Source organism: Calothrix sp. NIES-2098 (genome assembly GCF_963875125.1).
Taxonomy (GTDB): Bacteria; Cyanobacteriota; Cyanobacteriia; order Cyanobacteriales; family Nostocaceae; genus Aulosira.
The window spans coordinates 2,720,148-2,777,818 of the sequence record NZ_CAWNKJ010000001.1 but is presented as its reverse complement, the minus strand read 5'-3'; the positions used below and the strand labels follow the sequence as shown (position 1 = coordinate 2,777,818).

38 protein-coding genes (1 of these 38 only partly in view) are annotated in these 57,671 nt (G+C 41.7%); 24 read left to right on the top strand and 14 right to left on the bottom strand.

Annotated features, from left to right (window positions below; translation table 11 throughout):
• From AACU33_RS11620 to AACU33_RS11565, 12 genes are all read left to right on the top strand, one after another.
• A protein-coding gene (locus tag AACU33_RS11620; RefSeq protein ID WP_096588653.1) for a CTB family bacteriocin crosses the window boundary here: on the top strand, positions 1–4 show its final stretch. The gene continues 221 nt to the left of window position 1, outside the view; only the last 4 of its 225 coding nucleotides appear in the window; its start codon lies beyond the left edge, outside the window; the stop codon is at positions 2–4.
• A 108-nt stretch (positions 5–112) separates the two neighbouring features.
• Positions 113–319: a hypothetical protein gene (locus tag AACU33_RS11615; RefSeq protein WP_096588652.1), complete on the top strand. Its 207-nt coding sequence runs from the start codon at positions 113–115 to the stop codon at positions 317–319.
• A 107-nt stretch (positions 320–426) separates the two neighbouring features.
• Entirely contained in the window at positions 427–636 is a 210-nt protein-coding gene (locus AACU33_RS11610; protein ID WP_096588651.1) for a hypothetical protein, read from the top strand.
• 48 nt (positions 637–684) lie between these two features.
• Positions 685–933, top strand: coding sequence for a CTB family bacteriocin (locus AACU33_RS11605; RefSeq protein ID WP_096588650.1), 249 nt, complete (start codon positions 685–687; stop codon positions 931–933).
• 79 nt (positions 934–1,012) lie between these two features.
• On the top strand, positions 1,013–1,219 hold the full coding sequence (locus AACU33_RS11600) for a hypothetical protein (RefSeq protein ID WP_096588649.1): 207 nt from the start codon (positions 1,013–1,015) through the stop codon (positions 1,217–1,219).
• Between the two features lie 220 nt (positions 1,220–1,439).
• Positions 1,440–2,537, top strand: a complete 1,098-nt coding sequence (locus tag AACU33_RS11595) for a cyclic nucleotide-binding domain-containing protein (RefSeq protein WP_096595222.1) — start codon at positions 1,440–1,442, stop codon at positions 2,535–2,537.
• 349 nt (positions 2,538–2,886) lie between these two features.
• Positions 2,887–4,329: an NHLP bacteriocin system secretion protein gene (locus AACU33_RS11590; RefSeq protein ID WP_096588648.1), complete on the top strand. Its 1,443-nt coding sequence runs from the start codon at positions 2,887–2,889 to the stop codon at positions 4,327–4,329.
• A gap of 1 nt (position 4,330) precedes the next feature.
• Positions 4,331–6,553 carry an NHLP family bacteriocin export ABC transporter peptidase/permease/ATPase subunit gene (locus AACU33_RS11585; protein WP_096588647.1) on the top strand — a complete coding sequence of 741 codons (2,223 nt, stop codon included), beginning with the start codon at positions 4,331–4,333 and terminating at the stop codon, positions 6,551–6,553.
• A complete protein-coding gene (locus AACU33_RS11580; RefSeq protein ID WP_096588646.1) occupies positions 6,553–6,855 on the top strand; it encodes a hypothetical protein in 303 nt (100 codons plus the stop codon). The genes AACU33_RS11585 and AACU33_RS11580 overlap by 1 nt, the downstream gene beginning before the upstream one ends.
• Positions 6,856–6,903: 48 nt before the next feature.
• Positions 6,904–9,825, top strand: a complete 2,922-nt coding sequence (locus AACU33_RS11575; RefSeq protein WP_096588645.1) for an NHLP bacteriocin export ABC transporter permease/ATPase subunit — start codon at positions 6,904–6,906, stop codon at positions 9,823–9,825.
• A gap of 1,298 nt (positions 9,826–11,123) precedes the next feature.
• Positions 11,124–12,302, top strand: a complete 1,179-nt coding sequence (locus tag AACU33_RS11570; protein ID WP_096588644.1) for a PAS domain S-box protein — start codon at positions 11,124–11,126, stop codon at positions 12,300–12,302.
• A 169-nt stretch (positions 12,303–12,471) separates the two neighbouring features.
• Positions 12,472–13,491 (top strand): YihY/virulence factor BrkB family protein, encoded by a 1,020-nt coding sequence (locus AACU33_RS11565; protein ID WP_096588643.1) that lies wholly within the window; start codon positions 12,472–12,474, stop codon positions 13,489–13,491.
• A 330-nt stretch (positions 13,492–13,821) separates the two neighbouring features.
• Here AACU33_RS11565 and AACU33_RS11560 read toward each other — a convergent pair whose 3' ends face one another.
• Together AACU33_RS11560 and AACU33_RS11555 are read right to left on the bottom strand one after the other, a co-directional pair.
• Entirely contained in the window at positions 13,822–14,064 is a 243-nt protein-coding gene (locus AACU33_RS11560) for a ChaB family protein (RefSeq protein WP_096588642.1), read from the bottom strand.
• 176 nt (positions 14,065–14,240) lie between these two features.
• A complete protein-coding gene (locus tag AACU33_RS11555) occupies positions 14,241–14,684 on the bottom strand; it encodes a pyridoxamine 5'-phosphate oxidase family protein (protein WP_096588641.1) in 444 nt (147 codons plus the stop codon).
• A 306-nt stretch (positions 14,685–14,990) separates the two neighbouring features.
• Between AACU33_RS11555 and AACU33_RS11550 the strand changes: the two genes are divergently transcribed.
• Both AACU33_RS11550 and AACU33_RS11545 read left to right on the top strand, forming a co-directional pair.
• Positions 14,991–15,434 (top strand): CAAD domain-containing protein, encoded by a 444-nt coding sequence (locus AACU33_RS11550; protein ID WP_096588640.1) that lies wholly within the window; start codon positions 14,991–14,993, stop codon positions 15,432–15,434.
• 138 nt (positions 15,435–15,572) lie between these two features.
• A complete protein-coding gene (locus tag AACU33_RS11545) occupies positions 15,573–15,767 on the top strand; it encodes a hypothetical protein (RefSeq protein ID WP_096588639.1) in 195 nt (64 codons plus the stop codon).
• A gap of 30 nt (positions 15,768–15,797) precedes the next feature.
• Here the strand turns inward: AACU33_RS11545 and AACU33_RS11540 are convergent, their stop codons facing one another.
• Complete coding sequence (locus tag AACU33_RS11540; RefSeq protein ID WP_096588638.1) at positions 15,798–16,223, bottom strand: hypothetical protein; 426 nt, start codon at positions 16,221–16,223, stop codon at positions 15,798–15,800.
• Between the two features lie 247 nt (positions 16,224–16,470).
• Here AACU33_RS11540 and AACU33_RS11535 point away from each other — a divergent pair, with 247 nt between their 5' ends.
• Together AACU33_RS11535 and ade are read left to right on the top strand one after the other, a co-directional pair.
• A complete protein-coding gene (locus tag AACU33_RS11535) occupies positions 16,471–17,028 on the top strand; it encodes a hypothetical protein (RefSeq protein ID WP_096588637.1) in 558 nt (185 codons plus the stop codon).
• Positions 17,029–17,095: 67 nt separating this feature from the next.
• Positions 17,096–18,730: an adenine deaminase gene (gene ade / locus AACU33_RS11530; protein WP_096588636.1), complete on the top strand. Its 1,635-nt coding sequence runs from the start codon at positions 17,096–17,098 to the stop codon at positions 18,728–18,730.
• 3 nt (positions 18,731–18,733) lie between these two features.
• Here the strand turns inward: ade and blaOXA are convergent, their stop codons facing one another.
• The 4 genes from blaOXA to AACU33_RS11510 form a co-directional block, all read right to left on the bottom strand.
• A complete protein-coding gene (gene blaOXA, locus AACU33_RS11525; RefSeq protein WP_339376494.1) occupies positions 18,734–19,582 on the bottom strand; it encodes a class D beta-lactamase in 849 nt (282 codons plus the stop codon).
• Between the two features lie 40 nt (positions 19,583–19,622).
• The gene (locus AACU33_RS11520) at positions 19,623–20,402 is read right to left on the bottom strand and encodes a nucleoside phosphorylase (protein ID WP_096588634.1); all 780 of its coding nucleotides are present in this window, start codon (positions 20,400–20,402) and stop codon (positions 19,623–19,625) included.
• Between the two features lie 89 nt (positions 20,403–20,491).
• Positions 20,492–26,491 (bottom strand): hybrid sensor histidine kinase/response regulator, encoded by a 6,000-nt coding sequence (locus tag AACU33_RS11515; protein ID WP_096588633.1) that lies wholly within the window; start codon positions 26,489–26,491, stop codon positions 20,492–20,494.
• A gap of 305 nt (positions 26,492–26,796) precedes the next feature.
• Positions 26,797–27,441 (bottom strand): nucleotidyltransferase family protein, encoded by a 645-nt coding sequence (locus tag AACU33_RS11510; protein WP_096588632.1) that lies wholly within the window; start codon positions 27,439–27,441, stop codon positions 26,797–26,799.
• Positions 27,442–28,010: 569 nt separating this feature from the next.
• Between AACU33_RS11510 and AACU33_RS11505 the strand changes: the two genes are divergently transcribed.
• Complete coding sequence (locus tag AACU33_RS11505) at positions 28,011–28,208, top strand: hypothetical protein (protein WP_339375933.1); 198 nt, start codon at positions 28,011–28,013, stop codon at positions 28,206–28,208.
• 1,170 nt (positions 28,209–29,378) lie between these two features.
• Positions 29,379–39,659 carry a non-ribosomal peptide synthetase gene (locus AACU33_RS11500; RefSeq protein WP_096588630.1) on the top strand — a complete coding sequence of 3,427 codons (10,281 nt, stop codon included), beginning with the start codon at positions 29,379–29,381 and terminating at the stop codon, positions 39,657–39,659.
• Between the two features lie 171 nt (positions 39,660–39,830).
• Here the strand turns inward: AACU33_RS11500 and fghA are convergent, their stop codons facing one another.
• The 5 genes from fghA to AACU33_RS11475 form a co-directional block, all read right to left on the bottom strand.
• Positions 39,831–40,682, bottom strand: a complete 852-nt coding sequence (fghA, locus tag AACU33_RS11495) for an S-formylglutathione hydrolase (protein ID WP_096588629.1) — start codon at positions 40,680–40,682, stop codon at positions 39,831–39,833.
• Positions 40,683–40,760: 78 nt separating this feature from the next.
• Positions 40,761–41,348 (bottom strand): HD domain-containing protein, encoded by a 588-nt coding sequence (locus AACU33_RS11490; protein ID WP_096588628.1) that lies wholly within the window; start codon positions 41,346–41,348, stop codon positions 40,761–40,763.
• Between the two features lie 97 nt (positions 41,349–41,445).
• Positions 41,446–41,901 (bottom strand): PIN domain-containing protein, encoded by a 456-nt coding sequence (locus AACU33_RS11485; protein WP_096588627.1) that lies wholly within the window; start codon positions 41,899–41,901, stop codon positions 41,446–41,448.
• Positions 41,902–42,133: 232 nt separating this feature from the next.
• Complete coding sequence (gene mltA / locus AACU33_RS11480) at positions 42,134–43,324, bottom strand: murein transglycosylase A (protein WP_339375932.1); 1,191 nt, start codon at positions 43,322–43,324, stop codon at positions 42,134–42,136.
• Positions 43,325–43,492: 168 nt separating this feature from the next.
• A complete protein-coding gene (locus AACU33_RS11475) occupies positions 43,493–44,812 on the bottom strand; it encodes a proton extrusion protein PcxA (RefSeq protein WP_339375931.1) in 1,320 nt (439 codons plus the stop codon).
• A 78-nt stretch (positions 44,813–44,890) separates the two neighbouring features.
• Here AACU33_RS11475 and AACU33_RS11470 point away from each other — a divergent pair, with 78 nt between their 5' ends.
• The 3 genes from AACU33_RS11470 to AACU33_RS11460 all read left to right on the top strand — a co-directional run bounded on the left by AACU33_RS11470 (position 44,891) and on the right by AACU33_RS11460 (position 51,181).
• Positions 44,891–47,068 carry a hypothetical protein gene (locus AACU33_RS11470; protein ID WP_096588624.1) on the top strand — a complete coding sequence of 726 codons (2,178 nt, stop codon included), beginning with the start codon at positions 44,891–44,893 and terminating at the stop codon, positions 47,066–47,068.
• A gap of 1,209 nt (positions 47,069–48,277) precedes the next feature.
• Positions 48,278–49,138: a cyanoexosortase A gene (crtA, locus tag AACU33_RS11465; RefSeq protein WP_096588622.1), complete on the top strand. Its 861-nt coding sequence runs from the start codon at positions 48,278–48,280 to the stop codon at positions 49,136–49,138.
• A 330-nt stretch (positions 49,139–49,468) separates the two neighbouring features.
• A complete protein-coding gene (locus AACU33_RS11460; protein WP_096588621.1) occupies positions 49,469–51,181 on the top strand; it encodes an HAD family hydrolase in 1,713 nt (570 codons plus the stop codon).
• Between the two features lie 130 nt (positions 51,182–51,311).
• Here the strand turns inward: AACU33_RS11460 and AACU33_RS11455 are convergent, their stop codons facing one another.
• Positions 51,312–51,650, bottom strand: coding sequence for a XisI protein (locus AACU33_RS11455; RefSeq protein ID WP_096588620.1), 339 nt, complete (start codon positions 51,648–51,650; stop codon positions 51,312–51,314).
• A gap of 466 nt (positions 51,651–52,116) precedes the next feature.
• On the opposite strand from AACU33_RS11455, the gene AACU33_RS11450 reads away from it, so the two are divergent.
• The gene (locus AACU33_RS11450; protein WP_096588619.1) at positions 52,117–53,337 is read left to right on the top strand and encodes a serine hydrolase; all 1,221 of its coding nucleotides are present in this window, start codon (positions 52,117–52,119) and stop codon (positions 53,335–53,337) included.
• Between the two features lie 57 nt (positions 53,338–53,394).
• On the opposite strand, the gene hcp is transcribed toward AACU33_RS11450, so the two are convergent.
• A complete protein-coding gene (gene hcp / locus AACU33_RS11445) occupies positions 53,395–55,029 on the bottom strand; it encodes a hydroxylamine reductase (protein WP_096588618.1) in 1,635 nt (544 codons plus the stop codon).
• 134 nt (positions 55,030–55,163) lie between these two features.
• On the opposite strand from hcp, the gene AACU33_RS11440 reads away from it, so the two are divergent.
• Both AACU33_RS11440 and AACU33_RS11435 read left to right on the top strand, forming a co-directional pair.
• Positions 55,164–55,880: a Crp/Fnr family transcriptional regulator gene (locus AACU33_RS11440; protein WP_096588617.1), complete on the top strand. Its 717-nt coding sequence runs from the start codon at positions 55,164–55,166 to the stop codon at positions 55,878–55,880.
• A 174-nt stretch (positions 55,881–56,054) separates the two neighbouring features.
• On the top strand, positions 56,055–57,566 hold the full coding sequence (locus tag AACU33_RS11435) for an aldehyde dehydrogenase family protein (RefSeq protein ID WP_096588616.1): 1,512 nt from the start codon (positions 56,055–56,057) through the stop codon (positions 57,564–57,566).
• Positions 57,567–57,671: the final 105 nt, after the last annotated feature.

The window sequence follows — 57,671 nt, the reverse complement described above, 5'->3', positions numbered from 1 at the left end:
CTAGATAATATTAGCTGGCTAACCTGAGTGCAGAGGTCATAAACAAAAACAACTTAATCATTAATAACCTCTGCTTTAATTAAGTAAAATCTCACAAATATAGGAGTTAATTATGTTAATCGAAAATCAAGAGTCTATGGAATTGTCTGACCAAGAACTAAATGTAGTTGTGGGTGGTGTAGGCGGATCGATTGATGTCCCTCAGTTACCTACAATTGATTTTTCTCAGTACTTCAAAGATATACCATATCTACCTTCTTGGGATGTACCTCTTCCTAGTTCTCTTCCTCCAATTGATGAGCAAGTAGTAGCATTGTAATACCTCAATGACTAATGAAATAGCAGAGTTTAAGCTACTAGATAAATTTATCCGCAGATTAAACCTCTGCTTTTACTACACAAAATCACTATATAAATAGGAAAAATATGTTAGCTAAAAATCAAGTCTATACTGAATTATCTGAGCAAGAACTAGATGTAGTTGCAGGTGGTGTAGATTTACTGCCTAGTGTTAGTCAGTTTCCGGGAGATGATATTTTGAGCGATTTTACAAAAATGAAACATCCTATACTTCAGGTTGGTACTAACCAATGGATGGAAAATGAAAAGAATAATAAGTTTACAATACCTCAATAACTAACTGCTTTTATTAAAAAAATCAAGATATATAGTAAGGAGTGAGTTATGTCAAATGAAAATCAAGGCGCTATCGAATTAGCCGATGAAGAACTAGATATGGTTGCAGGTGGTTTTATTTTCTCATTTTCTGTGGCATCTTTCGAGCAAAGCGATCGCCTATTTATTCAAAATACTCAATCTGGTCGTAACGGCAATTCTACGAATTCTTTAATCGCTACGCGAGATATCAGAAGTTTTGCTATTCAAGCCTTAATTGTGGATGCTACACCCGAACAATTGGGTCAGATTCTCTAAAAGCAGAGAGATTTATTCATCTAACTAATGTTTTGAAAATTTCAGTTTCATTTTCAAATAAAAAAACTAGGAGTCCATCATGTCAGAAGAATTTATTAGTTTTAAAAAATTTGTTGAGTTACGTGAGGAAGAGTTAAATGCTATTGCTGGTGGTAAAGATGTTTCGATTTCTAGCTCTTATTCTCAAGAAGATGTGAAGTTTGTCTCTCAAACGCCTACCGATTCAGTTATCAAGTCTGTTAATAAGATTACGACTGCGTTACATTTAATTACGTTAAGTATATAACTTAACACTTGAGCAAATCACAGCAATTCAACTATTATCGGATTTTTGGGGACTGGAAAATCTGTTCCTTGAATACCTGCCTTCAGCAAAAGATTCAGCCAGTATTAAGATGGATCAAGGTGAACAGAGCATACCAACTCAGCTTGCAATTTCTGATTTTGGATACTTGCAACCACCACTAAAACCCTCCCGCCCTTACCACCCTCAGGGAGTTAAATGTATGAGAGAAGTTCTGCTAAAGGAACTGAGTAATAGCGATATCGACTGGATGCTGACGACAGGTACAAAAGAAGAAATTGCCCCAGGCAAAGTTCTCATTCGCCAAGGCGAACCTGTAAATGCACTATATATTTTATTGGATGGAGAATTATTAGTTTCTCTTTCTCAGCCAGATAATAATCCTTTGGGTCGTGCGTTTGCTGCCCTAGAAGGTGGAGAAATGACAGGGCGTGAGATTGCGAGATTATCGAGTGGCGATATGGTAGGAGAAATTCCTTTTCTCGATACCTATCTACCCTCTACCACTGTGAAGGCGGTTACTAAGTCAGTTGTCTTAGAAATTCCGCAACAGCAGTTGGCGACAAAATTAAAAGAAGATATCAGTTTCGCCGCGCATCTTTATCGCGCTAGTGCGATTCTTTTATCCGACAGGCTAGAACAAATCGTCAGTCAGCTAGGTCATAGCACGCTTGTTCTCAGCCAGCCGCAACTTAGAGAAATTTTATTTATCTTTGCAGAATTACGCGATAGTGATATTGATTGGTTAGTTGTCGCCGGGACAGTGAGCAAAGTTCCTGCGGGAACTGTACTCATTCAGGCGGGTAGACCGGTCGAGGCGCTACATATTTTATTAGAAGGGAAATTAACACTTTCAGCTTCCGAAGACGATCGCAATCCTTTAGCTAGGGCTTTTTCTAGTTTAGAAGGTGGCGAATCTCCCGAACGAGAGTTTGCGAGATTATCGCGCGGCGACATTGTGGGCGAAACGCCTTTTATAGAAGCACCGCCGCCTTCATTTTCTGTGAAAGCTTTAGAAGATTCTTGGGTATTATCGATTCCGCAATGGCGACTTGCGGCAAAACTTTTACACGATTTACCGTTTGCGGCACGTTTTTACCGAGTACTTGCAGTCTTGCTAGCAGATAAACAACGCGCGATCGTTAGTAGCCTGGGTTATGGCAGACTCAGTTACAGCAAGGATAAATCTTTGGATGACAGCCAGGAATATGAAAACGAACTGAGTTCTGATTTTTTAGCCCAAGTGGCGTTGGCTGGAGCCAGATTTGATTGGATGCTGAAAAGAATTCGGCGGAGTTAAAATCCAACACTTAAAAGGATGAGGCTAGACAAACAAAGTAAGGGCACGGCATCCATAATCTTTCGGTACATCACATAATTCCTATCGGTGCCGTGCCCCTACCACATATCGCTGAACCGTATTGGATTTTAGCCCAGGTCGCTGGGCTTTATTCGTTTAGCCGAGGACATTACCCACCTCACCCTACTTAAATGACTCGCCGCAATGTAGACGATTTCATTAAAGTTTTGTTTCATTTCTGGGAAATTAATATTCCGGTTTGTATTTAAAACAAGTATTTGACTTCGCAGCACTGCATGGAGTTCCCTTACATCCCATGCAGATTTTGGATAAATTAGGAAGGTATTAAATGGTGACTCAAAGAAACAACTTATTTCGGAAACAAGCGCTAGAACGTTCCTCTTCTCCAGAACGTTTAGACCAAATCATGCAAGTAGTAAGTCCAATGAGTTGGCTACCTTTGGCGGCTTTAGGGACTTTAGTTGCAGCTGGGCTGGCCTGGAGTGTTTTGGGTCGGATTCCCATTACTGTAGAAGGCAGGGGCGTGCTTGTTTATCCTAGCAAAGTTGTACCTTTGCAGTTTCCGGCAGTGGAAGGGAAGTTAAAGAATGTCAATGTGCGTGTTGGCGATTTTGTGAAGCAAGGACAAGTTATTGCCACCATCGACCAAGACGACTTACACAAGCAACTGCTTCAGCAGCAAGCTAAACTGGCAGAATTGGAAGCCCAAGACCTCAACGCTAATTCACTTCAAGGTCAGCGTAGTGACTTGGAACTTAAAGCGATCGCCCAACAACGTTCAGGTTTACAACAACGGCTAAGTGAAAGTCAATCCTTAAGTCCGATTATCCGCGATAAAGACCTCGGCGCGATCGCCCAGCAAAGAACTAACTTACAGGAACGCTGGCAAGAAGCCAAAGCTTTAGCTCCTACCCTCAGAGATAGACTAGAACGCCGCAAAGCTCTAAAAGCTGAAGGTGCAATTTCCGCCGACCAAGTATTAGAAGCACAACAAACTTATCTCGATAGCATTGCGAAAATTGCCAATATCGAAAGCCAATTAAAACAACTCGATATTAACCAAGTTCAAGCCGAAAAATCTTACCGCGAGAACCTCAGCCAAATTACCGATATCCAAACTCAGTTAAAACAACTGGATGCTAAGGAAAAAACTCTCAGCGAACAAAATTTTCAAAATACCATTAACCGGACAAATCAAATTCAGGATTTGAAACGGGGAATTGCGGAATTGCAAAGAAAATTAACAGGTAGTAGCGAGATCAAGAGCGATCGCACTGGACGCATTTTAGAATTAACTATAACTTCCGGACAACTGCTTCCTCCCGGCAGCCGCATCGGTGCTATCGAAGCGCAAGAATCCTCCGCCAAGTTGTTAGGCGTAACATTTTTACCAGTGAGTGAAGGTAAAAAAGTACAAAAAGGCATGAAGTTACAAATCACTCCAACTACAGTCAAGCGGGAACGATTTGGTGGTATTGTCGGAACTATTACCAATGTTTCACCCTTCCCCGTGACTAAAGAAGCCGCAGCCAGTTTAGTTGGGAATCCCGATCTTGTTGGCAGTCTGGTAAGTTCAGAACCACAAATCCAAGTTTTAGCAGAACTCCAGCCAGATGCATCTACCTTTAGCGGCTATCAGTGGTCATCTTCCACCGGGCCACAAATGAAAATGTCTCCCGGAACTACCACTTCTGTCAGAATCACAGTCGAAGAACAAGCGCCCATCACCTTTGTGTTACCTATCTTAAAATCCTGGAGTGGGATTTATTGATATGCCGCTGCCCAAATTGCCAAAACTCCTGAAACGTCCAGGCGTTCGCCGTCGTACTCCCACCCTACTGCAAATGGAAGCAGTTGAATGCGGTGCTGCGGCTTTGGGAATTATTCTTGGTTACTACGGTCGCATTGTTCCCCTAGCAAAACTGCGTCAAGATTGTGGGGTATCGCGGGATGGCAGTAAAGCTTCTAATATCCTGAATGCGGCGCGTAACTACGGACTAAATGCCAAAGGTTTTAAGGCAGAGTTGAATCAACTCATGGAAATGGAATGTCCGTTTATTGTGTTTTGGAACTTCAACCATTTCCTAGTAGTAGAGGGATACAACAAACAGCGCGTTTATCTCAACGATCCCGCCAGCGGCCCGCGTCACGTTTCCCTAGAAGAATTTAGTAATTCTTTTACTGGTGTAGTCCTGATTTTACAGCCAGGGCCGGAGTTTAAAAAAGGCGGCAGCAAACCCAGCATTATCTCAGCCTTATGGCAAAGACTGCGCTTTTCTTTAGTGGCGTTAGTTTATTGTGTATTCGCTGGCTTGTTGTTGGTGATTCCTGGTTTGGCGATGCCGACATTTGCCCAGGTATTTGTCGATAACGTGTTGATTGAACGTCGCCAGGAATGGTTATCACCGCTGATTTTAGGAATCTTGATTACCGCCTGCGTTACGGGATTTTTGACTCTACTGCAATTACAATCCCTGCGCCGGATGAAAATTAAGCTGTCGGTGGGGATGTCGAGTCAGTTTCTCTGGCACATTCTCCGCTTACCAGTGAGTTTTTACGACCAACGATTTGCAGGGGAAATTAGCAGCCGAGTTAACCTCAACGACTCCTTAGCTAGCATTCTTTCGGGGAGATTAGCAACCACTGCGATCGCAGTCGTCACGGTAATATTTTATGCAGTGGTGATGTTGCAGTATGACAAAATTCTCACCTCAATCGGTGTAGCTTTTGTTGCCATCAACCTCTTAGCATTGCAGTGGGTAGCGCGGCGGCGCATCGATGCCAACATGAGATTGCAACAGGATCAGGGAAAAGTTGCAGGCGTGGCTATCTCTGGTCTGCAAAGCATGGAAACTTTGAAAGCATCCGGTTTAGAATCAGATTTCTTTTCCCGTTGGGCTGGTTATTATGCCAAGTCAGTTAACTCGCAACAGGAAATGGATGTCACAAACCAAACTCTGGGAGTACTGCCTTCTTTTTTAACTACCCTGTCATCTATGCTACTCATCGTCATTGGCGGTTTGAGGGTAATGGATGGGCATCTGAGTATTGGGATGCTGGTAGCATTTCAAGCTTTAATGCAACAATTTTTACAACCTGTAAATAATCTGATTAGTTTAGGCAGCGACCTTCAAAGAGTTGAAGGCGATATCACCAGATTAGATGATGTTCTACGCAACCCCACAGATCCGCAAGTAGATCGGGAAGTGAAAGAAATTGGCACAAATATCGAGTTTGCTTCCCCCTCACAACCAATGGTGCGGCTGCAAGGATATGTGGAGTTACGGAATATCACCTTTGGTTACAACCGCATTGGGCAACCATTAATTGAAAACTTTAATTTTTACCTCAGACCAGGACAGCGCGTAGCCTTGGTAGGGGGAAGTGGTTCTGGTAAGTCTACCGTAGCTAAATTAGTAGCGGGATTGTACGAACCTTGGCAGGGAGAAATCCTCTTCGATGGTCAAACGCGATCGCAAATTCCCCGCCAAATTTTAGTCAATTCCCTAGCTTTAGTAGAGCAGGATATTTTTCTATTTGCTGGCAGCGTCCGAGATAACTTAACACTGTGGGATACCACCGTTCCCGATAGCTATTTAATCCGCGCTTGTAAAGATGCAGCGATTCACGATGTTGTGATTTCTATGCCAGGCGGTTACGGGGCGCAACTATTGGAAGGTGCAGCAAACTTAAGTGGCGGTCAGCGTCAGCGTTTAGAAATCGCCCGCGCCTTAGTAAATAATCCAGCAATTCTGGTGATGGATGAAGCCACCAGCGCCCTCGATAGCGAAACCGAAAAAATCATCGATCGCAAACTCCGCCAACGGGGTTGTACTTGTATTATCGTCGCCCATCGCCTCAGCACCATTCGCGATTGCGATGAAATTATTGTCATGGAAAAGGGAAAAGTTGTGCAACGGGGCACACATGATGAATTAAAAGAAGTTGACGGTGCGTACTTACGGTTAATTCGTAGTGAAGGAGAAGCACTCTAATGGCAAATTGGACATGGGGAATGGGAAATGAGGAAGCGGAAATCACAAATGCGATCGCCGAAATCGCATTTGATTACTCCGAAATCGCAATTGAGTCCTGCGAAATGGCAAATGAGTACTCGAAAACAGCAAATGAGTCCTCCGGAGTGGTAATTGAGTCAGCCGAAATGGCAATCGATCCCTCGGAAATGGTAAATGGGGACTCGAAAATCGCAAATGAGTCAGCCGAAATGGCAACTGATGACTCCAAAGTAACAAATGTACAAATTCTGTATGACAAAGCGCTGACGCGCAAGAAATAAAGTTTTTCATATTTTGAAATTAAACTTTTCTCCAGAGTAAAGTGACTGATGCTAGATCAAATCAGACTCATCATTCCACAGGCAGAACAATACGTTGTTAAAGGTAATCAGCCGATACTCCTGAACGACCCGCAGACTGTTTGGCTGGTGAAAACCGGTTCGATGGCAATGTTTGCCGTAAAGGTGAAGGATGGTATACCAGAGGGTTCCCGCCGTTATTTATTTACCATCGGTGACAATGAGGCGATGTTCGCTACTACTACCAAAGAACAGCGACAAATCCTAGCGGTGTCGATGGAGGAAACAACTATTGTGAAAGTATCGGCGGAAGATTTTGGCAAGTTGATTGCCAATGCCGATGAAGACGCTGTGGAGATGTTAGAAGGCTGGATTCAGCATCTAGGTTTGACAATATCAGAAATTTCGGCTCCGGCAATGTCGGTGAAGCCAGAGACAATTAATCACTATTCCTTACGCCAGGGCGATATCTTTCAACCGCAAACTGGGGCAGTTACTTGGGTACACATTCACCAAGGATCGGCTAGCTGGATGGGGTTGGCGGAAGTCCCGTTGAGTTTTGCATCGGGTATGTTACCGATGAGTGAGGATATGTGGTTGCAAGCAGATGACATAGTAGAAATAGCTACTGCAAATACTTTAGAAATTCAGCATACTCAGGGCTTATTAGATAGTTTATATCGCTTGACCGACCATTTCCTCTTAGTTATTGACTTGATAGAGCAGTCAGAGATGTTCTCGGAATTACGTAGATTTCAGGAGAAGGAACGTCTCAATTATCAAGTGATGGAGGAGACATTAGGCGCGCTGTCTTCTGTATTGCAACGCCGGAAAACACCTGTAGCGCCGGGGGCAATCCCTATTGACGACCCAGACCAAGCTTTACTGGCGGCGGCGGGTGCGGTAGGAAAGGCAATGGGAGTAACAATTCGTCCGCCAGCGAAGTCAGAAAATCTCAAACGGTTACAAGATCCCCTAGAAGCGATCGCCCGCGCTTCGCAGATTCGGATGCGTCGCGTATCCTTAACTGGTAAATGGTGGAAAAAAGACTCCACGCCGATGCTCACTTACACGATGGATGATGACCATCCGGTAGCATTGTTGCGGGTGGGAGATAAGGGTTATGAAATTTTCGACCCTTGGGCGATGACGCGCACGCCTGTAGATGCGCGCAGTGCGGCGAAGTTAGTGCCTACAGCCTACGCATTTTATCGCCCTCTGCCAGAGAAAAAATTAAAAATCTTTGATTTGGTACAGTTTGCGGTGCGGGGTAATGTCAAAGAGTTAGTGTTAATTTTGGTGACTGGAGTTTGCACCACTGTCCTAGGGATGCTCACGCCACAAGCGATCGCCATCTTAATCGATAATGCTATCCCCGATGCTAACCGCGTCTTATTAGTGCAAATCGCCTTGGGTTTGTTAGCCGCCGCTTTTGGACAAACTATGTTTGAACTCACCCAAGCTTTTGCCATCATTAGACTAGAAACCTTTGCCGAATCTTCTACTCAAGCGGCGGTATGGGATAGGCTGTTGAATTTGAAAGCTTCGTTTTTCCGCCAATACTCCATCGGGGATTTGCAGTCGCGGGTGAGTTCGATCTCGCAAATCCACCATAAACTGAGTAGCACGGTACTGAAAACGATTTTCTCCAGCTTTTTCGCGCTGCTGAATTTGGGGCTACTGTTTTATTACAGTGGAGTTTTAGCTATCTTGGCTTGTGCGATCGCCATTGTGAATATTGCTGTCACCGTTGTTTCTGGTGCGCTAACCGTGCGCAAGGTGCGTCCCTTACTAGAGCAAGAAGGACAAATCTTTGGTTTGATGGTGCAGTTAATTAACGGCGTTACCAAACTGCGCGTTGCTGGCGCGGAAGCTAGGGCTTTTGCTTACTGGGGTAAGCAGTATACCGATCAATTAAAACTCATGCTGAGTACCCAAGGCATTGAAGACGGTGTAGCTGTGATTAATAAAGTACTGCCAGCCGTCACCAATGCCCTACTTTTTTGGGTAGCGGCGACGATGATTCAGCAATCATCAGCCACAGGAACAGGCTTATCCACAGGGATTTTTCTGGCTTTTAACGCCGCTTTTGGTAGCTTTATTGGTGGCGCTACCAACCTCAGCACCACAGTAGTAGACGTATTGCAAGTCTTACCAGCCTGGAGACGCGCCCAGCCAATTCTCGAAGCCATACCAGAAGTAGCCGCCAGCAAAACCGATCCCGGCAGACTTACAGGTAAAATGCTGGTAGACCATGCAGTTTTCCGCTATCGAGATGACGGCCCCTTAATTTTGGATGATGTCACCATCAAAGCGGAACCGGGAGAATATATCGCCTTAGTCGGCCCTTCTGGTAGCGGTAAATCGACGATGTTCCGCTTACTACTGGGGTTCGATCTCCCGGAATCTGGCACGATTTACTACGACGGACAAGACTTAGCCGGATTAGATGTCAACGCCGTCCGCCGCCAATTAGGGGTAGTAATGCAAAATAGCCGCATGATGTCAGGCTCTATCTTTGATAATATTGCTAGCGGCGCGTTAATTACAATGGACGAAGCTTGGGAAGCAGCCCGCGCCTCTGGTTTAGCTGACGATATCGAAGCCATGCCAATGGGGATGCATACCGTTGTCAGTGAAGGCGGTACTAACCTTTCCGGCGGACAAAGACAACGGTTATTAATTGCTCGCGCTTTAGCCTTAAAACCCCGGATTTTGCTATTTGATGAAGCTACAAGTGCTTTAGATAATAGAACCCAGGCGATTGTCAGCGAAAGTTTAGAAAGATTACAAGTTACCCGAATTGCGATCGCTCACCGTCTCAGCACCATCCGTAATGCTCACCGCATTTACGTGTTGCAAGGCGGTAGAGTTGTGCAACAGGGAAGTTTTGAACAATTGGCAAATCAAACAGGGCTATTTGCTCAACTCATGGCACGGCAGATGATTTAAGAAATTTAATTATTTATTATAGAAAACTCAAGATTGGTAATGCTGGTGTAGTTTTCTGAGTTTATACCAATTTGAAAAAAGAATGCGACAGATTGTAGGGGCACGGCAGTGCAGTGACCTCTAGAATATTATTGATGCATCGCAAATATTATTTGATTTGGTATTAGAAATGAGGATTTAGCTTGGTTTACCTTTGTTAACCAATTTTTGTTTTTTCTCATCGACTTAATTTGTGCAAATATTAACTTTAAAATTGTGAATTGTCAAAGATAAATTGCTAAATCTCAAGCTAATATTTTAGAATATTTTATTTAAGTTAACCCTGGCGTATTTATTTAATTATTAACAGAGTATCTTAATAGTAAAGCTAGCGATCGCCTAGATTTTTATAGTTAGGATAATTACTCTAGTTAATCGAAAGTTTTACCAGTCTAACTGTATATTTCATCAGATTTAAAAGAAGAATTTGCTTGATTAATGAGCAAAATGTAGCCATGCTTACACAAAAACTTAATAATTATATATATCTCCAGATCCTAAAATATCGAGTAATAGTAAATGATAATCAACAAAGGATCAAAACACAAACCTACTTTCCCTATAACTTATGCCATAAGTTATAGGGCTTTATTTAAGTGTAGTAGCTGAAATATTAAGAATTTAATGATGAGCAGGTATTAAAGAATATAATGAAGTGCCCAACGAGGGAACAATATGCTTCCAATAATCTTTATCTCATTAAGTAGCAATCTGCTGTATGTGCGAAACCGTACTGAATATCTAGGTTGAGAATGAGTATATTTAATAATTAAGCATATAAATTTTATTGTTACTCAAGGAGATCGAAGTACAAGAAGGAAATATTAATATATCAGCAATGCATGAGTTGTAAAGATATATGATGACTTGTTTTCTAATGTCAAGTTTGCTGAATTACTTATAATTCAAAACTCCCTGTGTCACCCTATGGTTTCGTGGTTCCTCTCACAATGCGAAGGAAATTGTCCTCTTCTGCGTCAGCCTTAATTATAAGTTTTCATTAGAAGATGATATACACGATAAAAAAGGAGTAAATCTGCCATAGTTACTTTGATGATTAACTCTGTTTAATCGCTCTCTGAAAATAAAAATAAGATTCCAGTTTTCAAATATAGATATATTGACATTTGAGTGTCGATTTGATTACAGAATAGCTTTCATCAAGATTTGCACTAAAAATTTTACTTTGTAAGCATTTTAGATAATTTTTTCGAGAGCGATCGCACCGGGTTAACAACTGCAAGAAGAGGAACCTCATGATGAACCTAGAGCTATTTTTCCAACGCACAGAAGTGTTGCATAAGCGGTTAGCAGATTTATATCAAACTGCTACTGTCTTGCCTTGGGTTCCCACAGAAATGCTACCACAAGCTTTTAAGGAACTTCATCAAAGCTCAAAAACATTGCAGTTGGCAGTTGAGGAACTATATCAACAAAATGAGGAATTAATACGAACACAAAATTTTTTAGAAACTGAACGCCAACGCTATCAGGAGTTATTTGATTTAGCACCAGATGCATATTTAGTTACTAATGCATCAGGGACAATCCACGAAGCGAACCAAATGGCAGCTAAGGTATTTAATGTTTCTAAACAATTCTTAGTAGGTAAACCAATTACCAATTTTGTCCCCATCGAAGAACGCCAGCAAATTCGTACAGAAATCAATAGATTATCTGAATCGGACATAAACACAGAATTATTAGTACGCTTGCAGCAACGTCATGGCGATACTTTTAATGCTGGTTTAACAGTAGCAACTGTCCGCAATCAACAAGGTCAGGTAATATCTTTGCGGTGGTTAGTACGCAATATCGCTGAACGCCAACAATTGGGATCGCCAGAAACCAAGAGTGTCAGCAGCATTATTCGCGATCGCCGCATCTATAAATATTCTAAAGGAGACAATATTTCTCTCAACCCCCTACAAATTTTCCATGTTTGTCGGGGTTGGGTGAAACTCAGTACTTTCTGTGAAACAGGTGAAGAAGTGCTGATCGGCTTGGTAGGAGCAGGAACTATATTTGGCTCTAGCATGACATCTTTGAAGATTTATCAAGCAATAGCTCTATCCGATGTGGAAATAGTATCAATTCACGTGTCAGAGATAGCTGCTTCTCCTCACCTCAGCCATAACTTTCTACCAAAAATCAATCAACGGTTACAGCAAACAGAATCTTTGTTAGCAATTTCCGGAAAGCGTCAGGTACAAGAACGCTTGCATTATCTTTTGGAATTTCTCAAACAAGAAATTGGCGAACCTGTACCAGGGGGAACGCGTCTGGGTGCGCGGTTGACTCATGAAGATATTGCTAGTGCTTGCTGTGCAAATCGAGTCACAATTACACGTTTTCTGAGCAAATTAAAACAACAAGGTTTAATTAGTTTTGATGCTCAAAAACACATGATTTTGAAAGATTTGAATGGCTCGACATAAAATTTTCGCCAGCACACGCCTACACTGTTCCCAATTCCCTTAATGAATTTGACTATGCATTCTACCTCAAGGATACTGCTCAAACACCTTTGGGCAGATGACGCTAGCAAGGCGATCGTTATCCAATATATCTGAGGTAGGCAATAGCTGGGATAAGGAGACTGATGGCATGAGGTGGCAAGCAATTTGGAAATTATTCCAAGAAACTTTTAAAGAATGGAGTGAGGATAAAGCCTCGCGATTAGCGGCAGCGTTAGCTTATTACACCATTTTTTCGATCGCACCTTTGTTAATTATTGTAATTGCGATCGTTGGTGCAGTATTTGGAGAAGAGGCCGCTAGAGGTGAAATTGTTCGACAGATTCAAGGTTTAGTTGGTACGCAAGGGGCACAATTTATTGAAACAGCTATCAAAAATGCCAACCAACCACAGACTGGAACTATCGCTTCGATTATTAGTATTCTAGTTCTGCTCTTGGGTGCTACTGGTTTATTTAACGAATTACAAGATGCACTTAACACAATTTGGGAAGTTAAGCCAAAACCAGGTGCAGGCGTAAACAATATGGTTCGCCAACGCGCTTTATCGTTTGCGTTGGTTCTCGGAATTGGATTTCTACTTCTAGTTTCTCTAGTAATTAGTGCGGGTTTAACAGCACTGGTGACTTTCTTTAGTAACCTTGTACCGGGTACTGATTTTATCTGGCAATTTGTTAATTTCCTATTGAGTTTTGCAATTACTACAATACTGTTTGGACTAATTTTTAAAGTTCTGCCAGATGTCAAAATTACTTGGGGTGACGTGATAATTGGTGCTTCTCTCACCTCACTGTTGTTTTCTATTGGTAGATTTTTGTTAGGGCAATATTTAGGTAATGGCAGTTTTGGTTCAACCTATGGTGCTGCTGGTTCAGTAGTAGTTATTTTGGCTTGGATTTATTACGCTGCTCAAATTCTGTTTTTTGGGGCTGAATTTACCCAGGTTTATGCTAGAAGATATGGCAGTGGCATTAGACCAACTAAGAATGCTGTACCTCTAAATCATCCGGAAGCACAAGATAGCGAGCCTCATCAAACGAGGCAATCTCCTACTCAGAAAAGACCATCTTCTAACATTATTAGTCGCATCATACGGTCATTTACTAAACCCAAAGGGATGAAAAAGAGAAGAGGAAGTCATCAAAGGTAGAGAGCAGAAGAATTTTAAGAATTAATTCGGTCTCCTAAATACAGATAAATTCTTCGTAAGGGTTTAGCATTGCTAAACCCTTAGCTTATGTATTTTCATCATTGCCAAAATAATGACGAATTATTTTCTCGTAACTTTCAAGGATGAAAGACCCCTACTTCTACACGTAGCATATTTTGATTCTGTGTTTAATATCATGTCCATTTAAATACCCGTCATTGCGAACGAAGTGAAGCAATCACAAGGTATCTGCGATTGCTTCGCTCCACTTCGTTGCGCTCGCAATGACATATTAAGGGTAATTTGCCGGACATCATATAACTTCCAGAATCAAAATGCCTTGAATTTTGAATTTTGAATTTTGAATTTTGAATCTGGCTTTTTATGCCATTGTCCATCATCACCTTTTTCGTAATCACGCTTTACTGCACTCCACGCCACACGAAAGGCACTTTCTTCTTCACCATATTCTTCTAACGCATTGTTGAATGCAGCCCGAAAAATTTCTTGGGCGTGTTTGGGTAAATGTTCCCTGACTGAATCTGGTAAATCTTCAATCTGTTGATAAGGCATATATTGCACTCCTATTTAATTAGGATTTATGCAAGAAATAAAAAAATTAAATTCTTTCCGAGTCGTAATACCAATTTCCAAAAATCCCAATGTAGATAGATTTTGCGTAGGGGTTTAGCATTGCTAAACCCTTAACCACGTATTTGCTGATGCGAACATTATGTAATTAATAATGTCTACAAATTAATGGTTTGTTGTTGAAATTTCAATTGACTATCCCAGTAATCAGCCCTGTTGATTTTGATCTTCAGCAAAGCAAGATCGGATTCATCCAATCCTTGGGGAAACCAGGCTTTAAGTTTCGGTTTCCATAGCTCTTGCATTTTATTACGGTCTCTTACCAGTTCTGCAATACCTGATATGGAAACATATCGCTGCTTATCGGATGAGGTGAAGCTGACATTGACTTGCTGACGATGCTCAATCTCAAATACTTTATGAGTACTTGCGTTGGTAAAAAACCAGAGTGTGCCATCAGACTCGATTTCGCTAGTCTTATCCATAGGGCGACTGTGTAAGCTGCCATCCTCATCGACTGAGGTTAACATCCCACACCCAATATCTTGAATCAGTCCACGCAGCTTTTCTATATGTTGATTTTGGTCAGTAGAAGTTGTCATTTACCGTACTCTGTTTTTGATATTGCTTGCCAACTTAAAATTTTTGACTACAACCAATTGTCGTGGTTGGTAATTTCCTATTTCAGTATCAACATTTTTTCTTTTTAATTTCATGAGCCTAAAGATATAGTTTTACTGAGATTTACCTGCAAACTTAATATGCATAAACAAAAATTTAGCAAAATAAAATTTACTTTCTAACTGCTGAAATTAAGAAATTTTATTCCAATTGGATGATGAAAAGGAATTGAAATAATGCCGGAATGGTAGTGTGACATCCACACATAAATCGTTTTAGCAAAACTTATGCAAGTTCAAGAACAACACTCAGAATATGTTGACGCTACTTTGACTAACGACATGGCAGAAGTTAAAAGTTCTGAGCCAGGAAATCTGTCAACAATAACAAGTGCGGATAAATCTAACGATAAAGTCTCAGAAATCGGGAGAAATATCTCTGAGTTTCTGGAGAGATTGCCAGCAAATATAGTTAGTTTCTACAATGAATATAGGCTACCAGTGGTTAGCTTTGCTGTGTTGATTGCAGTCATGACTGCTCTGAGAATCATACTGGCAATCATCAATGCAATAAATGATATTCCCTTAGTTGCACCATTTTTTGAATTGATTGGATTTGGGTACGTAACGTGGTTTGTCTTTCGCTATTTTCTCAAAGCTTCCACTCGCGAAGAGTTAGCGGGAGAAATTAACACGATTAAGAAGCAGATTGCAGAAGATAATCCTTCCTAATTACGTGGCGCGATCGCAAGTATAAACAATGCAGAGGGGGTAACTGTGAATGCTTCCCTCTGCGAGCGATCGCAAACTATAACTCGGCATCTTTACTTAATTTGAGTAAGATATGAAATAAAACCTTAATTTATCAAAATGCAACAAGACTCAGTATTTGCGATCTTTCTTGTCTTCGGGTTTATCTGGCTGCTGATGGGAGTCGGCGGTTGGATTGCGCTGCTGAAATCGGAAGGTGAGGAGATTAAGGTTGGCAAATGGGGCTTGATAGTTGCTATCCCGATTTTGATACCGATAATTATTACCCTCATTATTGGTGCATTTTACCGCTAATCGGGTGAGATTTCCCACCCGCAGCTATAATCAAGTCGGTTGAGGTTGTCTTTGAGTATAAACGCCATCGCAGTAGATTGCCCAAGCCACACCAAATAAACCACTGAGAGAACCTGCGATCGCAGCGACAACACCCCATCCCAACGGCCCAGTCCAATTGGAAATCTCTTTGAGCAATGCTGTACTGGCTTTACTGACAACATAAGCCGTCCCGGTTGCAGCAATTGTAACTAATCCCAACTCTGCGAGAATCTCTACAAGTTCCTTTTGGGTTAAATCCTCTTCAAAATAAATTTTCCAAATGCTGGTGTACATCAGCACATCAGAAGCCGTTAACAGAATTTGCTTCGGAATTTCTCCCCCCGGAGTTGGTGCGGCTGAAGCTGTACCGCTACCAATAGAATAGGTAGCGATCGCTAAAGTAGCGTCTAATCTTTTTTTACCCAGACTGCTCACAGTATTGTCTCCATCATTATTTAAATCTATTGTGGCAATTTAATTTTGGGACTTGTGATTTTTCACAAAAGTGCGGCGATGTCTCAAACATTCCCATAATCTAGAATCTTGCTACAGATGGATGCCCTAACGTTTGCTAATTCATCCTGCATCAAGAATTACCCGTAAATACTCTCATGTCAACTTTAGTTGAAATATTTAAAATTATCTCATAAATAAATCTTGCGAAATTAATATAAAAATTTTCATGAAAAAAACTATTCTAAAACTGAGAAAGTTCTTTTCATCCTTTGTTCCTTATAAACGTTGTCATCTACATTTACCAATCTCTTCAGACAATTTCCAACAAATCCTCTTAAATTTGGCTAATACAGGAATTGTAGATAGCAGTCCTGGCTTATTTGGTAGCATTGAAAAACGCTATTTTGTGAAATTACGCAATAATGGTTGTTTCGACATTGATGGGCCTCATGCATACAAGAGACTTTGCTTAAAAACCCAAGGGCAGATCGATAGCATTAGCAATAACAATGATGAAGTGATTTTGGATCTGAAAATGCGTCCATCTAACAGAGAAATCTTGATATTACTGCTCATGTGGTTATTTTTGTTATTTATTGTAATTGTAGTGTCAGTTGTTTCATTGACACCATCTTCAACAGGCTCCCAACTATCAATATTGCCGATAGTGATGCTAATTTGGTTTACATTTGTATCAATATTGTGGTACGGAGGAACAACAATTAATTTTCAAGATGAAGCTCGCAGAATTATCAACATCTTAAAATATCAATTTTCCTCTTAATAAAAATATGATTAAGGCATAAAATGGAATTAGAGGATGCGATCGCTTTTACCTGAGGAGGTGGGCGATGTCTAGCTTTAGCATTTGTGGCAATATTGTAGATGTTCTCCACAAAACCATCTTTCCGGGAACAGTCTGCATTCAAGGGGGACGTATTCATTCGATTTTGCGTAAAGAGGGGCAAAATTACGACCAATATATCCTCCCAGGTTTTATTGATGCTCACGTTCACATTGAAAGTTCGATGCTTGTACCATCAGAATTTGCTCGCCTCGCAACAGTGCATGGTACGGTGGCTACAGTTTCCGATCCTCACGAAATAGCTAATGTTTTAGGTCTTGCTGGCGTGCGTTTCATGTTGGCTAATGCTAGACAAACACCATTTACTATTGCTTTTGGTGCGCCATCTTGCGTTCCTGCAACTGGGTTTGAAACCGCAGGTGCAGAACTCACATCCGCAGAGATTCGCCAACTTTTTCAACAGGATGGCCTGACTTACCTGAGTGAAATGATGAATTTCCCTGGTGTTCTAGGAAGAGATCCGCAGGTGATGGCAAAAATCCAGATTGCTGAAGAAATGGGACTTCCTATTGATGGCCATGCACCAGGATTGTGTGGTGAGGCGGCGCGACGTTATGCTGCTGCAAAGATTACCACCGACCACGAGTGTTACACCTTAGAGGAAGCCCTAGAAAAACTTGCAGTGGGAATGAAGATTTTGATTCGTGAGGGTTCAGCAGCCAAAAATTATCTAGCCCTACACAGCTTAATTGATTTCCATCCCGATCGCTGTATGTTCTGTAGCGATGACAAGCATCCTGATGATTTGGTGCGGGGACATATTAATGAATTGGTGCGCAGGTCGCTAAAATTAGGTCACGATTTAATGAATGTGTTGCAAGTTGCTTGTGTAAACCCGGTGTTGCACTACAATCTCAACGTCGGATTATTACAAGTTGGCGATGCGGCTGATTTGATTGTGGTGAATAATTTGACAGAATTTACCGTGCAATCTACTTATTGCAAAGGTATTTTGGTAGCGAAGGCAGGTAAAGCACTGTTACCATCTGTCGCAGTGACACCCATTAACCGCTTTGCGACGCCACAAAAGCAAGTAGCAGATTTCCGCTTACCTGCAAAAGGTGCAACTGTGCGGGTAATTGAAGCGTTTGATGGACAGTTGATGACAGCAGAAAAACACCTGTCAGCTAATATTCAAAATCATCAAGTCATAGCTGATTTAGAACATGATATTTTGAAACTTGCTGTAGTGAATCGTTATCAGAATCAACCACCCGCGATCGCACTTATCAAAAATTTTAGATTGCAACGAGGTGCGATCGCTTCTAGTGTGGCCCACGATTCCCACAATATTGTTGCCGTCGGTACTAGCGATGCGGAAATCTGCAATGCTGTCAATGCTGTAATTGCGGTGCAAGGAGGTATTGCTGTAGCTGAAAATAATCATGTTGAAGTCCTAGCCTTACCCGTGGCTGGACTGATGAGTACCGCAGATGGCTATCAAGTTGCAAAACAGTATGCTGAACTAGATGCTTGGGCAAAACGCCTTGGTTCAACACTTTCTGCACCGTTTATGACGCTTTCATTTATGGCGTTGCTGGTAATTCCTGAGTTGAAATTGAGCGATAGGGGACTATTTAATAGTCAGGATTTCCAATTTGTGCCATTGTGGATCGACTAATATCTACAACAAACCCAAATCTTTCAAGCTGAGTCGTGTAATTTCAATACGTGCAGGTGCATCTTCTGGTTTGCGGAAGTTAATAGTTGTTGCAAAAAAATAAACATTATTATTCTGTTCTAAATAACCTACAAACCAGCCAATTTCCGGTTTAGTACTGGTTAACCATCCCGTCTTTCCTCGTAATATGTAGTCTGGAGTTTGTTCGCGCACCATGATGTCTTTGACAAGTTCCATTGTTCGTTTCGAGAATGGTAAACTGCCTTGATACAACCGTTGTAAGAAATTAATTTGCTCTTGGGGTGTAATTTTCAACGGCCCTTGCAGCCAGAAGCGATCGATATCTGCGGTAGTACCAATCTGACGATTGCCATAACCAACTTTATTAATGAATTGTTGCATTCGTTCGTGTCCGGCTCGACGTGCTAAGACTTGATAAAACCAGACTGTTGAATCTTTAAAGGCTTGACGCAAATTTGTATCGCGATTCCAAGCATCGATTTCGCGGTGAATTCCATCCCAAGTCAAGACAGCCACATCATTCGCAATAACTCCGGTTTCCAAAGCCACCAACGAGTTGAAAATTTTAAATGTGGAGGCGGGAATCATTGCCGTGGCGTTGCGTTGCGGATTATGTTCGTAGGTGCGACTGTTTTTGAAATCGTAAATTAATATCGAGCCTTCCAACCCAAATTTTTGGAAGTGTCGTCCGAAGTTTGGTGTTGCTGCGACTATTTTTATAGATTCTGAGGCGGTTGCAGAAGATTTAACTTGAACGGGGATGGCTTGGGAGTGAATCGCGATCGCTAAAACAAGGCTAGCTGTAAAAATGAGAGATTGCACGCGCCACATAGAAAACAAAATTTTTTCTCCTCGCAAATGGAATGAACGCTCAAGCGGATATTATATTTGTGGCTGCACGTACAGCAGTAGCGATCGCCTTCTCTACAGCAATATCTTTCTGGGGATAGATGATATTTTCCGAAACATTACGTTGCGCAACTACGCCGCAAACAGCCGCCGCCGCAAATTGATACACGCCTGCCATTTTAAACAGCGTGCCACATTCCATCTCATAGTTCAAGATATTCAAGTGGCGATATTCTTCTGTAATTCCATGCAGCGATCGCATCAAATAGGGATTGGCTGAATCGGTGCGTTCCTGTCCTTCGTAAAATGTATCTACCGAGGCGGTAATTCCTAAATGATGCTCTACGCCTAATTCTTGTGCGGCTTTTACTAACGCCACTGTGAGAAAAGGATCGGCAGCTGCGGGATATTCTACAGGTGCAATATCATTAGCTGCACCTTGACGACATAATGCTGCACTACTAATCACAATGCTACCAACCGACACATGAGGTTGAATCGAGCCGCAAGTCCCAATGCGAATAATTTGCCGAATTCCTACCTGTATCAACTCATTCACCACAATAGTTAAAGAAGGCGCACCCATCCCACTGGTAGCAGATAAAATTGCGCGATGATTATCTAAGTATCCTATATAACTATTCAGCCCGCGATTTTCTGATAGCGATCGCACATCCCGCAAATGAGTCTGCGCAATTAGACGCGCCCGTTCGGGGTCGCCAGATAACAACGCCATACTAGGAGGCGATGCACCCAAATCTTCTTGCCCAAAGCCAATATGATAGAAGCGTTTACTAGTCATAATTGCAAAAATATAGTCAGGTTAAAAATTCAAAATAATTTGAGTTGGCGATTTAAAGAGCAAACAACAATATTACTAATGACAAACTTTTAATATTTTTTCAAAAATTCTCGCAGTTGTTTCCCTTTAAAACCTTTAGCAAGTTGAATTACATGACTAGCAAAATCTAGCCATTGTTCATTTAATTCTTTTAATTTTTCAGCTTGTTGAATAACACCTCTTATGTCTCCCTTCTTTGCTAAATCTAGCAAAATAGCAACTTCTGTTGCTGGAGGAATAATAAATTCTCTATTGGGTATTTTAGCTTTTATATTTTTATCTTCTTGTTCTTGCTTTCCACTGCTTACTTCTTCATAAACCCACTCCAATTGCAAATGCAGACCTATCTTTTCTAAAAGCTCAGATAGCTTGAATGGTTTAAGAATAAAATCATTAAAACCAACCTCTTGACTCTGCTCTTTATCGAAATCAAAAGTGCTGGCTGAAAGAGCAATCACTACCACTTCTTTGAAGTCTGCTGACATCCTCAGACGACGGGTAGCTTCAAAGCCATCCATCACATTCATAACTAAGTCCATAAAAATTAAATCTGGCTGAAATACCTGCGCTTTGTTCAAACCATCTTGCCCATCTATTGCCTCTATTACTTCAAACCCTAAAGGTTGAAGTAAACTTATCAATACAGAGCGATTTTGCCATTTATCATCTACTACTAAAATTTTATTTTTAGTACCGACAAAACTGATAATATTATTTTCATTAATACTTTTAATTTCAGTTTCTTCGCAAACTTGAGGTAAATCTAAATCTAGCCAAAAGACACTACCTTTCCCTAAGGTGCTTTGTACTTTGAGTTCGCCACCCATCATCTGCACCAATTGACTGCTAATTGCTAAACCTAATCCTGTTCCTTCAGTTTTACGAGTATATTCACCCACTTGCTTGAAGGGTAAAAATATCTCTTCCAATTGCTTTTGTGCAATCCCAATACCTGTATCTTGAACTTGAAACCGCAGTTTCCCATTTTGATAGCCAACAGCGAAGTTTATAGTTCCTTCTTCAGTAAATTTAACTCCATTACTCAGTAAATTCATTAAAATTTGACGCAATCGTTTTTCATCTGCACGAATAGCTTTTGGCAGAGAAGAAAGCGCTTTAAAATTTAATACAACTCCCTTTTGTGCTGCACAAATACGGCAGATTTGCACAATGCTTTCTAGAAATTCGGGGAAATCAAATTCTTTAGGATAAAGCTCCATTTTGCGAGCTTCAATTTTGGAGATATCTAAAATATCATTAATTAATGTTAATAGATGTTCGCCACACTGATGAATTATGTTAATGCCATTTTTTTGTTGAGCAGAGAGAGTTTTATCTTTCTGAAAAATTTGTGTATAGCCTAAAATACCATTTAGCGGCGTGCGGAGTTCGTGACTCATGCTAGCGAGAAATTCGCTCTTAGCGCGGTTAGCGGCTTCGGCTACTTCTTCTGCACGTTGGCGATCGCCAATTTCCTGTTGTAGTTGTAAATTTTTATCTTGTAACTCTAGCGTTCGCTCTTCTACCTTGACTGCAAGAGTCCGATTATATTCTTCTAAATCATTATAAAGCCTTGCGTTCTCAATCGAAATTGCTGCTTGGGAAGATAAAAGTTGTAGAACTTCCAAACGCTGTGGTGTAAATGCTCCTACGGTCAAGTTATTTTCTAAATATAGAATGCCGATAAGTTTACCTTGGTTGACAATTGGCGTAGATAAAATTGATTTTGGTTTGCGGTTAATGATATAGCTATCTGTTGTAAATACTCCTTGACTAGTAGCATTGTTTAAAACAATATATTGCTGAGTCCGATGTACATAATTGATGATAGATACGGGTAACTGTTCGCTTGATTCTACAGGTATGGGTTGCTGTACAGTTATCTCATCTTCCTGGATGTTCCCTGAAGCTTTAATAAATAATTTTTCAGATTCTTCTAAAATCAAAAAACCTATTTCTGCACCAGCAATTTCAATCACAATTTGCATTAATTTTGCGATTAATTTATCCAACACCATTTCACCAGAAAGAGCTTGCGAAGCTTTCATCACCGCAGCAAAATCAAAAACTCCCCGATCGTTCGCAGTTGTATAGCTAATTGTCTGATTAACTTCTAAAATGGCATCTTTTGCATTAGATATTTGAGATAAAATCTGCGGATATTTTAACTCTAAAGCTTTAACTTTAGCTGTTGCACCCCAGCGCATATATCTATAATAAGCATCAGTTAGATAGATTTGAGCTATCTTTTCTTTACCACGCTCAAAATAAAATTTTGCTGCTAGTTCATTAGCTAATGCTTCCTCTTGAAGATATCCTTGTTCTTTAGCTCCAGCAATGGCTCGCTCATAACATTCCGTTGCTTGCCAATATTCACCTAATACTCGTGCTTTTTCTGCTTCTACTAGTTCATACTTATGCTGAAAATTCATCGGTGCATGGTCTGCCCATTTTCGCATTTTTTCTTGATTACTTACTACTCTATTTAAGAGTTGTTCTTGTTGTGATTGTGGTAGTGAGGGATAAATTGCTAGTTGTGCTAAAGAATCGTAAAAATGAAACAACGGTACAATTAACCACCCGATTACCCCATCTAAATACTGTTCGGCTTTGATAGCACTTTCCACAGCTTGAGAAAACTCACCAAACAGGTAGCACAGAATTAATTTATTCAAGAATACATAATGAATTACTGTGCGCTCGTTAAATTGGATATGCAGTGGTAAAAATTCCTCTTCGTTATAAGCTTCACCAACTAAAACACAAGGATTTTCAGACTCTCCGATTAAGTTTAAAACTGCCTGATGAAATATTTGATGCCACTTCAAGGCTGTTTCTTGATTAATTTGCGCGATCGCTTTACTATATCTAGCCATTTCCTGTGCTAGACTTTGTAACTCCGAACCAGTCCAATACGAATATTGGCACTTATTACTGGCTGCATATCCACTATGTATTAAATCTCCATATTCTAGACCGCTATGATAAGAATCTTCTAAAAGTGGTAATGTCTCCCTGACATGATATTTCCAATGTAGGAGGAAAGTTGCTACTTTAAATAAAGTCTGGCTTCTAACTTCATGTGTGTCTAACTTTTCTAATAAGTTTAAAGCTACTTGTCCAAATTTATAAGCAGCTTCTATATCTTGTAAAAGCCCGCTAAAAATAATTCCATAATCAGCAAAGCCACTAACAGAGAAAGAAGTAATTCCATGTAGAACGGATAAATTTACTTGCTGACAAGCCATCAAAATAAATAATGAGGGTGCAGATTGATAGGCAGCAGGAACCAAACTAACAATCAGACGAAATGCTGCTAGCTTTTCTGCATCGGTCATTGGCGGTAGATTAATTATATTCTCTATGCTTTTCTCTGTTAAATTAGCTGTTGTTTCTGCAATCGCTTTCTGAATATCTAAAGCATTTGGCGATTCAGCGAGTTTGACTCCCAGCATTTCTAGAACTTGTAAACCCAGCTTTACCGCTTCTAAAAGTTTTCTTTGTACTTCGCAACTTTTGATTTGTAATTCATGCACTTTTACTGTGTCTAGTTGCGTTGTTGCTTGTTGCAGAACTACCTTAATTAGTTGCTCCATTTGCTCAAAATCACCGCTGAGAAATGCTGCTTCTGCTGCTTCTTGATGCAAAGCTAATGCTAGTTCATATCGCTGATACCAGCTATTAACTGGTAACAATCTCAAACCTACTTTGAAATAACGAACAGCCGAGTCATAAGCTGTCGCTGCTTTGGCTTTTTGACCTGCTATGAGATTAAGTTCGGCTAGCTCATATTTTTCCGAATCTAAAGTGAGTAAGTCGATACCATAATTTAACTGGTTGACGAGAGCGAAAATATTTTCTTTTCGGGCATCAATTGGAGTATTTTGTAGTAGTAATTGCCCAATTCTGAGGTGAGTTGCTTGTTTTTGCGAATCTGCAATGAGAGAATAAGCTGCTTGCTGTACTCGGTCATGGAGAAACTTGTAAGCAATAGTCAGTTGGTCTTTGTCAGCTGTTAGCAGTTCGTTTTGCTCGACAGTCACCACTAAAGGAATTTTATAAGACTGACTTAAGGGTATAATCAAGCCAGCCTGTAAAGCTTCCCACAAATCTGTGGCTGTTTCTGACAATGATTTTTGATTAACAATACTCAAAATATCTAAAGTAAATTTATCTCCAATACAAGCAGCCAAACTTAAAATATTTACTGTTATGGTTGATAGCTTTTGAATCCGATCGACCATCAAATCAACTACATTATCGGTGATATCAATATCTTTCAGTAACTCTATATCCCAATCCCAGTAACCTTTACTAAAATTAAATTTTAAGAGTTTTTCTTGATAAAGAGTTTTGAGAAACTGAGTTAAGAAGAAGGGATTACCTTGAGTCTTGTTATAAACTAAATTGGCTAACTGTTTTGAATTTTCTTGTTGGGTGTGAAAAGTCTCGCTGACTAATTGGTTAACATTAGCAATCTGCAACCGCTGGAGGATAATATTGTTGACAACTGCACCAGATTTTTGAATTTCTTCTACAGTCAAGATTAAAGGATGAGTAACATTCACTTCATTATCTCGGTAAGCTCCAATTACTAATAAATATTGGCTATTACCGTTAGTAAGTAGCAAATTAATTAACTTGAGTGAAGCTGAATCTGCCCACTGAAGGTCATCTAAAAAAATTACTAGTGGATGCTCAAGTTTACAAAAAACATGAATGAATTGCTGAAATATTCGATTAAATCGGTGTTGGGATTCTGTCAGCCCCAATTGCGGAATATCAGGCTGAGAACCAATAATCTCTTCAACTTCAGGAATAACATCGATAATCACTTGACCGCTAGAGCCAAGGGCTGCTAAAAGTTTTGTTTGCCAAATTGCTATTTTGTCAGTACTTTCTGTTAACAACTGGCGCATCAAGTCTTGAAAGGCTTGAATTAAAGCAGCATAGGGAATATTTCGCTTTAATTGATCGAATTTACCGGAAATAAAATAACCTTGCTGGCTAACAATAGGTTTATGAATTTCATTGACTAATGATGATTTACCAATTCCTGAGTAGCCGCTGACTAACATGAATTCTGCTGCACCTAAGCTAACTCTCTCAAAAGCATTCATCAAAATTGCAACTTCTGTTTCCCGACCGTAAAGTTTTTGAGGAATGAGAAATTGGCTGTATAAATCGAGCTGACCGATAGTTAAATTTTCAATTTTTCCAATTGCTTGTATTTGTCTCAAACATTCTTCTAAATCTGCTTTTAACCCCAAAGCACTTTGATATCGCTCTTCAGCTGTTTTGGCTAATAATTTCATCACAATATCGCTAACAGCTTGGGGTATATTTAGATTTATTTCTTGAGGTGTTATTGGTGTTTTAGCAATATGGCAATGAACAAGTTCTAAAGGGTCGGTAGTTGAAAAAGGTAGCTGTCCGGTAAGCATTTCATAAAACGCGATACCTAAAGAGTAAAAGTCAGTTCGGTAGTCGATAGAACGATTCATCCTGCCAGTTTGTTCTGGCGACATATAGGCAAGAGTACCTTCAATCTGGTTAAGATTAATTATGTTATGACTTTCCCTAGACAGGCGCGATGAAATACTAAAATCTATAATTTTGACTTGGTAGGTTTTGGGGTTAACAAGAATATTTTGCGGCTTAATATCCTTGTGAATAATATTATTTTTATGTAGTCGGGCAACTGTTGAAGCTAAATTAATAGCTATTTGTAAAAAATTAATTAATTCAATTTTTCGACTATCAATAAAGTTTTTCAGTGTCTCACTGTCAAAATCTGAGAGTATTAATGCCAAACCATTTTGATAATTTTCTAAACCCAAGGGTTTCGCAATCCCTTCTATGTCCAGAGATTGCAGGATTTGATATTCATATCGCAATCTAGCAAGCTGTTCTATAGTTGGATATTCACTTTTCAGTGTTTTAATAATTGCAGAGCTTGTATCTAACTTCCTCACGCCACGATAAACATAAGTAGTATTATCTTCATATAAAACTTGAACGATGTTATAACCAGCGATGGTAATACTCATTTTTATGTTTTTGCTTGTGAGAGGGGAGTTGATATTTATACAATTTCACTTTAGTTATGATATAAATACCTGGGTAGGAATTTTCCTTACCAAACTATACATATATCAAGATTTTCGTGAATTGGTTTGAGTCGTAAAGGGTAGGGTTTCCCCATCCCTACAGAATATTCTTTTTTATAATTGGTAGAAATTTGACGTCATAGGCACAGATCGGTGGAAATTAAGCTAGTATGCGAATTTTAGGACTCTGTGTATACCTCGCTCCCATTTTTATTTTCTATGTTATTCCTATTGTGACGAGAGATTTAATAAATATTTTCATTACTAATTATTGTTAGCAATTGCTCGTAATCTTTTGGGGTATCAATATCAATATTTCCCAGAGTAAAAGGAATAGAAAATACTCGGTCGAGGTGATTATTGATAATTTGTTTTGCGCCTCTATTTCCTGATAACGCAGCAAGTTCTGAAAAAAACATTTTATTAAACAAAGCTGGGACGCCTAATGTTCCCGCATATTCGCAGCTAACGAGCGCCTTTTTTGTGGAATGGTATGCTTCAACAAGTCGATTAATAATTTGAGTGGAAATAAATGGTTGGTCGCAAACTAAAATAACTACTGCTTCAATATTTTGTGGCTGATTCTGCAAAAATTGCATTCCGCGGTTGATTGAGGTACTCATTCCCCTAGCCCAATCTAAGTTCTCAACTATGCTGATGGGAAGGCGAGCGATTTCGGGACGAATCTGTTCTGCATAGGCTCCAAGTACGACTACTACAGGGTGACAAACTGAAGCGATCGCAATTTCTGTAATATATTGCACCAAACTCCGTCCTTGGTAAGGCAATAGCTGTTTTGGCGTACCCATGCGAGTAGATGCACCCGCAGCCAGTATCATCACGGCTATGGTGGAATTTTCCGTTTCTATTTGCTCAGTGGTAAAGTCCATAACAGCCGCTAACTTTTTTTCAACGAAGTAGGAAACCTTGGGTTTGCCTTATTCTCCTGCAATCATATTAGCCTGAACGAAGCTAGGTGAGGCATTGGTCATTTGTCAAGAGTCAAAAGTTAAAAGGCAATAGTTATTTCTTCTGCTCCCTGCCCTCTACCTCTTGCTCCCCTGCCTCTTCCACACGGTTGGCTTCTCAGTGGGAACCCAGAGTTCCCCACTTCCATACCTCACTTTGTCTCTCTTTCATACATCCCTGTGAAACTCGTTTCATCGGGGCTGTCTGCTGAACAATTATTGAAGCTGGGGAAGGCTAAATTGCCCGATATATACATCTTCTGGGCGATAGACTCAAGCTCAAACTATGCATCCAAAACAATAATTGCTGGCACTACTTGAAATCGAGGTACGCGATCGCTTATCTTGAAAAGCGTTAGGTATCTACAGGAGGATTACTTAAATTCCAAAGATGTAAATCGGGAGATATTATTCTGAAGATTGATGCAGAGAAATACCGTTTTTGTCATTCTAGAAACTAAGTTTAGATGTATTCCTCTAAAGTCGAGAAAATGGCTGGAAGATCAGAACAGAGAACGTTAATACGTGAAAACACTATCCTTGCTGCCAAAAACTTCTTAGCAAAAATGGACAACGACGCCACACCAGAAGAATTAGACATGATCGCCAATAGCGTTGGTGAGATTGCCCTATTTTGGCATCTAATTGGGAATCCTGAAGAGATTTCTGCTATGGAGTTGCAAGTCTAGTAGACAGCAATTAACTTGACGAAAAATCATAATATTAGCAGTAACACAAATTGGGCAAGTTTTTTGCGCTCTGCATTGAGGGTTTTTGAGCGATCGCATCCTTGTAAATGTGGTGAGATATGAAGCATTTAACTTGTCTATTTACTATAGCTGCGTAGGCTGGGAGGAGAGGGAGCAGGGGAGAAAGAAAAATGTTATCTGAGTAAATTGGATAATTTATTTTCTGGAAGTCCCTAATATACAGTAACTGGGTTGGATTTTGGAACCCCAGTTACTACCCTAGCTTCAGCTACTCGTCGGATAATATTTTTTGTAAAAGAAATAATATATTTTCTCAAACCAAATCTGAGTTGAAAACGCTTAACTGAGTAGTATATTTATCCTTATAGTATCTATAAAGTTCTCAAGCTGACTTAAGCGAAGCAGTAGCCAGAAACAACCATTTCTGGCGTTATTGATAACTTATTCTCTATGGATAAAAACTGCAATCAAGAGGGGAGAGAGTTTTTTACTATCTATAACCTCTCATCTTTACATTTTTATTATTTATCAACTGTCTATCTTTACAAGAAAAATATATTCTTCCAGAAAGAATACTCCTTTGGTTAGAATCATTTAATCCAGAATATGAAATAAGATAATTATCGTTCTACTCTGGCGCTAAGAATGATAAATATTGCTGACTCAAAAAAACTTTTTAAATATTTAAATAACATTTTTAAATAACAATTTTGGGAAAAATAAAAATTTGTGAGTTTGCTTGTTGAGCAATAGCAAAATTTAATCCCTAAAAAATTAATTTCTGAAAAAATTTCAGGATATTGTGTTTTTCTTATATAGCGGTTCCCAATCTGGTGAAGTACATTTTCAAAGCTAATAACTTTGTCCAACAATATTTGGGTGTACCTCAGTAGCTTAGGAAACGCTATAAGAGAACTACACTCATACTCAAGCATTTTTTTAACCAAAGGTGAGTAAGGTTTCACTTCTTGCTTAATTGAGCCAAATTTCTTAAGCGATCTCTTAAGAAATAATTAGCTGTTTTTCAGGCACACTGCCAAAAAAACAACTCATAACTTAGTGCATTAAAGTTTATGGGTTTATTGCCCAATTTTACTTGTCAATTTCAAAATCTAACCAGGGACAAATAAGAAGTACAGGTAAAAAATCATGGTATTAAATTTCGTTAGCGACAATAATATCCAAGAACTAAATAATTCTGGCAGTAATATTTATTGGGCAGTTCGCTTAAGTGGTTATTTAAAAGTAGACATTTTACAACAAGCTTTAAATGCGATCGCTTCTCATCATCCACCATTGCGATCGCATTTCAACGAAGAAGATACACAGTCAGTAGAACTGAAAGCGATCGACTTGCAGAAGTATTTAGCAACCGAATCTGAACTACAAGTAAAACGTTTCCTTCAACAGGAAAGCCAACGTTCCTTCGATTCAGCATCAAATTTGATGTTGCGAGCTTGTTTGTTGCAACTCAACGAGCAAGAGCAAATCTTGCTGTTGGTTACGCATCCCAAAGCCTCTTTGCCAATGAACATGCTTTGGGAAGAGTTAGCACATGTGTATCAAGCTCTTCTAGAAGGCAAGCTTCACCCATTATCACAATTACCTAATCAGTATACCGATAATAATGTTGGGCAAGACCATCTTAACTATTGGAAAAAACAGCTTGCGGGTGCTGTACCAGTACTAGAATTGCCGAGCGATCGCCCTCGTCCACCAATCCAAGCCTACCAAGGTGCGAGGAAGTCGATGGTGCTACCCCAAGAATTAACTAAATCGCTGAAACATCTCTGCGGTCAGCAAAAAGTTAACTTATTCATGACCTTACTGGCTGCATATCAGACCTTACTATACCGCTATAGCAGTCAAGAAGATATCTTAGTTGGTTCTGCCACCAGAGGCTATTATTCGGAATCGATCGATACTTTAATTTTCCGCACCCATCTATCAGATCATCTCACTTTTATAGAATTACTAGATCGAGTCCGTTCCGTAGTATTAGATGCTCATACTCACGAAAATCTACCCTTTGAGCAACTCTTAAAAGAACTGAAAATAGAATCTTCTCCTAGTTATCATCCCCTATTTCAGGTGATGTTTAACTTCCAAGAGCAGCATCAACAAATATCACAACTGCCGGGTGTAACAGCAACTCCCATAGGCTTAGAAATCGGGTTAACAAAATTAGATTTGATTATCACAGTTAGGGAAGAAAATGAAACACTTCTTGGCATCTGGGAATATAATACCGATCTGTTTGATGACGCTACAATTTCCCGGATGGTAAGGCATTTCCAAAATTTATTAGCGGGAATTGTTGCTCATCCCAGCCAGCAAATTTCTTTGTTACCTCTCCTCAGCGCTGATGAACAACAGCAGTTACTCAATCAATGGCAGCATACTCAGGTAGATTATCCCTACGATAGCTGTATTCATAAGTTGTTTGAGGCACAAGTAGAGCTTGTACCTGACGCGGTAGCTGTAGTATATGAAAATCAACAGTTAACCTACCGCGAGTTAAATATCAAAGCCAATCAAGTAGCACATTACCTCCAAAATTTAGGTGTGGGGTCTGATGTCCTCGTTGGTATTTGTGTCGAACGCTCTCTAGAAATGATTATCGGATTGTTGGGTATTCTCAAGGCAGGTGGAGCCTATGTTCCCCTTGACCCCAATTATCCAGTTGAGCGCCTAGCCTTCATCTTAGAGGATGCTCAAGTTTCCGTATTGCTAACACAAGAGCGATTATTAGAGCATTTACCGCAAAATCAGGCGCAAGTTTTGTGCCTCGATCGCGAAATTCTTGCTACATACAGTTCCGAAAATCCGACAATCTCAGTCACATCTGCAAACCTAGCTTACATAATTTATACTTCCGGCTCTACAGGTAAACCCAAAGGAGTCTTAATTAATCACTCCAATGTGGTGCGCTTATTTAACGCCACCGAACATTGGTATCACTTCAACCAAGAGGATGTGTGGACGCTGTTTCACTCCTTTGCCTTTGACTTTTCTGTGTGGGAAATTTGGGGTGCCTTAATTTACGGCGGACGGTTAGTACTAGTGCCTTATTTGGTGAGCCGTTCTCCCGAAGCCTTTTATGAATTACTCTGCCAAGAAAAAGTTACGGTTCTCAACCAAACACCTTCAGCTTTCCAACAATTAATTCGCACAGAACAGACAATTGCCAATTCTGGAGAATTAGCTCTGCGTTGGGTAATCTTTGGTGGCGAAGCATTAGAACTGCAAAGCTTAAAGCCTTGGTTCGATCGCCACGGAGATGAGTCTCCCAGGTTAGTGAATATGTACGGAATTACAGAAACTACCGTTCATGTCACCTATCGCCCGATTACCACAGCCGATTTAATTGAGGGTGCAGGTAGTGTAATTGGTTGTCCCATACCTGATTTGCAGGTGTATGTATTAGATCGACACAGACAACTACAGCCAATTGGGGTTCCTGGGGAAATGTATGTCGGAGGTGCGGGTTTAGCGCGTGGTTATCTTAACCGTCCCGATTTGACTGCAAAAGCTTTTATTAGCAACCCCTTCAGCAACGATCCGCAAGCAAGGCTTTATAAAACTGGAGACTTAGCCAGATATCTACCGAATGGAGACTTAGAATACCTCGGTCGCATTGACCATCAAGTGAAGATTCGCGGCTTCCGCATTGAGTTAGGCGAGATAGAAGCGATACTCAATCAACATCCTACAGTCCAACAGACAGTAGCGATCGCCCGCGAAGATGTGCCTGGAGATAAGCGCTTAGTAGCATATATTGTCCCCAAGACTTCAACAATTCAAATTCCAGAATTGCGGCGTTTCCTCAAAGAAAAGCTGCCCGAACATATGATACCTGCGGCTTTCGTGATGCTGGACGTGCTGCCATTAACCTCTAACGGCAAAGTCGATCGGCGGGCTTTACCCGTACCAGACGCATCAAGTGTCAGTAGTTCAGCCGATTATGTTGCGCCTCGGAACCCCACAGAAGAAATATTAGCGACAATTTGGGCGCAAATCCTGGGTTTGGAAAGGGTAGGTATTAATGATAACTTCTTTGAGTTGGGGGGACATTCGCTACTAGCAACACAAGTAATTTCCCGGTTGCGTCAAGCCCTGAAGGTAGAAATAGCACTGCGATCGCTGTTTGCTCATCCTACCATCGCAGAGTTAGCGCAAGTTGTTGACGAGTATCAGAGTAAAGATAGTAACTTCCAATTACAAAGAATTACCGCACTCACCAATAGCGATTCACTGCCGCTTTCGTTTGCTCAACAGCGGATGTGGTTTTGGGAACAACTACAACCAGGTAGTTCTATTTATCACCTTCCAGAAGTACGGGAACTCAAAGGCGACCTCAACATCACAGCACTGCAACAATCTTTAGATGCCATAGTTGCCCGCCACGAGGCATTGCGTACAAACTATATTGTGCAGGATGGCAACCCAGTCCAAGCGATTCAACTACCTCGTGCAGTCGAACTGCTCAGATTCAACCTCCAAGATATACCAGAGAGCGATCGCTCCACCCAAATCGAGCAAATACTACAACAGCAAACACAAAGACCGTTTGACTTTGCCAGCGACTTGATGCTGCGTGGCTGCTTGCTACAAGTCAACGAGCAAGAACACATCTTGTTATTGGTGATGCATCACATCGCCAGTGATGGTTGGTCAATGAATATCCTCTGGCAAGAATTGGCAGATTTATATTTAGCCTTTGTTAGCGGACAACCCAACCCCTTAGTTGAATTACCAATTCAGTATGCCGACTATGCTGTTTGGCAACGCCAATGGCTAGAAGGAGAAGTACTCGAAACCCAACTCAACTATTGGCAGCAACAACTAGCAGGTGCGCCCCCAGTACTAGAATTACCCACAGACCGCCCTCGTCCGCCAATTCAGACATACCAAGGTGCGGGGCAATCTTTCACCCTCTCTGGGGAACTCAGCCAAGCATTGCAAAAGCTGTCACGGCAAGAAGGCGTAACATTATTCATGACCCTCTTGGCAGCATTCCAAACGCTGCTTTATCGCTACAGCCGCCAAGAAGATATCTTAGTTGGTTCCGCGATCGCCGGACGCAACCATCCAGAAATCGAAGGGTTAATTGGCTTTTTTGTCAATACTTTGGTCATGCGTACCGATATGTCTGGTAATCCCAGCTTTCGGGAATTGCTGCGGAGAGTACGCCAAGTAGCATCTAGTGCTTATGCACACCAAGACTTACCCTTTGAGAAACTAGTTGAACAACTGCAAATAGAGCGTTCGTTAAGCTATCACCCCTTATTCCAGGTGATGTTTATTCTGCAAAATACTCCAAATCAAGATTTGCAGTTACCAGGATTAAGCGCTGTACCTTTAGAAATTGACAGCGATAAAGCAGCATTCGATCTGATCTTGGAGATGTTTGAAACACCCACAGGAATTAAGGGGAAGATACAGTACAATACTGAGTTGTTTGATGCTGCCGCGATCGCTCGCACGATCGAGCATCTGCAAACCTTGCTGGCAGGAATTGTGGCTCACCCAGAGCAAAACATCGCTACGTTACCACTCTTGACAGCTAGCGAACAGCACCAACTTTTGCGGCAATGGAACGACACTCAAGTTGACTATCCCCAACAATGTATTCATCTACTCATTGAGCAACAGGTAGAACGGACGCCCGATGCAGTAGCGGTAGTATTCCACCATCAACAATTGACCTATCAGGAATTAAACCAACGGGCAAATCAACTCGCACATCATTTACAAAACTTAGGTGTAGGGCCCGAAGTACTTGTAGGTATTTGTGTCGAACGTTCTCTAGAAATGGTAGTGGGAATGTTGGCTGTTCTCAAAGCAGGTGCTGCTTATGTGCCTTTAGATCCTGCTTATCCTCAAGAACGTCTGGCGTTCATGATGTCGGATGCGCAAGTGCAGGTGTTGCTGACTCAAGAACAGTTACTAACTATTTTGCCCAAGCATCAAGCAACTGTAATTTGTTTAGATACAGGCTGGAAAGAAATATCTCAATATCCACAGTCCCAGCCTGTAAGTAACGTGCAGCTAAGTAACCTAGCCTATATTATTTACACCTCTGGTTCTACAGGTAAACCCAAAGGTGTATTAGTAACTCACAAGGGGTTATGTACCTTAGCGTTGGCACAAATTAAAAAATTTAGCGTTCAGCCAAGCAGCAGAATTCTGCAATTTGCTTCCTTTAGCTTTGATGCTTCGATTGCAGATGTTTTGATGGCATTGTGTGCTGGTGCAAGGCTATGTCTGGCTAAAAAAGAGGCATTACTCCCAGGTGCTGATTTGATGCAAACCATCAATGAGTATCAAATTAGCCACGTAGCTCTACCTCCTTCCGCATTAGCAGCTATGTCAAATCAGTCACTTAAGAGCTTGCAAGCCATAATAGTAGCTGGAGAAGCCTGTAAAACTGAGTTAGCAGCAGAATGGTCTTCGAGAGTACGCTTTTTCAATGCTTACGGCCCCACAGAATCAACTGTTTGCGCCACAATGGCCGAATATACTGATGCTAACCAAAAGCTAACTATTGGTCGTCCGATCGCCAATAGCCAAATTTATATTCTCGATACACATTTGCAACCCGTACCGATTGGTGTCGCTGGGGAAGTACATATTGGTGGTATTGGTTTGGCGCGAGGTTATCTCAACCGTCCAGAACTAACCAAAGAGAAATTTATACCTAATCCCTTTAGTAAAAAAATCGGAAGCCGTCTGTATAAAACTGGAGATTTAGCACGGTACTTACCGGATGGCAATATAGAATTTTTAGGTAGGATTGACGACCAGGTAAAAATTCGTGGTTTCCGGATTGAATTAGGAGAAATAGAAGCCACGCTCGCGCAGCATCCCCTTGTGCAACAAGCAGTAGTCACAGTTCGCGAAGATATCCCTGGTGACAAGCGCCTAGTAGCATATATCGTGGCTCAGTCCCAGCCAGCACCAACCACAAGTGAATGGCGGAGCTTCCTCAAGCAGAGCTTACCAGACTACACGATCCCGAATGCCTTTGTAGTCTTAGAAACGCTGCCGTTAACGCCGAATGGCAAAGTAAACCGCCGCGCTTTACCAGAGCCAGATACAGAGAGCGTGAATCTAGCTACAGACTATGTAGCACCAAGCACACCCACCCAAGAAGCGATCGCCGCCATCTGGAAGCAAGTGTTGGGTGTGGAAAAAATCGGCATCAACGACAACTTCTTCGATTTGGGCGGACACTCCCTGTTAGCAACGCAAGCAATTTCCTACATTCGCCAAGCTTTCCAACTAGAAATCGCCTTGCAATCGCTGTTCGCCCAACCCACAATCGCCCAGTTGGCACAGTTCATCGACCAGCAAGCACAAAACACGCAGCAGTTACAGCAAATCCCCAAAGCTAACCGCGAATCAATCCCCCTATCCTTTGCCCAACAGCGAGTCTGGTTCTTAGAGCAACTAGAACCCAACAGTTCGGCGTACATCATTATTGATGCCCAGCGCTTGCAAGGCAAACTGAATATTGAAATTTTGCAACAATCTTTAGATGCGGTTGTTGCCCAGCACGAAGCCCTGAGAACTACCTTTATCCCTGGTGATGATGGTAGTCCCATCCAGGTAATTAACCCACCGCGACCAGTCGAACTCAAGATTATTGATTTGCGATCGCATTCCCAGCCAATCGAGCAAGTTCTCAATCAAGAAGCACTCCAACCCTTCAACTTAGCATCAGATTTAATGGTGCGCGCTACCTTAGTGCAAATTGATACCGAGGAGCAAATCTTGTTGCTAACCATGCATCATATTGCTTCTGATGGCTGGTCTATAGATATTTTCTGGCAGCAGTTAACAGCAGTCTACGCAGCATTATTGCAAGGTAGACCTTCGCCGCTAGAGCCTCTACCAATCCAATATGCCGATTTTGCCGTTTGGCAACGCGAGTATTTATCTGGGGAGGTGCTGCAAACAGAGCTAGACTTCTGGAAAAATCAGCTAGCAGGTGCGCCCACAGTCTTAGAATTACCCGCCGACCGACCGCGTTCTCCCATCCAAACTTATCGAGGAGCTAGCCAAGCGTTGAGTTTATCCTCAACTCTGAGTGCAGCCCTTACCACCCTGTCGCGTCAACAAGGTGTGACTTTATTCATGACTCTGTTGGCAGCTTTTGGCTCCCTACTACATCGTTACACCGGACAGTCAGACATTCTCATCGGTTCGCCAATCGCCGGTCGCAATCGGGCGGAGATTGAACAGCTAATTGGATTTTTTATCAACACCGTAGTTTTACGGACAAAATTTGCTGACGACCCCAGTTTTACTGAGTTACTAGCTCAAGTTCGGGATGTCGCATTAGCCGCCTATGACCACCAAGATTTGCCCTTTGAAAAACTCGTAGAAGAACTCCATGTAGAACGCGATACCAGCCGCAACCCCATATTCCAAGTTTGGTTTAATATGCTCAACTTGGGAGATCGGCAGATAGAACTTCCGGGGCTAAATGTGGAATCTGTTTCCTCTGTGGAAGCACCTTCCAAATTTGACTTAACGCTGTATGTCCTAGAACAGCAACAGGGAATTCAATTGCAATTGGTTTACAATGCTGACCTGTTTAATGCCGAACGGATGCAGGAAATGTTGCGGCAATTCCAGCATTTACTGACTCAGATCGTTGCAATTCCCCAGCAGTCAATTAGTTCCTATTCGTTGGTGACACCAACATCGCAAGCTTTGCTACCACAGCCAAGGGTAATTTTGCCACAGCCAGATTACGAATTAGTCACCACAGCATTTACGGCTTGGGTAAATAGAAGTCCAGAACACACAGCATTACGTCAAAGCGATCGCCATTGGAGTTATCAAGAATTAGGCGATCGCGCGACAAATATTGCTCAGACACTGGTAGCAATTGGTGTTAAGCCTGGGGATGCGATCGCTATCTTTGGCACCAAGAGCTTTGGGCTAATTGCTAGTACCATCGGTATCCTCTTGAGTGGCGGCGTGCTGTTAACTATCGATCCGCAACTGCCCAGCTATCGCCAAGAACTCATGCTGCAAGCGGCACAAGCGAAGTATCTCATCTACATCGATGGTGAATATCCAGAAGCTAGCGAGTTATGGCAATCTCTCACGCTTATCTACGTAGATTCACACTTAGGTAAAGTCATCAATCCCTCTCTAGATGACAATCGAGAGGTGGAACTGCCACAAATCCAGCCAGATGATGCCGCTTATATCTTCTTTACATCCGGCACCACAGGCGTACCGAAGGGTGTATTGGGCTGTCACAAAGGATTAGCACATTTCCTCACCTGGCAACGGCAGACCTTTAACATTGGTCAGCAAGACCGAGTGGCACAATTAACCGGACTTTCCTTTGATGTTGTCCTCAGAGATATCTTCTTACCGCTAACTAGTGGTGCTACCTTGTGTTTGCCAGAACCCGGAGATAACCTCGACCCAACCAAAATTCTGCATTACTTAGAACAAGAAGAAATTTCTGTAATGCACACAGTGCCTTCCTTGGCGGAATCGTGGTTAGTAAATGTCCCAGCAGATGTGTCGTTGCAAAATTTACGCTGGTTATTCTTTGCGGGAGAACCACTCAAACAGATCCTTATCGAACAATGGCGCAAAGCCTTCCCAACTTCCGGGGAAATAGTCAATCTTTACGGGCCGACAGAAACCACTCTCGCCAAGTGCTATTACCGAATCCCTGAGGAAGCAACTTCAGGAGTACAGCCCATCGGCTTACCGCTACCCCAAACCCAAGCACTAGTGTTAACATCTCATCACCAACTTTGCGGTATTGGTGAGTTGGGCGAGATTGTCATCCGCACACCATTCCGCACTAAGGGATACATCAACGCTACCGCAGAAAATTTGGCGCGATTTGTCAAGAATCCCTTGAGCGATGACGAACAAGACTGGCTTTACTATACAGGCGATCGCGGGCGCTATCGTCCAGATGGCTTACTCGAAATTCTCGGTCGTCAAGATCATCAAATCAAAATCCGGGGGATACGCATTGAACCTGGGGAAATTGAGAGCGTATTAACTCAGCATCCAGAGGTGTTACAAGCGGTAGTCATTGCGCGCGAGGATATTCCTGGTGACAAGCGCTTAGTAGCTTATATTACCGCCAAGGATGCAGCACCCAGCATCAGCGACCTGCGGCGCTTTCTTTCCAGCAAGCTGCCACAGTACATGATTCCTTCAGCCTTTGTCTTATTAGATACTTTACCTCTCACCCCCAACGGTAAAGTAGACCGTCGTGCCCTCCCAGCACCAGAATTATCTCGACAGGAACCAGAAGCCACCTTTGTTGCGCCGCGCAATCAAGTAGAAAATCAGCTTGTAGAAATTTGGCAACAAGTTTTAGCTGTAGAGTCTATTGGCGTTAGAGATAGTTTCTTTGAACTAGGCGGACACTCGCTCTTAGCTGTCAAACTGTTTTGGCAAATTGAGCAAACATTTGGTCAACGTTTGCCTTTGGCGAGTCTTTTCCAATCAGCAACAATCGAAACTTTAGCTGAGATAATTAGTCCCCAAGCAGAGCAAAAGCAGGAAACATCACCTACTACTTGGTCATCTTTAGTACCAATTCAACCGCATGGTTCTAAACCGCCATTGTTCTGCGTGCATGGTTTGGGTGGCGAGGTGCTGTGTTTCCGGGAATTAGCCATGTATTTGGGAACAGACCAACCATTTTATGGACTGCAACCACAAGGGTTAGATGGCGAACAGCCTCCATTGAACAAAATTGAAGACATGGCGGCACATTATATTCGCGAAATTCAAACTCTTCAGCCGCAAGGCCCGTATTATTTGGCAGGTTACTCTTTTGGCGGTAACGTGGCCTTTGAAATGGCACAGCAATTACATCGCCAAGGTGAAAAAGTCGGGATGCTAGTGTTATTAGATACTAGCCGTCCGGGATCTGAGAACCGATTGCCTTTAATTCAACGAATTGGCGAGCATTTGCAAAATCTGGTACAAATTGGGCCGAGTTATCTTTGGCACCGAATGGGAGTTTGGCGTGATTGGATTTTATCTAATCTAAATGAGAGCAAGTCTCGTCTGAACAAGAAGTACAAAAATTACTTGGATGTTGAACCTGATTATGTATCCAAACTGACGCAGAATATGTCAGAGGCTGACCATTACTTGGAAATCATCGATGCTAACGCCGAAGCAATCTCCCAATATAGCTTCCGTGTTTACCCAGGACGAGCCGTTCTGCTGCGAACTGACGATCGCAGTCGGGTTGATGCCATAGGAATACAATACGACCCCCAATTCGGCTGGGGTGAGTTAGTAGCTGGTGGTTTGGATATGGAATATATTCCCGGATCTCACTTTGACTTTCTCAACGAACCTCATGTTCGCTTTGTAGCTCAAAAATTGCGCCATTTCTTAAGCAAAGCTATGGAAGTATAAGGGGCATGGGGCATGGGGCATTTGTCCTTTGTCATTGGTCATTGGTGAACCAGTGCGGTCTTGGGGGTTCCCCCCATGAGCAACTGGTGTTAGCGTAGCGTTAGCGACGAAGGAGCGTCACCCGAAGGGTCATTTGTCCCCCCACACTCCCCACCCTCCCCACACTCCCTTTTACTGAGTTGAATTTAAAGCGATCGCATGATGGCGAATGTGGTCTGCAATCAAACTGGCAATAAAATAATAACTGTGGTCATAGCCTGCTTGGTAACGCAAGTTTAAGGGCTGCTTGACTTCTGCGCAAGCTTGTGCAAACAGTTCTGGCTGTAATTGTTCGGCTAAGAATTTATCGGTAGTGCCTTGGTCAATCAGAATCGGGCTATGATAGCCCAATTGCTTGACTAATTCACTAGCGTCATAGCTGCGCCAAGTTTCTCTATCGGTTCCTAAATAACCACTGAAGGCTTTTTGACCCCAAGGACAGCGCATAGGTGCAGTAATTGGTGCAAAGGCTGAGACAGATTTATATAACTGGGGGTTTCGCATCGCGCACACTAAAGCCCCATGTCCCCCCATTGAATGACCAAAAATAGCTTGTTTTTCGGCTTGGGTAGGAAAGTTGGCGGTAATTAAACTCGGTAATTCTTGGACGACATAACTATACATTTGGTAGTGCGATCGCCAGGGTTGTACTGTAGCATCAACGTAAAAACCTGCACCTGTACCAAAATCCCAATCATCGTCTTCACCAGGAATACCCGTATTGCGAGGGCTAGTATCTGGTGCGACTAGCATTAAACCGTACTCAGCTGCGTAGCGTTGCGCCCCCGCTTTGACCATAAAATTCTCTTCCGTACAAGTCAAACCAGAGAGGAAGTAAAGAATCGGTACGGGTTCTTGAGTAGCTTGTGGTGGTTGATAGACAGAAAACCGCATTTCTCCGTTACAGCTAGAAGAGAAGTGAGAGTAAAAGCCCACTTTGCCACCAAAGCATTGATATTCGGAGGTAAGTTTGAGATCGGTCATTTACACAGTAAAAATGTAGCAGGCGTCAGATTTAGCGTAACGCACCAAGCTGCCTCAGCATAAGTAATATCAACCCTTTTACCCTAAATAACCTGCGGCGGCACAATCATCAATCAGTTGCAGCACAAACGGCCAGAGTTGTGGTGCGCCTGTTTCTACTGGTGCTACCCGTTTCATCACTTGGTCGCGCTTAATACCATGAATGCGCCAAGTTCCGCCTTTTGTTTGCTGGTTGTGCAGTAGCGGTTGTATTCTGTCTAGGGCTGCGGCAAACTTAGCAGTGGGTGTTTCGCCGACTTCAAACTCATCCCAGAGTAAACGCAATTCACTACTGATATCTGGTGGTAAAATTCCAAACAGTCGCGATGCTGCTTGCAACTCTTTTTCTGCTTTACTGCTATTAGCCTGGACATCGTAACAGAAGGTATCACCCGCATCAATTTCTACCAAATCGTGAATCAGTAACATTTTGATGGCGTGGAAAATATCAACTTCTACGGGTGCATATTCTGCTAATGTCATTGCCATAACTGCCAAATGCCATGAGTGTTCGGCACTGTTTTCTTGGCGCGATCCGTCAACGAGTAGGGTTTGACGCAGCACTTGTTTGAGGCGATCGATTTCGATAATAAATTGAATTTGTTGCGTCAGTCGATTAATTGTCACTTGTAAGTTCTCAAAAACTACCCTAAATAGCTTAACGGATCGGCAATTTCTCGATGCAATTGTCTTAATTTATTTAAGAAGATTTCCCTCTTATCTTTTAATGAATTATCTTGTCGGTATGTATATATCGAAGTTCGAGATTTGCTCGTAACCACAAATCTGCTATTGACCAAATACCAAATTTATGCGGAGCTTCGGCAAAATTTTCTGGTTTGTGGGTGACAATTGCGTGCAGTTGACGCTGACTCACACAGACCAGTTCAACAGCAGATTCAAAGTCTTTTACAGGTGATGATCTTGCTTGTTGTAAAATGCTATTGTCAATTGGACAAATTTGAATTTTTTCTTGTAACCAATTAACTACTAGCTCTGCAATTTGAGTATTTTGGAGACAGCGAAGATAATTGTAGATTTTTTGCCAACCTACATCTGTAATATATATTTGCATCACAGGATGTATGATATCTAATAACTTGCCAACGTCTTCTACAAAGTTGTTGCGATTCATTAAAGCTTCTAATATTAAATCAGCATCAACTAAAATTTTGAGCACTTTTAACCCCTATTACTCAATGATGAATGTAGTGCCATAAACAAGCTGATACGCCTTGATTCGAGTGCATCTCATTTTGCCAAAAGAGATTTTTCAATAGCGCTTTAATGGCAATGACGAAGAATTATTTGTTTAGTTCCTAAATTAAATAAGTAAAATAGCCAAAATTTTTTATAGGTAAAATTTACATAGCATGATGCTAATTTTCAGCAGTCACACAATGTTAATAAATTTAGTTTTTAGCTTTCAGTAGTAAATAAAATAATTGTCCATTGCTAACTGTTACGCCAGCGCGATCGCCTGCCAATTTCCCAGTACCTAAAAAATAATCTACTCTACCAGGGCCTTTAATCGCACCACCTGTATCTTGATCGAGTACGTAACGGCTAACAATTCGATGTTCTAATTTACCACTGTTGTCGGGAAAGGGAAATGCCGCACGAATCAAAGCTAAAGCACCCGGAGGCATCAAGGATTTATCTGTAGCAATTGAACGTTCGGCTGTCAGTGGCTGGCTGATAGAACCTTGTGCTGGTGCGCCTTTAGTTTCTTGAAAGAAAACAAAGCTGGGATCGCGAGGAATATACACGTTTAATTCCTGGGGATGCTTTTGGAAGTAATCGAGGATGACTGGCATAGTCATACCTTCTAAAGGCAATTTGCCATCGTTCGCCAGTTCTCGCCCAATGCTTTTGTAGTTATAAGCAATATTACCTGCATAACCAATGCTTGTCTGAGTACCATCAGTCAGTTGCAGCTTTGCAGAACCTTGAATTTGCACCATGTATGGTTCGAGGCGATCGCGAAACCAAAATAATTCTAAGCCGCGCAGTTTACCTTTTTCACCTTGTAAACCATCCGCCCCTTCGAGTTCGAGGCGCGTGGGATGAGGTAAACTCCACGAATCCAAATCGGGCGGTGCTTTATAGACAGGATAGCGGTATTCTGCTGTGGGCACGCGACTGGCAGTATACAGTGGTTCGTAGTAGGCGGTGAACAAAACAGAACCTTTGCTATCTTTACCAATCGACTGGTAAAGTACAAATTCCTTAGCGATCGCAGTCTGAAGTGCAGCGGCGGAATTAGTATTAAGTAAAAGTTGGCGGAATCTCAGCAAACTTTTGTAAACGCGATCGCGCGTGATTCGTGGTATAGGATAACTCTTGTAAGCATCATCTCCCCTAGCAGATTGGAGGTAGCGCAAACTGCGATCGATGGAAGTTAACAGCGCTTTTTTATCGTTCTGTGCCCCATATAGCGCTTCATCTACACAAGAGCGATCGTTCTGACAACAAGTAACTGGTAATCTTTGAATCAGTACTGGTGCTTTCTCCTGAGAATTGCTAGACAATGCTTCTGGTAGATGCCATTTTTTTACCTGACATTCTGGCACACTCAGCCCTCGATACTCCAAAGATGGCATCCTTACCAGTAAAATCCCCAGAACCAGAGGTAAACAAGCGAATAGCTGTAATAAAACCTTTGCGTTCCGCTGCGTGAACCTCTGTGTCCCTTTGCGTTTAAAAATGAAATCAAACATTTGGGATGGACTCTTGACTTTTGACCCTTGACTGTTGACTAATGCCCCATTTCACTCATTCATATTATGATATGTGGCAACAGCAGAAGGTGAGATGCGATTCAAGTAACGGAAAATCCAATATTTGAAAATCGTATCTAAAATCACTGGAAATGTAGCAATAAATAGAAAGATAAAATCTCGGTTTGCTGGTAATCCCCAATGGCGCGATACACCTTCTAAAATTACTTCCCAGCCGTGAGGAGAGTGAAATCCGACAAAAACATCAGTAAACAAAATGATAATAAATGCCTTAGCACTGTCACTCAACCCATAGACAATATTATCGAAAAATTCTTTGATGATAGCGATAGAAGGTTTACTGACGAGCAACAACCAAATAAAAGCGCCTACAGAAAAAATATCTGAAAAAACATTTTTAATAGCATTAGAGCTTTCTTCGCGGAATTCTTCGGCAATCTCACCAGCTTTCTCCTTCATGTGAGTTTCTAGCTCCTCAGAAGATAGTGGTGGTGCTTTGCTAATTAAATTCTCAAATTTTATTCTTTCTTCAAACCTTTCTAACTCTGCTAAAGCTTCTTCTTCCATTTCTACATTGAGGAAGATTTGGATTGCTTCGGAACCTCTAAAGCGTTCCACAAGCGGCCCGACTACCAATGCTTTTGCTACTTGATGGGTAAGAAGTGGTACTATAATTAATAGTAAAAGAAACCTAATGGATATGATTGTTCTTCTTTGAGTTTGGCGAAAATTTTGAACAACATCTTGTTCGGAATTTGGATCTAATTCAACTTGCAAACGAGTAATAGTACTTAAAATCGACCTAGGTAATATACCTGTTGTATCCGCTTTCCCTTGAGGTTTTCTGCGGTTATTATTAGGTAATTTTGGTGTTGATGTTTGAGCGATTACTGAGTTAGTTGGTATCTTAGGAGTTTGATCTACTACAACTAAGGAATTTACTTCATTTTCAACATTAGTATATTTTGAAAGTACTCCATCGATAAATCTCAGCTTTTCTAAAATTAAAGCAAGATCGGGATATTCTACACCTGCTTTATTTGCAGCTTCTTGATTACCTTCGTTTAAAAACCAACGACTACCTTTAAACTCTGTGAGTCGCATTCGGGCAATTTTTAATTGTTTTTTCAGATCTGCCTGAAAATAATCCATGACATTGCTACTGTACATAGCTAAGTCAGGGTCTACTTTATTACCATTAAAATGTTTATCTTCTAATTCTTTAATCTTTAATGCTGCATTGTAAGCTTCATCTAGAGAACGCTCTGGCGTTCGTAAGTACCATCGGTAAAGACTCAGCAAGAAAGGATAAATTTTTTGGCTAAAAACAGAGTTCTTCATCGTCGGCAATCATCCAGCATGATTTGGTGATTCTTAACCTTAAATTAACGCACGAAGTATACTAACAAATCTACAAGGAGAGGGTTTGTGGTTGCACATTCTGTTTGGATTGTTGGTAGTAGCCGTAGTGGCAAGACTACTCGTTTAGTTAACCAGTTTTGTAGTTGGGTGCAAGGTAATCATCAAGCTAATGGCTCATTTTATACTAACCAAAAAGAGCAAAAAAAAGGCAAGCAATTAGTTAAAGGTTTGGAACTTCGCCAAGCAGAACCAGGAGTTTTGCTGTTAGCAGCTAATGATGATAACCGTCGAGAATTTGGCGATAGAATTGTCACTGCTACTCTAGGTAAATATCCGGTGAGAGCTAAAACCCCGCTAGGATTTTTTCAGGATGAAGTAATTTTATTTTGGCCGTTGCTGATTCAGTCTTTAAACCTAAACGCCCAATTTCCTGTAAGATTGCGTCCAGAAACCGAGCAAGAATTGGCGACAAAACTCTGGCGTTCTCAATTAGACGAGGAGACTTTGCGCCAAGCGGGAATGAATGAGTATCGTTTGGTGCGTCGCATCCTCGATTTATTGCAATTAGCAGCCTATAGTGGTGAAAATTGCGATCGCATTGCTGAAATTTTGGCAACTGGTTTAGGAGATAATCCGATCGATTTAGATCCGGAATTTCTCGCCTCTTTGCTGCTAGATTGGCGCGACTGGTGTTTAAATCGGGGATTTCTCACCTACGGGATTATTACCGAACTATACAATCGGCATCTATTAACCAATGAAAATTATCAACAGCATCTAGCAAAACGTTATCAAGCTGTATTAGCAGATGATGTTGATGAATATCCAGGGGTAGCGCGTCACCTGTTTGATTTTTTGTTAGATGGCGGTGCAGTTGGGGCGTTTAGCTACAATCCTGAAGGTGCAGTGCGCTTGGGATTGGGAGCAGATCCTCAATATCTCGAAGGATTAGCAAGGCGTTGTCAAGTTGAAACCTTAATCGGTCCGCCTGTAGAATCCTTGGCAATTGAATTGGCTACCCAAATGGTGGAATTAGCCACAGAACCAACGGTAATTTTGAGCTTACCAGAAACCGTACAGTCAATTCAAACTACCTCCCGCGCCCAATTGTTGCGGCAAACAGCCGAGGTAATTGTGGATGCGATCGCCTCAGGAGAGGTAGAACCGGAAGAAGTCGCAGTTATTGCACCTGGTTTAGATGCGATCGCGCGTTATACCTTAATAGAAATCCTCAACAAGCAAAATATCCAAGTAGAACCCCTCAACGATCAACGCCCCTTGATTAGTTCGCCAGCGATTCGGGCATTACTCACCATGCTGGCTCTAGTCTATCCCGGTTTGGGACGCTTAGTAGATCGGGATGCCGTAGCCGAGATGCTGGTGGTATTGAGTAGAAAATCAAAAGCCGCAGATAGCGCCTCCGAACTCAGCACTAACATCGATCCTGTACGCGCTGGGTTAATAGCAGATTACTGCTTTGAACCTCATCCAGAACGCCCTAATTTACTACCAGTCACAGCCTTCGAGCGCTGGGATCGCATCGGCTATGCCGCCACAACAGCTTATACTGAGATATTACAGTGGATCGAAAAACAGCGATCGCAACAAGAACAGCGTTTAATTCCTAGCCCTATCTCCCTGATCTACCTAGCAATTCAAGACTTTTTGTGTAAAGATACCAATCCACCCTACGATCGACTAGCAGCCCTCAGAGAATTGCTAGAAACCGCCCAACACTACTGGGAAATAAATACTAGGCTGCAACAAACCAATTCCAAATTACCTCCATCCATTCCTTCAGAAAGCACCATTGCCGAATTTATTCAACTACTGCGGCGCGGTACGATTACCGCCAACCCCTATCCTTTACGCCCCATTGGCCCAGCTAGAAAAGCTGTCACCTTAGCCACCATCTTCCAATACCGTTCTAGTAGGAGATTTCACCGTTGGCATTTTTGGCTGGATGCGAGTTCTCCTTTGTGGGCTAAAGGTGGTGCAGCTACGTTATTTGGCGCACCCTTGTTTCTCCAACACAGATTAGGTTCGCCTTGGACAGCAGAAGATGAAAAATTAGCCGAAGAACAACGACTGCAAAGAATTTTGGCAGATTTGCTTTCTCGTGTATCCGAAAAAGTTTATTTGTGCCATAGCGATTTAGCTGTCAATGGACAAGAGCAGTTAGGGCCGCTGTTACATTTAGTAAATGCTTGTGTGCCAATTAATTCTGAGGCTGTTGTGAATTGAGTGGCTTTTCAGCTAGATGTAAAGGTTGAAACACATCGACATAAGTCGATGAGTATCTTATGATTATTCGCTAACCCGAATTTTTCGCGAACCAAAGTGGGGGCAAAAATACCGGGAGGTTCGCGAAAATCGCCAGAACCTTGACAAGTAAATAGTTCTAGCATTTGCTGAATCAGGAAAGTTACAAATTATTTGCAATAAGGTCGGCTGAAAATGACCAAAATTTCCGGTTCACGAAAACCCTTCCCAGGAAGCTTGCTCTGCTTAAGTTTCAGAACCGAGGTATTTCCACAACTAATTTCCTCGCAAGGGGACTGAAACATTTCATATGCCTCGGTGCGGGGCATAATTGCCGAAGTTTCCATAACTAATTTCCCCGTAAGGGGACTGAAACAGTCAAGGCAAAGAACTTTATATTATTGCAGGGCCTTTTGGGTTTCCATCAACCATTTCCCCGCAAGGGGACTGAAACATTGGCACAAGCCGCCCCACAGTTGTGTAGTGGCTGTTTCCTCCAGGTGTTTCCATAACTAATTTCCCTGCAAGGGGACTGCAACAGGTAGTCGGCACAGCTTCCTTCTATCTTTATTTACTCCTGCCCTCTTGCCTCAAAACCTCCGCAAAAAGATAACGGGAAAAGTCAGATGCTTTTAGCTTCTAGGAGTGGTATGAACCATCTCCAGCCGAGTTGGAGCGATCGCTTGGGCACTAGTATTATGTGCTATGCGCCATGCCCGTAAACGAGTACTTTACTAAAACTTTATTAATTAGTGCTTTTTATTCATAAAGAATTTATTTAATCTAAGTTTCTTTACTTAAATATTTATTACATTAAAACCTAGGGATAACACTTAGGGTAACAAAAAATTATAGTATTCACTCTGATACATTGGCTTTGTCTAGGAAAACTGTTAAGTAAATCATATATAAGACTTGCATATTAATAGAGGCTGGATTATGGTTTTGGCAATTATCAATGTTTAAGTTAAATAGTACGCAATCTAAAATGAGATTTTGTATGTCAAAATTTGCATCTTTTCGATACAATATGATGCTTGATGAGCAAGCTTAAATGTGTCATCTAAAATATTTAGTGATTCGACATTAATAAATGTCATCTTATTTAAGAAATAACCAGGTGCAAGCTTTACCAAAATACCAAAACTTACTAAAAACCTAATTTTTGCAATTAGCAAACCCACTGTTGCCATGAAAATTACTGACCTGGTATCACCCAAATTATTTAAGACCGAACCATTCTGGCTTTTGAGTATTGCTGCTGGGCTAGAAGCAATTTGTCTTACCTTAGTTTGGAAGGCTCCCGATATTGGCCATCTGGGTATGAGTATTTTGTTTTTATTCGCTACAGGCTCTATATTATGGGACAAACGTCATACCTTGCGCTTTGAAAGCGATGTTTTCTCTAGTATTGTGGGCTTGCTCTTGATTATTTGGGTACTATGGCAAAGTACAACTCAGAATCTAGAACATACCCTGCGTCTTTTATCCTTTACTTCTGCTCTTGGTGTCGGCTTACTGGCTTCTGGTTTTAAGGGATTAAAGCAATATTGGGAGGAACTGACTATTCTGTTTTTTCTAGGGATACCCAGCGTACTTGCTGATTTATTTTTAGATATTTCACCTTTAAGTGCCAAATTTGCTAGTCTGCTTTTGTGGTACTTAGGCTTTGAAGTTACAAATATTGGTGTAAATATTTATCTACCAACTGGCAGCATCAAAGTAGTTCATAACTGTTCTGGTATAGATACCATCAACTATATATTAGGTATATCGGTTATTGCTTTAGTAATGTTCCCCATTGCCAAAAGTAAGCGGTTCTTTGTAGCGATTTTTGCCATCCTCTTAGGATTTGTTATCAATGGAGGGAGAATTGCTATGCTGGCAATAATGGAAGGAACAAACAAAGCCGCTTTTGATAGCTGGCATGGCGGACAAGCTTCTTATTCCTATGGTGTACTTGGTATCTTGATTTTTGGAATAGTCTATATGTTCTTACTTAAACAAGAAGAAAAGCAAGTTGAGAATATAGAAAATTCTTCTAACTCATAGGGAGTTTCAATTCACAACAATATTCCATCTTTAATAGCTAAGACACATAATCAGAACTTTAGCTTTTGATTTTGAAGAACTAAAGTGCTGATAAAAGTTCAAACAATATTTGCAACACATAAATTACTCATAAGGGCACAACATTGTTGTGCCTCTACCCATCTACTGCATTAATTTTAATTTGTACTAATACAGATTTTAAAAACAATGCAAGAGACTACTAAACTGAAAACTCAGAGATAGAGAAATTTTTATCTCTCAAGCTGGATAAAGAATCTATTGGTTCAAGACATTATAAAAAATGAAAAGTCGCAAGTTTTTTACTGCCCCATGCGTTACTTTGTATTAGCTACTGATTATGATGGCACTCTCGCTACAGATGGCCATGTAAATGAGAAGACTTTAGAAGCACTAGAACGCCTACGCGCTTCTGGGAGAAAGCTAATATTAGTTACAGGTAGGCAGCTAGATGATTTGCAACAGGTTTTTGAGCGTATTGATTTATTTGATTATGTAGTGGCTGAAAATGGTGCATTGCTCTATTCGCCAGCTTCTCGTCAGGAAAAGTTATTAGGTTCGCAACCACCACAAGAGTTTATTCAGGCATTGCGCGATCGCCATGTCAATCCACTCGCAGTTGGGCGAGTCATTGTTGCTACTTGGCATCCCCATGAAACAACTGTTCTACAAACCATCCGCGACTTAGGATTAGAATTGCAAGTCATCTTTAACAAAGGTGCAGTGATGGTACTACCTTCAGGTATCAACAAAGCCGCAGGTTTATTAGCAGCATTGAATGAAATGAAGTTATCGCCGCACAATGTTGTTGGAGTTGGCGATGCAGAAAATGACCACGCTTTTCTCAAATTAAGCGAGTTATCTGTGGCGGTGGCTAATGCTTTACCAATGCTGAAAGAACAGGTAGATTTTGTGACTCAGGGTAAGAGAGGCGATGGTGTTGTTGAATTAATTGACAAAATTATCGCTAATGATGTGTCAGATTTGAACGAACAGCTACAACGACATAAAATCTTATTGGGGAATCAAACAGACGGTGCAGAAGTTTATATCAAACCTTATGGTTCCAGTATTCTATTAGCTGGGACTTCTGGAGGCGGTAAATCTACCTTAGCCACAGCCGTATTAGAAAGAATTGCCGAACACAACTACCAAATCTGTATTATTGACCCAGAGGGAGACTACGACAACTTTGAACCAGGCATAATTTTAGGCAATACTGAAGGAGCACCCAGAATTGCAGAAGTTTTAGATTTGCTAGAACAACCTAACCAAAATGTAGTGGTGAACTTGCTAGGAATTGCGCTACAGGATCGTCCCGCATTTTTTGCCGAACTCCTATCAGCTTTATTAGAATTGCGATCGCGAACTGGTCGTCCACATTGGATAGTTGTAGATGAAGCACATCATCTCATCCCTGCATCTTGGCACCCCGCATCCTTGACATTACCTCAACAACTCAAGGGGATGATGTTAATTACAGTCCATCCCGATCGAGTTGCCACCGCAGGCTTATCATTAATAGATACTATTCTCACTGTCGGAAATTCACCCGAAGAGAACATCAAAGCCTTCTGTGAAACCCTCGGTGATTTTCCGCCCCAACTCCAGCCTCAAACCTTAGAAACAGGTGAAGCATTGGCTTGGTTTCGAGAACAGAATTCAGAACCATTCCGCTTTCAAATTACCCCAGGACGTACCGAACGCCGTCGTCATGTCCGCAAATATGCTGAAGGAGAATTAGGAGAAGATAAAAGCTTTTACTTCCGAGGGCCAGAAGCAAAGTTAAATCTCCGCGCTCAAAACCTGATTTTATTCACGCAAATTGCCGAGGGTGTAGATGATGAAACTTGGTTATTCCATCTGCAACGGGGAGATTATTCGCGTTGGTTTAAAGAAGCGATTAAAGATGAATCCTTAGCCGAAGAAATTGCTGAAATTGAAAAAAGCGATGGCAAATCAGCTAATGAAACTCGCGATGCCATTAAAGCTGCGATCGATAAACGCTATACTTTACCTGCTTAAATTTGGTAGTCATCATAGCAAAAACATTCAAACTATTTCTCCCTTTTTTATACTCTGAAGGTGATTGCTATAAAAAGGAAAAAACGCGATCGCGTAGTGGCTCTTTTCCAGGAGCGATCTACAATATCTATCAACTGCCAAACTCAGTAAACTGACGTACATATGGTTCGTGAAATGCCAAAATAATATATTGCTTGGGTACTCCCATCTCAACTAATCGATTGGCAATTCCTTCTTCCGTACCATCATGTTGAATCCAAATTTTCTCATCTTTAATATCGAGATGTAAAATACAACCAAAATCGCGTTTATTTCCCCGCCAACCGACATAAAGTAATTGATAGTGGTCTTGCTGTTCGTCAAAAATGGTTTGTACTTCATACTCTTCGTAATTGCGCGATCTCGAAGCTCGTTTTTGTCGCTCAGAAAGCAGGTATTTAATATATTGTCGATATTGTTCTACAGCCATTGACGAATCACCTCCTCTTCTACATCGTCAATCATTAATCACAATTAATATTTTTTAATTGCCGATGCAATAAATTTTCGTTGAAAAAAGGTTTCATAAATCGGTACGCGAACAGCTATTTTAACTTAGGGGTTAGTTTGGCAGTAATATCTAAAGATGTGCAAGCGATCGCGCCTTGCTATGTAAATTTATATTGATACGCTGTCTCATCAAAGTTCTGATTATATTAGCATCAATCTCAGTGTAGGTATGGATATTTAATCGTGCTTCCAGATGTCGCCAAGCTAAAGGCGGTAGAGAAGGCGATCGCTCTCTCCAAAATAGATAGTGTTAAAATTTAGACAAATGGCGCTTGACCAGATTGAGCGCAGCTTCAGGATGAAAAAACTAGTTAAAGATTAATTCTGAAAATATTTAATTTCCTGAAGAGATGAGGAGTAGTTGATGAAAGTAAAACTCAATAGATATGTTATTAGCAAATTTATTACTAACAGCAAATTTAGTCTTACCAAATAAATTTTTTATAGAACCAAAACAGCAAAAGTTCTTACAAGTTGCACAGGTACAGTTACCCAAAAAATCTAATATGTCTAAAGCAGCTTTAGAAAGACTATTAACCACTGAACCAGTACAAGCTGACTGGTTTACTTCTGAGTTTTTAGCTCATGTACCTATCTCCCAGATCCAACAAATTATCTCCAGCTTAAAACAGGGACTAGGAGATTATCAGAAAGTTCAAGAGCAAGGAAAAAACTATATAGTTGTGTTTGCTCGTGGTTATGTACCAACCCAAATTGCTGTCGATGCTAATGGTAAAATTACCATGCTATTCTTTCGTCCACCTGTGGCTCAAGGTAAGACGTTAGAAGAAGCGATCGCAGAATTCAAAACATTACCAGGTAAAGTCAGCTTTCTCGTTTTGGAAGGTAAATCAGAACGAGCTGCATTAAATGCCAATACGCCTCTAGCAGTGGGTTCGGCTTTTAAATTGGCAGTTCTGCAAATTCTTAAATCTCAAATTACTACAGGTAAGCGATCGTGGCGGGATGTTGTTGAATTACAACCGATTTGGAAAAGCCTACCATCTGGGACATTACAAACTTGGCCTGCTGGCTCGCTTTTAACTTTGCAGACATTATCTGCTTTAATGATTTCTCAAAGTGATAATACTGCTACTGATAGCTTAATAAATATTATTGGACGGCAAGCACTTGAATCTATTTCACCTCGCAACATTCCCTTCTTAACTACCCGCGAATTTTTTATTCTCAAAAGTGCTAAGAATCAAGAGCTACTGCAACGCTATCGCAATAGTAATTTAGAGGAAAAAAGAGCCATTTTACAATCGCTAACTCAACAACCTTTACCCGATCCTAGCGAATTTGGCGGGAAACCAGTAGCTTTAGATATTGAGTGGTTTTTTACTGCGCAAGAACTTTGTTCTGTGATGGAACAAGTTGCCGATTTACCTTTAATGAGTATCAATCCTGGCGTTGCTAATGCTGAAGATTGGGAACGAGTAGCCTTTAAAGGTGGTTCGGAATCTGGAGTTTTAAATCTGACAACTTGGCTCAAAGCTAAAAATGGTAAGCAATACTGCGTTGCTGCGACTTGGAATCACGATGCACCTTTAGAAGAATCTCGGTTTTTTAATTTATATGCAAGTGCGATCGCAGGCTTAAAGTAAAAATCACGCAAGGGGGTTCTGCCGAGAGGTAGAACCCCGATAAAACATGAGTTGACGTTATCCAAGACACGCTGCTAAATCTTGCTCTGGGGTAGTAATCAGCTTGAGATTGTAGGTTTCTGATAGTAATTTCACAACATTAGGTGTGAGGAAAGCGGGAAGTGTAGGGCCAATCCGAATATTTTGGATACCGAGGTGCAGCAATGTGAGAAGAACGGAAATTGCTTTCTGTTCGTACCAAGACAATACTAAAGACAGTGGCAATTGATTTACACCCACACCAAAGGCATCTGCTAACGCTACAGCAATCTTAATTGCTGAGTAAGCATCATTACATTGACCTACATCCAGCAGGCGAGGAATACCGCCAATATTACCCAAATTTTTGTCAAAGAAGCGGAACTTGCCACAGCCTAAAGTTAAAACAATACAATCATCTGGAATTTGTTCAACTAACTCGCTGTAATAATTGCGTCCCGGTTTTGCACCATCACAACCACCAACTAAAAAGAAGTGCCGGATTTGACCTTGCTTCACACCTTCAATTACAGTATCAGCGACACTTAATACCGCATTTCGTGCAAAACCTGTAGTTACAGTACCGCCATCTTTTTCATCTACAAATCCCGGTAGCGCTAAAGCTTTCTGAATTATCGGTGAAACATCACCAATGTTGACATTTTGCAATCCGGGATAACCAACTGGCCCCAGTGTGAACACCTTATCTTTGTAAGATTCATGGGGAGGCATGAGACAATTTGTAGTCATAGCGATCGCACCAGGAAATCTTTCAAATTCATGTGTTTGATTTTGCCACGCTGTACCGTAATGACCGTAAAGATGCGGGTAAATCTGCTTTAATTTGGGATAGCCATGTGCTGGCAGTAGTTCGCCGTGAGTATAAACTTTAATATCAGTTCCCACTGTTTGCTCTAGAATGGCTTTCAATGCCAGTAAATCGTGGCCGGAAACGAGAATTGCTTTACCTACGGTATGTCCCAAAGGCACAAATGTAGGTGTAGGATGACCGAAAGTTTCTGTATTGCCAGCATCGAGTAATTCCATTGCTTTGAGGTTCATTTGCCCAACTTGTAGGGCTAAATCCAACCAATACTGTAAACTTTTATCTTGGTCGTCCAGGTGCGCCAAAACTTCATGGACAAATCTGTATAAGCCTTCATCGTGCTGTCCGAGTTCCAAAGCATGGAAGGCATAAGCCGCTAAACCCTTGATACCATATAATACTGTGAGCTTGAGAGAGAAAATATCTACATTTTTAGCCGATTGACTGATAAATTCAAATTCTAAGTCTTTTCCTTGCTGAATTTGTTGTTGGAAGTTGCCAGCAGGTTGAAAATTAGCGATCGCAGAATCAACAACAGCGTTACCTGTAGCCTGAATTTTTAATTTGAGACTATCGCGTAAAGCGATCGCCCGATTGATAAATGTCACAAAATCATCCGCCGCAAAATTCACATTTGTCAGCGTAGAGAACAGCATTTCACAGGTAAATTCATCGGAATCGCGGCTGGTAATTCCTAACGACTTTGCTTGTAGAGCCACCTGGGATAATCCCCGCAAACAATGCACCAGCAAATCTTGCAAAGCATCGACTTCAGGACTTTTACCACAGGCTCCCCACTGATAACAGACATCTCCACGGGTTGTTTGTTCGCACTGGTTACAGAACATAATTTGTTACTCCAATCTTCTTGCTTCCAGCCTATTCTTGACCCTGGAGTAAATCCTTGATCTAAGTCAAAAAGTAGGAAACAGCTTCCAGATGACAGGTTATATTCTTTCTGTCCCCTCTCACCGATGACCTCATGTTAGTTAGCGAACGTATCTTAGAAGTTAAACAGTTTTTACAAAAGACACCGATTTTTCAAGGTGTTTTAGACGAACAATTGCAAGCACTAGCCAATATTGCGATTCCCCAAACTTATCAAAAAGGGGAAACGCTTTTTTGGGAAGGAGATGAAAGCACAGGGTTTTTTATTGTCAAATCTGGCAGAATTAAAGTTTTTAAACTAGCAAATGCTGGTAAAGAACAAATTTTGCATATCTTTGGCGCAGAAGAATATTTCGCAGAAGTACCAACCTTCGATGGTGGAAAGTTCCCCGCTTCAGCAGCCGCACTAGAAAATTCTGAGGTGGTGTTTATTCCCAGGGCAGCATTTTTGATGGTTCTGCAACAACACCCCTCACTAGCGTTAGCTATGTTATCAACCTTTGCCCGACACCTGCGCAGATTAACTCATTTAGTTGATACTCTTTCGTTTCAGGAAGTTCCAGAACGCTTGACAAACTACTTATTAATGTTGAGCGATCGCAATGGTAATACTGATGTAGTTGAACTCGATTTACCGAAAGGACAACTAGCTGCACTTTTAGGCACAATTCCCGAAACACTCTCGCGCGCGTTCTATAAACTCTCTCAAGAAGGAATCATTGAGATGAACGGTACAAAAATTCGCTTGTGTCGTCACCGAAGAGGCAGAGGGGAAGAGGGCGGGGAGCAGGGGAGCAAAGCCTTCCCCTAGAAGTGGAGCCTAGCAGTTAGCTGTCGTAGTTAAGACATTAATTTTCCTGACCCATAGGGAAGATGAAACACTGTTGCGATCGCAGTTATAACAGACGATGACTTATCAGCTTTCGCAGAAATACGTCTGATTGAGTACATAACCAGAACTCAAACCGATCGGGAGGCTTTTTTAATGACAGCAACGACCCCCAGCCGGACAAACAACTCTACCGCCAATGCACCTGCTCCCTACACGGGATTCGATCGCTTATTCATTGACGGACGTTGGGTTGCAGGCCGATCTGAACACAAACTGCGACCAATCGATCCATACCGCCAACAAGTAATTCTAGAAATTCCCGCCGCCGATCGACGCGACCTAGAAGACGCCTATCAAGCAGCCCAGCACGCTCAAAAAGCTTGGGCGCAGACATTACCCAGCGAGCGATCGCTAATTATGCGTCGGGCGGCGGAAATTATGGATACTCGCCGCGAAGAAATTATTTCTTGGTCAATAAAAGAAGCGGGTAGTCCGCGCAAAAAGGCGATGCTGGAATGGAAAGCAGCGCGCGATGTCATGGAACAGGCCGTTTCGGCTCCCTATGGTGCAGAGGGGCGCATTCTTCCTTCAGACATCCCAGGTAAGGAAAGCCGAGTCTATCGCCGTCCTGTCGGGGTGGTGGGTGTAGTCAGCCCGTGGGACTTTGCGCTCAACCTCGCTAATCGCTCAGTCGCTCCTGCGTTGGCGTTGGGAAATGCCGTTGTCCTCAAGCCACCCTCTAATACTCCTATTTCTGGCGGTCTCATCTTTGGCAAAATCTTTGAAGAAGCGGGACTTCCTGCTGGTGTTCTCAACATAGTTGCAGGCCCCGCCCGTGAGATTGGCGATGCGTTTGTCAGCCATCCCATTCCTCGTGTAATTACCTTTACTGGCTCGACCAAAGCCGGGCGACATATTGGGGAACTAGCAATGACTAGCCCGATTATGAAGCGGGTTTCGCTGGAACTCGGCGGTAACAGTCCCCTAGTTGTGTTAGACGACGCAGATTTAGAACTGGCGGTAAATGCAGCCGTGTTTGGCAAGTTCTTAAACGAAGGACAAATCTGCATGAGTATCAATCGGATAATTGTCGATGAGCTAGTGCATGATGAATTTGTAGATCGCTTTGTCGATCGCGTCCGCAATCTCAAGCTGGGCGATCCAAATGACCCCGATACAGAGATCGGCCCGATCGTTGATGAAGCTCAGTTAAACTCGCTGCTCAAACACATACAACAAGCGCGTCAGGAAGGCGCTCGTCAATTACTGGGTGGCGATCCGCAAGGACTAATGCTACCGCCACACGTGTTTGTAGATGTAAATAATCAGATGTCGGTAGCGCGGGAAGAGATGTTCGGGCCGCTCGCCTCAATTATTAAAGTCCGCGATGAGGCGGAAGCATTGCAAGTTGCCAATGATACCGAGTATGGCTTATCGAGTGCAGTGTTTACCCGCGACGAAGGGCGAGGACTGCGCTTCGCACTGGGAATGGAAGCTGGAATGACGCATATTAACGACCAGACAGTCAACGACTTACCAAACGCTCCCTTTGGCGGTGAGAAGAATAGCGGTATTGGACGCTTTGGTGGTAATTGGGCAATCGAAGAGTTTACTACCGACCATTGGATTACTGTACAGCATACTCCGCGTAAGTATCCATTTTAAAAGAGCCGTTCAAATAACCGTCATTGCGATTGTAGAAAAGCAATCCCAAGAACTCTGCGATTGCGTCGTTTCACTGCGTTCCACTCGCAATGACATATTCAGGGT

Excerpts from the sequence above, each read along its gene's own strand:
- AACU33_RS11615 (WP_096588652.1), top strand. The coding sequence starts at position 113 with ATGTTAATCGAAAATCAAGAGTCTATGGAATTGTCTGACCAAGAACTA.
- AACU33_RS11610 (WP_096588651.1), top strand. The coding sequence starts at position 427 with ATGTTAGCTAAAAATCAAGTCTATACTGAATTATCTGAGCAAGAACTA.
- AACU33_RS11605 (WP_096588650.1), top strand. The coding sequence starts at position 685 with ATGTCAAATGAAAATCAAGGCGCTATCGAATTAGCCGATGAAGAACTA.
- AACU33_RS11600 (WP_096588649.1), top strand. The coding sequence starts at position 1,013 with ATGTCAGAAGAATTTATTAGTTTTAAAAAATTTGTTGAGTTACGTGAG.
- AACU33_RS11595 (WP_096595222.1), top strand. The coding sequence starts at position 1,440 with ATGAGAGAAGTTCTGCTAAAGGAACTGAGTAATAGCGATATCGACTGG.
- AACU33_RS11590 (WP_096588648.1), top strand. The coding sequence starts at position 2,887 with ATGGTGACTCAAAGAAACAACTTATTTCGGAAACAAGCGCTAGAACGT.
- AACU33_RS11585 (WP_096588647.1), top strand. The coding sequence starts at position 4,331 with ATGCCGCTGCCCAAATTGCCAAAACTCCTGAAACGTCCAGGCGTTCGC.
- AACU33_RS11580 (WP_096588646.1), top strand. The coding sequence starts at position 6,553 with ATGGCAAATTGGACATGGGGAATGGGAAATGAGGAAGCGGAAATCACA.
- AACU33_RS11575 (WP_096588645.1), top strand. The coding sequence starts at position 6,904 with ATGCTAGATCAAATCAGACTCATCATTCCACAGGCAGAACAATACGTT.
- AACU33_RS11570 (WP_096588644.1), top strand. The coding sequence starts at position 11,124 with ATGAACCTAGAGCTATTTTTCCAACGCACAGAAGTGTTGCATAAGCGG.
- AACU33_RS11565 (WP_096588643.1), top strand. The coding sequence starts at position 12,472 with ATGAGGTGGCAAGCAATTTGGAAATTATTCCAAGAAACTTTTAAAGAA.
- AACU33_RS11560 (WP_096588642.1), bottom strand. The coding sequence starts at position 14,064 with ATGCCTTATCAACAGATTGAAGATTTACCAGATTCAGTCAGGGAACAT.
- AACU33_RS11555 (WP_096588641.1), bottom strand. The coding sequence starts at position 14,684 with ATGACAACTTCTACTGACCAAAATCAACATATAGAAAAGCTGCGTGGA.
- AACU33_RS11550 (WP_096588640.1), top strand. The coding sequence starts at position 14,991 with ATGCAAGTTCAAGAACAACACTCAGAATATGTTGACGCTACTTTGACT.
- AACU33_RS11545 (WP_096588639.1), top strand. The coding sequence starts at position 15,573 with ATGCAACAAGACTCAGTATTTGCGATCTTTCTTGTCTTCGGGTTTATC.
- AACU33_RS11535 (WP_096588637.1), top strand. The coding sequence starts at position 16,471 with ATGAAAAAAACTATTCTAAAACTGAGAAAGTTCTTTTCATCCTTTGTT.
- ade (WP_096588636.1), top strand. The coding sequence starts at position 17,096 with ATGTCTAGCTTTAGCATTTGTGGCAATATTGTAGATGTTCTCCACAAA.
- blaOXA (WP_339376494.1), bottom strand. The coding sequence starts at position 19,582 with ATGTGGCGCGTGCAATCTCTCATTTTTACAGCTAGCCTTGTTTTAGCG.
- AACU33_RS11520 (WP_096588634.1), bottom strand. The coding sequence starts at position 20,402 with ATGACTAGTAAACGCTTCTATCATATTGGCTTTGGGCAAGAAGATTTG.
- AACU33_RS11515 (WP_096588633.1), bottom strand. The coding sequence starts at position 26,491 with ATGAGTATTACCATCGCTGGTTATAACATCGTTCAAGTTTTATATGAA.
- AACU33_RS11510 (WP_096588632.1), bottom strand. The coding sequence starts at position 27,441 with ATGGACTTTACCACTGAGCAAATAGAAACGGAAAATTCCACCATAGCC.
- AACU33_RS11505 (WP_339375933.1), top strand. The coding sequence starts at position 28,011 with ATGGCTGGAAGATCAGAACAGAGAACGTTAATACGTGAAAACACTATC.
- AACU33_RS11500 (WP_096588630.1), top strand. The coding sequence starts at position 29,379 with ATGGTATTAAATTTCGTTAGCGACAATAATATCCAAGAACTAAATAAT.
- fghA (WP_096588629.1), bottom strand. The coding sequence starts at position 40,682 with ATGACCGATCTCAAACTTACCTCCGAATATCAATGCTTTGGTGGCAAA.
- mltA (WP_339375932.1), bottom strand. The coding sequence starts at position 43,324 with ATGCCATCTTTGGAGTATCGAGGGCTGAGTGTGCCAGAATGTCAGGTA.
- crtA (WP_096588622.1), top strand. The coding sequence starts at position 48,278 with ATGAAAATTACTGACCTGGTATCACCCAAATTATTTAAGACCGAACCA.
- AACU33_RS11460 (WP_096588621.1), top strand. The coding sequence starts at position 49,469 with ATGCGTTACTTTGTATTAGCTACTGATTATGATGGCACTCTCGCTACA.
- AACU33_RS11455 (WP_096588620.1), bottom strand. The coding sequence starts at position 51,650 with ATGGCTGTAGAACAATATCGACAATATATTAAATACCTGCTTTCTGAG.
- AACU33_RS11450 (WP_096588619.1), top strand. The coding sequence starts at position 52,117 with ATGTTATTAGCAAATTTATTACTAACAGCAAATTTAGTCTTACCAAAT.
- hcp (WP_096588618.1), bottom strand. The coding sequence starts at position 55,029 with ATGTTCTGTAACCAGTGCGAACAAACAACCCGTGGAGATGTCTGTTAT.
- AACU33_RS11440 (WP_096588617.1), top strand. The coding sequence starts at position 55,164 with ATGTTAGTTAGCGAACGTATCTTAGAAGTTAAACAGTTTTTACAAAAG.
- AACU33_RS11435 (WP_096588616.1), top strand. The coding sequence starts at position 56,055 with ATGACAGCAACGACCCCCAGCCGGACAAACAACTCTACCGCCAATGCA.